We start from the raw sequence: 46622 nt of genomic DNA, 5'->3' as shown, positions 1-46622 counted from the left end.
TTCGAGCATTTTGCTTTGCTAATTTCCGCTTATTTCTCGATTTCCTTCTTTCGCTTTTTCTGTATTTTTCAATTTCTTTTTGTGCAAGAATTATTGTTTCTTCTTTTAAATTATCTACTGATCTAATTATATAATCCATAAGCAAAATAACTTTAAGAGCTACAGTCTGCTTCCCAAAATTTGTATCTGCCCCATGCAAGATGGCATTTCTACTTACATCAGACTTTATACTAGCTCCATGTTCAAAACTAGCCAATATCTTTTCAGAGTAATATTTATGAATAGCATCATCAAATGATAACGAAGAATTGTAATCTCGATTTTTTAGTAAAAGATAATCTAGTAATATCGAAATAATAGCACCATTTACATATCCTTTAATCCTAAAACCATCAACTATTATTCCCTCAAATTGAGATAACAGAGATGGGACGACTAAATCATACATTCCTTGATTATATGCCATAATAGAATTTCGCAGTAAAGGAAGTCTCTTTTTAATATGTTCTATATCTTCCCACTCTAAAGAAATATTATTTAACATTTGACTATCATAGAATGAAAGCATAAATTCATCTATATACTTCTCTACATGCTCTTTTCCATTATCTCTATAATCTCGTGCTATATACCTTAATTTTCTTATGTCAATTGACTCGTGTGGAGGATATCCTAATTCAACTATAGCAACTTTAAAAGTTTTAATATCCTCTTCCGTTTCCTTAATACCATCAGCTATTTTTTTTAAACTTTTTGCAATTTCTGTTATATATGGATTAATTATTTTTGAAAACAATTTCTGTTGTTCAATTATAGATTGAGGAATAATTTTTCTTATATATGTATATGGAGGATTAATTACTTTTGAAAACATTTTCTGCTGTTCAATTATAGATTGAGGAAAAGGTCTAATCATATTTTGTAACATCCTTTGAGTTTGGTTCAATTGATTGAAAAAATCTTTATTAAAAAACATATTTTATTACCCCTTATAAAACTATAATTTCATTTAAATGGTTATGAATATATTGCAATCGGAATAACTAGTAAGGCAGGTTCATTAATTCTTGTTATTATCTCTGGTAATTCTAATTGTTCATCTACTTGATCATTAAATGAAGTGAACATTTCTTCTAAAGCATTTTGTTTGAATAATTTAAAACCTGTATTTCTAAACAAATTTATACTATCAGTTTGATCTAATACTACTTTTACCACTTTTCCCACTACAGTATAGTTTCCATCTATAATTTCATTCATACTTCTATTAAAGAAAAAATCAATATATACAGGTAATACTGCTTTTATTGTTTCATGAGAAGTTTTTATTGTACTAATTAAATCAATCATATCATGTTGAGTTAAACTTTCTCTCATGCCTTTAATTTGTTTTAATATATTTTGATTTTCTTTTTGAGCTTTGCTTTTCTTTTTACTTTCACTTTCAAATCTTATTGCCATAACTCCTATTTGTTCTAACGACTCTAAGAGCGAAACTAAAGGATTTTGTTCTAATGTACTATTAAATCTTACAAACTCTCCTGATTTTAAATTAATTAAATCGCTTTTATTGTTAATGTCTTTAACAAGGTTTTTCTCCTCTAAATAAGAAAGTAATTTTACAAAAAGAGACGTTGGAGTGTGAACTTTTTCTTCTGACTTTGAAGAGGATTCTGTTTGTGTTTTTTCTTTTCTTGCATTTATCTTTGATTTAACTCCAAATAATCCAAATGCATTACTTATTCCAATTTCAGCACTACCATCTACTCCATTCTTTTTTCCTTCTTGATTAGAGATATTTAATTTAGTTACTTGAGAAAAACCATCATCAATTACAGCTAACAAATCAAACACTATTTTTTGATTTAGATAAATAGTTATTGGTAAAATTTCTTTTGTTTCTGACATATCTTATCCCCTTTTCTATTTTAAATACTGATAAAAGGATTCTTTCATTTTAACACCGATGTCGCTAATTTTACTGCTTTACCACCATCAAAAAACTTCCCTTATTGTAAATTATCTAAATCGACAACATCTACTTTTCCAATTCTGTTGGTATCTGTAAACTTCATTAATGCTCTTACCCCATCTTTTTGATCAGGTATAATTTTTGTAATTATACCTCTTCTATCTCGGTGTTTCTTCTTTAATTTACTAAGCGGCTTAACCACCATTTCTTTACCAATTTTGATCTCCACAGTTCTAATATTATTAGAAACTCTAACTCTTTCAATAACATCATCGTTGCTATAAATTTTAATACTTGATACTCTCATAATCATAACTCCTTTTACTATTTAAATAAAATCATTAATTATTTAATGTTCCATCAAAATTTGACTTTTGTTTTACACACCATCATTAACAATCTGCAAATACTTAGCATCAAGTTTCTTCTATACAATGCTCCAATTGAATTTTATGCTCTCGCTTTATATTCCGAATCATCTGTTAAATGAATCATTTGTAAGTGAAATTTTACCATTTAAAAAATAATAATAAAAGTAATACATATGAATAATTTTGTGAATTTAGACTTGTCATTAGGAGTGGATATTTGTGGTATCCACTCCTGATTTTTTTACTGTGCAAAATTTAATACTTCAAATGCTTGCTCGTATTGCTGTTTGATTTCAAGAAGTGATGAAGAAATATACCCTTTTGATTGCAATTGGCGAATTTCATTATCAATTGATTTAATTTGCATTGTGAGGGCTGTTTTCAATGTAGCCAGTTCTTGCTCTGTGAGTTTCACCGTTTTCATTTCATCACTACCCTTCCAATACGTGATTTTGCATCCCTCCCGCTTAAATTTTTATGTTCATTAGCGGGCTCGATGGCATAGCTTTTTCAATAAGTTGAAAATCCTCAAGCGATTGCAAATATCTTTGTGTTGTTGAAATATCAGAATGACCGAGAAGTTTAGAAAGCGTATATATGTCTATCCCGTTCAAAATACATTGAACGGCAAAAAAATGGCGAAACGTATGCGGACTGACTCTTTTATCTCGTATCCCTGCACGTTCTCCTGCTTCTTTCACGATATTTCCTAGCCCGACATGTGAAATTTGATCGCCTTTGTATGAAAGAAAGTAGTATTTTTCATTCACGTTTTTGTCTTTGAAATATTCTTTCCGTATCCGCTCGTATCGAATCAAAATTTTTTTCAATGCGGGGCTGATGAATATATATCTCTCTTTATTGCCTTTACCGTTGACAAGGATTGTATTTTCTTTGACGTTTTTTGCTTCAAGACCTCTTATTTCAAATGCACGTAATCCGGTATCTGCAAGCATGGCTATAATCGCTTTATTTCTTGCTTCAAAATAGTTTTTATAACTAAACGAATGAATCATCTTTGTAACTTCTTCTGTCGTGAAACCCTTCAGTATTTTTTTCGGTACGCGCGGCAATTCAACTTTTTTCGCTATATTTTCTTTGATATATTCCTCTTTTTCACACCAAGAAAAAAACGCTCGAATCATTTTCATCATAGATACAATAGATTGCGGTTTTAAGCCCGATTTCTGCTTGTATCTCATGTACGCTTTAATATCGTGTGTAGTGATACTTTCTAGTTCAACAATTCCACGCTTTTCAGTCATGAACCGCTTAAACTGTTTCAACTCTTGACGCTTGTTAATGAGTGTTTTTCTTGTGAATCCTTTTGAAATGCAATAATAGTCATATTCTTCTAAAATGTCCTCAAGCAACAAAAAAATCATCCCCTTTCGTTGATTAATCTTTCAACGAATAGGATGATTTTTTAGAAAGATTCACCTTTTAACAATGAAATCAAAACGGAGAAAAATTCACCATTCAACACTTTTTTTGATTTCATTATTTGTGGTGATTCTGTTTCAAATATATGAAACCCCTTATCAAATCAACGTTTCATTTATTTAAGATGATTGTTCATCATTTTCATCATCTGGTTGATTTTCTTCTGTGATGGCGTCATCCCCATTTGCATCATCATCATGCGGATCATTTGCTCATTAATTGGCGGATTTTTCTTTAAATAGTTCATCATCGTTTTGCGGGCAATGAAAAATCCTAGCGCCGTTCCGGCAATAAGCGCTAGAATGCCAACGAGAATCGTTGTCAACATACAGCTATTTCCTCCTTCATGTTGTCTATCTAACAGTGTACTAAACCATGTGGTATTATACAATATTTCCTGACAAAAATCTTTTATTTACGCAAATTTTCTTCTGTCCGCTAGTTGAGTCAGCCAACCGTAGTCACCAAAATCGGCGTCGACCGCTAAAAAAGAAGGGGAAACTTGCGCAAGCGCGTGGCAAATGTCGTCAGCGGCTGATGGACTGTCAGTGACAAGAAGCAGGCGTCGCTTTTGCACGATAAGCAGTGCTTCATCCCCGATTTCATTTTTCAATATAAACATATTACGCTCTAAATTTTTGCCGACGCTGCCGGCAAAATATTGTTTCAATCCTAATTCCAATCGGGAAAACGATAACCGTTCGGTAATAAATTCGACTTGTTTTCGGCAAATGCTTTTTAGCGGCGCTTTTGCGACTTGGTGCTCACGCAATAGTTCGACAATCTTTTCCGTACGATCGCGGTAATAGCTTGCCACCTCTTCATTTAGCAAATAAATCCAATAGCGCACCATTTCCCATCCCCCGTTTCTATTTATTCGTTTATTTCTATTATAAAAAAACAAAAGAGAAAAATATGTCTATTAACGAAAAATTTTTCCACTAACATTGTCGATTTTTTGCATAACAAAAGCTGTCTCCGTCCCAAAGGCGAAGACAGCTTTCTTTTGCTATTTGCCAAGCAATGCTTTGACCCGTTTTACGACATTCTCGACCGTAAATCCGTACTCTTCCATAATTTTCTCCCCTGGTGCCGAAGCGCCGAAGCGGTCAATCGCTAAAATATCACCTTCCTCGCCGACGTAGCGCTCCCAGCCGAGCGACGCGGCCATTTCGATCGCCAACCGTTTTTTCACCGCGCGCGGCAGCACTTGTTCTTTATAATCGGCAGACTGCTTTTCAAAGCGATCCCAGGAAGGCATGCTGATGACGGAAACGTGAATGCCTTCTTCGGCCAGTGCTGCTTGCGCTTTGACGGCAAGGCTTACTTCCGATCCGGATGCGAGCAGCAGCGCTTCCGGCTGGCCGTTTTTCGCCTCCGCTACCACATATGCCCCTTTTTTCACGCCTTCATACGCCCGCTCTGCCGTATTCGGCAGCGTCGGCACGTTTTGCCGCGTCAATACCAGTGCGGTAGGATGATCGGTTGCTTCCAGCGCCAGCCGCCATGCCGCCGCCGTTTCATTCGCGTCAGCCGGACGAATGACCGATAAATTCGGCATTGCTCTTAATGACGCCAAATGCTCGACCGGCTCGTGCGTCGGGCCATCTTCGCCGACGGCAATGCTGTCATGCGTCAGCACGTACGTAACCGGCAAGCCCATTAAGGCAGCGAGGCGGATGGCAGGACGCAAGTAATCGGAGAACACAAAGAACGTACCGCCGAATACTTTCAGACCGCCGTGCAGCGCCATTCCGTTTAAAGCCGCGCCCATCGCAAATTCGCGCACACCAAACCAAATGTTGCGGCCGTCATAGCTTTCCGGCAAAAAGTTGCCCGCGCCTTTCATTAATGTTTTGTTGGAGCTAGCCAAGTCAGCCGAACCGCCAAATAGTTGCGGAACCGCTTTTGCAATCGCGTTGATCACTTCCCCGGAAGCGGCGCGCGTTGCCAAGCTTTTCCCTTCTTCATACACTGGAAGCGATTTTTCCCATTCTTCTGGAAGTTCGCCATTGATCGCCAATTTCAATTGGTTCGCTAAATCCGGATATGCTTTCTCATACGCAGCAAACAGCTCATTCCATTCCGCTTCTTTTTTCTCGCCTGCTTCCTTGACCACTTCGCGGAAATGGTCGTATACTTCTTGCGGCACATAAAAATCTTCGGCAAAGGTCCATTGATATGCTTCTTTTGTCAGTTTTGCCTCTTCGGCTCCAAGCGGTGCGCCGTGCACATTGGAAGTTCCTGCTTTATTTGGCGCGCCGTAACCGATCGTCGTTTTCACTTCAATCAGCGTCGGACGGGTTGTATCTGCTTTCGCTTCTTCCAGCGCTTTTGCAATTTCTTCGATATCATTGCCGTCTTCGACGCGCAAATATTGCCAGCCATATGCTTGAAAGCGCTGCTGTACATTTTCGGAGAAGGAAAGACGTAATTCACCATCAAGCGAAATATCGTTCGAATCGTACAGAACAATCAAGCGGCCAAGTTTTAAATGCCCCGCTAATGACGCTGCTTCGGAAGCGACCCCTTCCATTAGATCGCCGTCGCCGCAAATGGCATATGTGTAGTGGTTAACAATTTCAAAACCTTCGCGGTTATATGTAGCTGCCAAATGACGCTCCGCCATCGCCATGCCAACGGCCATTGCAATCCCTTGGCCAAGCGGACCAGTCGTTGCTTCCACTCCCGGCGTATGTCCGTATTCCGGATGTCCCGGCGTTTTACTGCCCCATTGGCGGAATTGTTGAATATCTTCCATAGAAACGTCGTAACCGCTTAAATGAAGCAAGCTGTATAGCAGCATCGAGCCATGGCCCGCCGATAAAACAAAACGGTCGCGGTTAAACCATTTCGGGTTGCTCGGATTATGATTCATAAATTTCGTCCACAGCGTATACGCCATCGGGGCGGCGCCCATCGGCATTCCCGGATGCCCGGATTTTGCCTTTTCGATCGCGTCGATGGACAAAGTACGGATCGTTGTAATCGCTAGTTCCTCGATCGTATGCGGCATATCTTTCCATCCTTTCATCAACATAGTTTCAATTCTATCATATAGAAAATTGCTCCAGATGTACAATATTAAGTGGCGCATAAAACAGAAAAAGAAAGCATCTTTTTATAGCATGCTTTCTTTTTCCAACAATATTAATTCATCCGCTTCTTTTGGCTTTCTTTTAACTTTTTCGGCGTGACATCATTGCCGTTAGGGTCGATGACCGTGACCGAATGAAGCATATGAACCATCGTTTCACGAAACACCTGAATATATTCTTGGCGAAGCTGCTGCTGTTCCAACGCTTCGTCTGCCGTCAAACCAGCCGTTTTTGCCTTTTTCGCCAATTCATTAATTCGTGCGATTTTTTGTTTCGATAACATGACTGCCTCCACCTACGTTTCCTATTGTTGTTACGCTCCCATCTTATAGGACAAAAAGAAAAATTGCAACGGTCCTGCTTTTTCGTCCGCAAGCTGCAAAAGGCGCCTGCACTATATGGCAAAATGAAAGAGGTAATAGCCGCATATATCGTTCCGCCCGCAACAGGGCAAAGCTATCTTTTATGCGGCGAAGCATGCTCATCGACATATTCCCGATAGCGGCGATGGACGGTCGCTTTTGATACGTGATAGCCAAAGCCGCGCAACGTGGCGGCGATTTCGGCAAACGTCAAACCGCTGTGGCGCAAGCGGACGATTTCTTCGACAGGAAGCTCTATTCGTTCCCGTCCGGCGTTTTCCCCCATATGTTTTAAATTTCGTTCGGGACGGTAGCCTCGCTCCACCGCCCGCTTCATCCCGCGCTTAATTTTTAAATTATGTATTTTCCGTTGATATTCTTCAACAATGCTAATAATGTTCAGCACCATCTCATCCGCTTCCGACAGCTGCATTTCACCGTTATGGGCGATGGTATATATTTTTACCCCTTCTTTTTGGATGCAATGAAGCAGGGCTATTCGCGCATGGCCGCGCCCCAGCCTTGTTTCATCTTGAACTAAAAGGGCATCAATCTCTTGTTCTTTTAATGCTGAAAACAGCTCAAACACGCCTTCTCTGTCCACTTCATAGCCGCTCGCCTGCTCCATAATCACTTTCGCTACTTCAAAGCCGTGCTTCTTCGCAAGCTGTTCAAGCTCTTCCTTCTGCCGTTCGAGCGACGTTTCCTGCTCTTCTTTTTCGGTGCTGACGCGGCAGTAAATAATCGCTTTCATGCGATACCATCCTCTTTTCATATTATTGGTTGACAGCCAGCTGTCTATCTTCCTCTGATTTTAACACAGGAATGACAATTTTTTCACCGGCAATAATCCGCTGGCCGGATAGGTGGTTAACGTCGACAACCCAGTTGATGAATTCCTCGGTGGAAAGCCGATGTTGATCTTCATATTCTTTCGCCAGTTTCCAAAGCGTGTCTCCAGAAGCAACGGTGATTTCCATATATTGATCTTTTTCCACCGGTTTGTTTGCGTAAAACAGCGCCCCAATCACCATAAACAGCAACGAAGAAAAGAGGAGATAATGCACCATCATCCGCTTCATATTTCCCACCTCTTGAGAATGTTTGTTCGGTTTTGTTCTCATTATAATAAAGAACATTTGTTTGTGTCAATATAAATCTCGAACTTATGTTTGTTTTTTCCCTATCACCGTGTTATAATGTAAGCAAATGATGTGGCAAGAGGTGTATAGGATGACGAAACTATCAAAACGGCAGCAGCAAATTTTAGATTTCATTAAAAAAGAGGTAAAAACAAAAGGATATCCTCCTTCTGTCCGGGAAATTGGCGAAGCGGTCGGACTTGCTTCGAGCTCTACCGTCCATGGGCATCTAGCGCGGCTCGAAAGCAAAGGATATATTCGCCGCGACCCAACGAAACCGCGCGCGATTGAAATATTGGATCCCGATTTCACCGCGTCGAAGGAAAAAGAAGATGTCGTCTCTGTGCCTATGATCGGAAAAGTGACGGCCGGACAGCCAATTACCGCGATTGAAAACATCGAAGATTATTTTCCGCTGCCAAAACGGCTCGTTTCTGCAGAAGATCAAGTTTTTATGCTGGAAGTGATGGGCGACAGCATGATTGAGGCCGGGATTTTGGATGGCGACTACGTGATTGTGCGCCAGCAGTCTTCCGCCGATAATGGGGATATCGTCGTGGCGATGACCGAGGACAATGAGGCAACCGTCAAGCGCTTTTTTAAAGAAAAAGACCATATTCGCCTGCAGCCGGAAAATTCGAATTTAGAGCCAATTATCGTCCGCAATTGCACCATTCTCGGCAAAGTGATCGGCGTCTATCGCATTATTCATTGAAATAGAATAGAAAACGAAGCCAGATGGAGAGTTCTCTGCTTGAACGCATGATAAAAAGGCTGTCTCATCCGCATGAGACAGCCTCTTCGTTTTTAATACAGTTCCATATATTGATCGCGTTCCCACTGATGGACCGCGGTGCGGAACATATCCCATTCGATTTCTTTCGCTTCGACGAAATGTTCGAATAAATGTTTTCCGAGCGCTTGCACAATGACTTCATCCGACTTTAAGTTTTCGAGCGCTTCCGCCAATGTCGCTGGCAGGTCGACGATTCCTTCTTCTAAGCGCTCTTCTTTCGTCATGACGTAAATGTTGCGGTCGACCGGAGCCGGTGGAGTCAGCTTGTTTTTGATTCCATCTAAGCCCGCTGCTAATAATACGGCCATCGCCAAATACGGATTGGCTGCCGGGTCGACGCTGCGCACCTCAATGCGCGTGCTCATGCCGCGTGAAGCTGGGATGCGGATGAGCGGGCTGCGGTTGCGGGCGGACCAGGCTACATAACATGGCGCTTCATAGCCAGGAACGAGACGTTTGTAGGAGTTGACAGTCGGGTTCGTTACCGCCGTAAAGTTTGGTGCGTGTTTCAGCACGCCGGCAATAAATTGCAGCGCTGTTTCGCTTAATTGCAAATCCGCATTTGGATCAAAAAACGCATTTTCATTATTTCTAAACAAGGATAGATTGCAATGCATCCCAGACCCGTTAATGCCGAAGATCGGTTTTGGCATAAATGTGGCGTGAAGGCCGTGTTTACGGGCGATCGTTTTGACAACGAGCTTAAATGTTTGAATGTCGTCGCACGCTTTCACCGCATGGGCGTATTTGAAATCAATTTCATGCTGGCCAGGCGCCACTTCATGGTGGGAAGCTTCAATTTCAAATCCCATTTCCTCAAGCTCAAGCACGATATCGCGCCGGCAGTTTTCCCCTAAGTCCGTCGGCGCTAAATCGAAATAGCCGCCTTGGTCATTTAATTCCAACGTAGGGCGCCCATTTTCATCTAATTTAAATAGGAAAAACTCCGGCTCCGCGCCCAGGTTGAACGAAGTAAAGCCGAGCGCTTCCATTTCTTTTAACACCCGCTTTAAGTTATAGCGCGGACATCCTTCAAACGGTGTGCCGTCTGCATTATAAATGTCGCAAATAAAGCGGGCTACTTTTCCTTTTTCCGCCGTCCACGGGAAAATGACAAACGTATCCAAATCAGGGTATAAATACATATCCGATTCTTCGATGCGGACAAATCCTTCAATCGAAGAACCATCGAACATCATTTTATTGTCTAGCGCTTTCTCTAGCTGGCTGATTGGAATTTCGACGTTTTTAATCGTGCCAAGAATATCGGTAAATTGCAGGCGGATATACTTGACGTTTTCTTCCTTGACGATGCGCATAATGTCTTCTCTTGTGTATTTTGCCATTTTGAAACTCCTCCCCGGCTCCCAATTTTTTACTGCCAACGATCATTAATGAAAGAAGCGAGCGAGATCTCCTTGGCGAAGTGATGCACGTTGGAAACGCCCCGCCTGCAGCAGCTCCGTTCGCAAAATTTCGCGCAGCTCCTCGTCCGATAGTTTCTGTTTCACGACTTTTTCCACTTTTTCTGGCTGCTCTTTGCGATCGGCCTGCCGCGACGCAAAAATTTGCTTAATGCCGGCCAAGTTGACTCCTTGATCAATCAAATCTTTGATTTCAAGAAGGCGATCGATATCGTTGAGGGAAAACAAGCGGCGGTTTCCCTCGGTTCGTGCTGGAGAAACGAGGCCATGCTCTTCATAATAACGGATTTGGCGGGCGGACAATTCGGTCAATTGCATCACAATCCCAATCGGAAACAATGGCATGGAACGACGGATGTTGCTATTCATGCCAATTCCTCCTCGCTTATGATAGTTTCATTTTACAACCTGTCAGAAAATGTGTCAACAAAATGTTAGATTTTCTTACAAACGAATTAATTGCTTTTCGATTAATTGGTCAATCGCCGAACAAATCGCGATTTTTACATGGGAATACGTTAATCCTCCTTGTACGTAAGCCACATACGGCGGGCGGATCGGCCCGTCCGCCGTTAATTCAATGCTCGCTCCTTGGACAAAGGTTCCTGCTGCCATAATCACATCATCCTCGTAGCCAGGCATATAGCTTGGGTACGGGGTGAAGTGGGCATTAACCGGAGAGGAAAATTGAATCGCCTGGCAAAAAGCGATCATTTGCTCTGGATCGTCAAACTGGACAGATTGCACTAAATCGGTGCGCTCCGCATTCCAGGAAGGATCCGTGTTTAGACCGATCCGTTCTAACATCGCAGCCGTGAAAACCGCCCCTTTTAGCGCCTGGCCGACGATATGCGGCGCTAGGAAAAAGCCTTGATACATTTCATGCAGGCTATATAACGCCGGTCCCGCCTCCGCACCGATCCCCGGTGAAGTCATGCGGTACGAACAGGCCTCTACATATTGTTTTTTCCCGACAATATAACCACCTGTTTTCGCAAGCCCCCCGCCGGGATTTTTAATGAGAGAGCCGGCGATTAAATCGGCGCCGACATGGCACGGTTCTTTTTCCTCGACAAATTCTCCGTAGCAATTGTCAACGAAAACGACGACATCGGGCTTCACGGTTTTGACAAAAGAAATCATTTCGCGAATTTCTTCAATCGTAAAGGATGGTCTTGTCGCATAGCCTCTTGAACGCTGAATGCCGATCATTTTCGTCCGCTCATGGATGGCCGCTTTGACGGCAGCGAAATCCACCTTCCCTTCCGGGGTGAGCGGCACGCTTTGGTAACTGATCTGAAATTCTTTTAGCGAGCCGCTGCCGCTGCCACGGATGCCGATGATTTCTTCGAGCGTATCATATGGGTTTCCAGTAATGTACAATAACTCATCTCCCGGACGCAAAATGCCAAATAATGCGATTGTAATCGCATGCGTCCCAGAGATGATTTGCGGGCGGACAATGCCTGCTTCGCCGCCGAATACATCGGCATAAATTTGTCCCAGTGTATCGCGGCCGATGTCATCATAACCATATCCGGTAGACGGAATAAAATGGCTGTCGCTGACTTGATGGCGGCGAAAGCTGTCTAACACGCGATATTGATTCACATCAATGCGTTCGTCAATTTTTTGATGAATCGGAGCAATTTGCGCTTCCACTTCTTTTACTAGTGCAGCAATTTTTTCTCCATGTCGCAGCTGTGTAAACATACGATGACCCTTTCTATTTTTGAAATTGACGCAACTGTCCGTATAGCGGATGTTTTGGCATGACATACCCTTTGCATTCATACATGCCGCTTTCTTCATTATAGTGCAATTCGTGCAAAATCGTTTCTGATTTCAACTGAGCCAGCAATTTTCCTTCATCATCCGGGATCGATACGTAATAGCCGACCATCTGTTTCTTGACCATCTCTTCGATAAACTGCCGCAGGCGCCGAATATCATCGGCACAAAATGCGCTCACCATCATCGCTTCCGTTTCCGTGCTTGGCACAAAATGAGGATGGCGAATATCCTGCTTATTATAAATAGTCACAATAGGAATAGACGCCACACCAAGCTCATCGAGCAGATCGTAAACCGTCTGTTCATGATGATAATAATCCGGGTTGGAGGAATCAACGATATGCAAAATTAGATCCGCTTCTTTTACTTCTTCCAGCGTCGAACGAAACGCCGCGACTAACGTCGTCGGCAAATCTTGAATAAAACCGACCGTATCGGTTAAGAGCACCGTATAGCCGCTCGGAAGAATGAGCCTGCGCGTCAGCGGATCAAGGGTGGCAAACAATAAATTTTCTTCGAACGAATCGGCAGCGGTCAAACGATTAAACAACGTTGATTTTCCTGCGTTCGTATAACCGACAAGAGAAATTTGAAAAGCGCGATTTTTTTTGCGGCGCTCCCGATAGCGCTCGCGATGTTCGGCTACCAGTTTCAATTGTGTTTTAATCTCATCGATGCGCCGGTAAATATGGCGGCGATCCGTTTCTAGCTTCGTTTCCCCCGGCCCCCTCGTGCCGATTCCGCCGCCAAGGCGGGACAACGCTGTCCCTTGTCCGCCTAAACGCGGCAATAAATATTGCAATTGCGCCAGCTCTACTTGCAGTTTTCCTTCTTTCGACCGGGCGCGCTGGGCGAATATATCTAAAATAAGCTGGGTCCGGTCAATAATGCGCACCGCCAGCTGTCTCGCCAAGTTGCGGTTTTGGCTTGGCGACAGTTCATCGTTAAAAATAACGAGATCCGCTTCCGTTTGCTCGACAAGATGTACAAGTTCTTCTACTTTTCCTTTTCCGATATAGGTGGCCGGATGGATCGCTTCCCGTTTCTGCGTCACCGTCGCAACCACTTCTCCGTTTGCCGTATGCACGAGCGATGCCAATTCTTCCATCGAATAAAAAAACCGCTCATCATCGATATGAGGAAGCTGGCATCCGACTAAAATCGCTTTCTCCCGTTCGCTCAATTAGGCACCTTCTTTCCAGCAGCATGACTGAGTCTGTCTCCATCATAGCAAATCTGCGGCAAAATCGCTACGGCCTTTGCAGCAAACATTCTTGTTCCAGCTATTGATTTTCCGCTCCCTTCGCCATACAATGTTACCGTATGACAGGAAGGAAAGGGATGCATAGATGACATGGGAAGTGTTAAGCATCATCGGCACGATTGCGTTTGCGATCAGCGGCGCGATTGTTGCGATGGAAGAAGAATATGATATACTTGGCGTTTATATTTTAGGCATTGTCACCGCGTTTGGCGGCGGCGCGATCCGCAATTTGCTCATCGGCGTTCCCGTCTCTGCTTTATGGGAACAAGGATTTTTATTTGTCATCGCCTTGATCGCCATGACAGTCGTTTATTTATTTCCGCAAAAAACATTGCCCCATTGGAAACGGTGGGGAAACTTTTTTGATGCGCTCGGCCTTTCCGCATTTGCCATTCAAGGCGCGCTGTACGCTGTTAAAATGAATCACCCGTTAAGTGCGGTCATTGTTGCCGCCGTGCTGACCGGAAGCGGCGGCGGCATTGTCCGCGACATTCTTGCCGGCCGAAAGCCGCTTGTGCTGCGCGCGGAAATCTATGCGGTATGGGCGATTGTCGCCGGCATCGCGGTTGGCACAAAATTGGCGTCCACCCCTTTTGAGCTTTATCTATTGTTTGTTGTCGTCGCGCTATTAAGGATTTTATCGTATACGTACCATTGGCAACTGCCGCACCGTTCGCTAAGGAATCAGGCTGTCGATCAACCTCAAAAAACCGGCGTATGATGCACGCCGGTTTTTTCGTTACAGTCGTTCGATAATCGTCGCCGTCGCCATCCCATGGCCGATGCAAATCGTCAACAGCCCATATCGGCCATTGCGCCGCGCCAGTTCGTAAACGAGCGAAGTCATTAATTTTGCCCCTGTCGCCCCTAGCGGATGGCCGAGCGCAATGGCGCCGCCATTGACGTTTACTTTAGAGAGCGGCGCGCCGATTTCTTTTTGCCATGCCAATACAACAGGGGCAAATGCTTCGTTAATTTCAATTAAATCGATATCCTCAATCGTTAATCCTGCCTTTTCAAGCACCTTTTTTGTCGCCGGAATCACGCCGTCAAGCATATAGGTCGGGTCGGAGCCGACGACCGTCTGCACGACGATGCGCGCTTTTGGCGTTACACCAAGCTTTTGAGCCACCTCCTTTTCCATCAATAACACCGCTGCCGCTCCGTCACTCATTTGGCTCGCATTGCCGGCGGTAATTTTGCCGTTTTCCCGGAAAACGGGCTTCAAGGAAGCAAGCGCTTCCGGGGATGTATCCGGACGCGGCCCTTCATCTTTGGTGACGATGATTTCGTTTCCTTCCTTATCGAGTCCTTTTACCGGCACGATTTCTTTGTCAAATATTCCATCCTGCTGGGCGCGAAGAGCGCGCTGATGGCTTTCGTACGCGTAGGCGTCAAGCTGTTCGCGCGTTAAACCATACTTTTCCGCGATTAGCTCGGCGGAAACGCCCTGATGGACAAATTCGTATTTTTCATGGAGCGATGGCGGAATCGTATGTTCGTTGCCGTCGCTTAAAATCGGCACCTTCGTCATGCTTTCGACTCCGGCGGCAATCGTAATGTCCATGTCGCCCGAGCGAATTTCCTGAGCAGCGAAATGAATGGCCTGCTGTCCTGATCCGCACATCCGATTGATTTGCACCGCCGGCACTTCGACGGGAAATCCTGCCTCGAGCGCAGCGAGCCGGCCGATGTTGTAGCCTTGCTCGGCAATCGGCGTCACACAGCCCATGACGATGTCTTCGACTAACCGTTTTTCTACTCCTGCTCTTTTCACTACTTCATCGAGTACCGTCGCCGCTAAATGGACAGGATGGACGTTGCGGAACACGCCGTTGCGTTTGCCGACCGGCGTGCGCACCGCTTCGACAATCACCACTTCTCTCATCGTCTTTCCCCCTTGCGTCTATTCATTGTACGTATAAAACCCTCTTCCTGTTTTCCTTCCTAAATATCCTGCTTCAACTAGCTTGCGCAGCAGCTGCGGTGCCCGGAAACGGTCCCCGTATGCTTCCGTTAAGTTTTCGCTGACAAACAGCATCGTATCCAGTCCGACCATATCAGCAAGCTCTAACGGCCCCATCGGATAATTCAAACCGAGGCGGACCGCTTTGTCGATATCTTCAGCAGAAGCGATCCCTTCCTCATACATGCGGATGCATTCGATCATATGCGCGGCAATCGCCCTTGTCGTGACAAATCCTTGCCGGTCTTTGACGATGACCGTTTCTTTGCCAATTTCTTCGGACAGGCGCTGAATCGCCGCCACCGTATCATCGGATGTCGTCTCGCCTTTGACGATTTCAATGAGCTTCATTACCGGCGCAGGGTTAAACCAATGCATGCCGATCACTTTATCCGGCCTTGCCGTCGCCGCAGCAAGCGCCGTAACGCTTAGCTCGGACGTGTTCGTCGCCAAAATCGCTTCCTGTTTCGTATAACGGTCTAACTGTTGAAAAACATCTTTCTTTAACGTTAAATCTTCCGGCACCGCTTCAATGACGACATCCACGTCTTGCACCGCTTCTTGCAAACCGGTAGCGGTACGAATGCGCTGCAGCGTTTGCTTTGCATCCTGTTCCGATAATTTTCCCGCTTTTATAAACCGGGAAAGGCTTTTTTGTATCGAAGCAAGCCCTTTGTCAAGGGCCGCCTCGGAAATATCATATAAACGGACCTCTTTGCCCGCCATCGCGAGCGACTGGGCGATGCCGCTTCCCATTAATCCAGCTCCAACAACAGCAATCGTCTTTGCCATAACATCTCCCCCATTCAAAGTCAAGTCTATCGCTCGTTTATAGCACATTATTGTTATTGAGCATTCGTACTAGAATAATAGTTTTGCAGCTCTTCACGCAGTTTTCGTTTTAAAAATTTTCCGACGCTCGTTTTCGGTATTTCTTTCATAAAGACGATATCGTCCGGCAGCCACCATTTCGTAAACTGCGGCCGCAAAAAGTCATACAGCTCTTCTTTCGTGACTGTTTTTCCTTCTTTCAGCACGACGCAGGCAATCGGGCGCTCCTGCCATTTCGGATGCGGAACGGCGACGACCGCCGCTTCGAACACCGCTTCATGAGCCATGAGCGCGTTTTCCAAATCAACGGAAGAAATCCATTCCCCGCCGCTTTTGATCACATCTTTTGTCCGGTCAACAATTTTCACAAACCCTTCCTCATCAACGGTGACAACATCGCCCGTGTGCAGCCAGCCGTCACGAAACGCTTCTTTTGTCCGCTCGTCATTGTAATATTCACCGGCAATCCAAGGGCCGCGCAAACATAGTTCGCCCATTTCTTTTCCGTCCCAGTTTACTTCGCCTTCTTTGCCGACGATTTTCATTTCCAGGCCTGGGACGAGAATGCCCTGCTTCGCACGGAATTCGAGCTTTTCTTCATACGGCAGATCTTGCTGATAGCTTTTCAGGCGCGATACTAATACGAGCGGGCTTGTCTCGGTCATGCCGTAGGCGTGAATAAACGGAATATGATACTTCTCTTCAAACGCGCGGATGATGCCTTTCGGAGCCGCCGCTCCGCCGCAAATGACGCGCGTCAAGCTGCTTACATCGTAATTGCCTTTCTCTAACTCTTGCAGAAGGCCGAGCCAAATTGTCGGCACTCCGGCGGTAATCGTTACTTTTTCCGACTCGATTAATTGCGCCAGTACTTTAGGCGTAAACGCCGGCCCCGGCATGACGAGCGTCGCGCCGAACCATGTGGCGGCAAACGGAATCCCCCATGCATTAACGTGGAACATCGGTACGACCGGCATCGCGACATCGTGCTCGCAAAGCCCGTGCGTATCGGCAAGCCCGAGCGCCATGCTATGCAAGACGGTGCTGCGGTGTGTATATACGACGCCTTTTGGATTTCCCGTTGTCGCCGACGTATAGCACATTCCCGCCGGCTGATATTCATCCAAATCTTTTTTAAACGGGAAGGACGGGTCTCCTTGCTCCAATAGTTTTTCATAATGATAGACAGGGGAAAGCTTCGTTTCTGGAAGCTCTTCTTTATCGGTCATCAGGATAAACGCGCGCACGTTCGGAATCTCGTCTTTCACTGCCTCAATTGCCGGAAGCAAATCATCATCAATAAGCAGCACGCGGTCGTCGGCGTGGTTAATAATATAGGCGATATGCTGAGGCGAGAGACGGATGTTAATCGTATGAAGCACCGCGCCGATGCCCGGGATGGCAAAATACGCTTCCAAATGGCGATGATGGTTCCAGGCAAAAGTTCCGACGCGGTCGCCGACGGAAACGCCGAAATCGGCCAAGACGCTGGCAAGCCGTCTTGTCCGTTCGCCAATTTCCTTATATGTATGGCGGACGATGCCGTGCTTCAGGCGGGAAACGACTTGTTTCGTCGGAAAGAACATTTCCGCTCTTTCTAACATCGTTGAAATATTCAATTGCGTCTTCATCATTTCCTCATCACTCCTTCATTTCGCAATGGATTCGCATGTTCATTCAATAATGGCGCTCTTTTCCGTTTTTGCAATGTGTTTGGCCCGTAGCGGGTAGCCACTTCGATGCGCCCGTCTGTGATGTGGATCATCTTGCGGTAACGGTCATCCGCAAACATTGTTTTCGCCTCATCCGTTTCGAGCACGGGCGCAAGACAGCAATCGACCGTTTGGCTAAACTCCAGCCACTCCTTCATCGTTTTCGACCGGAACAGGTTTACGATTTCTTGATAAACATGGTTGGCTTCGTCCGCCGGCGAATAATGATGCGCAATCCATTCCGGCTTGCCGACGGCGCGGCAAAAGTTTTCCCAAAAGTTCCTTTCCAAGGCGGCGAGGCTGACATAGCGGCCGTCTTTCGTCTCATACAGCTGATAAGACACGATCGTGCCGGCAAGCTCGGTGATGCCGTTTTTTCTACCAGTCTGATGTTCTATGGCAAAATGGTTGGCCATCATCGACAGCAAGCCATCGACTAAGGACAGATCGATGTACGTTCCTTTTCCGGTCCGCTCGCGGTAAAACAAGGCGGCAAGAATTTGTTCGGCAGCATGGATGCTCCCGATTAAATCGGCAAGCGTAATCGTCGGATGGACAGGACGGCCTTGTCTATCTTTTAACTGAGCCAACACGCCGGTAAGCGCCATATAATTTAGATCGTGGCTGCCGAAAGACGCATACCGGCTATGCTGGCCGAAGCCGCTGATCGAGCAGTAAATGATTGTGTCATTCCACTCGCGCACATTGTCATATCCTAGCCCGAGCCGCTCCATGACCCCCGGGCGGAAGCTTTCGATAAGAACATCGGCTTTAGAAACCAGACTTTTTGCTGTTTGCAGATCCCGTTCATTTTTTAAATTTAATGCGATGCTTTTTTTGCCTGCGTTATTGGCGTGAAACACGCACTCATCGGCAAGCGAGCGCAGTCTGTCGCCGGCAGGCGGTTCGATTTTAATGACTTCAGCGCCTAAATCAGCAAGGCGAAGGCTGGCAAATGGGCCGGGCAGGTAGTGGGAAAAATCGATGACTGTAATTCCGTTTAACACAAAGCCACCTTCTTTCTATAAATCCAAGTTTCTTGCAATGATGGTTTTCATCATTTCATTCGTTCCGGCATAAATCGCGCTGACCGGAATGTCGCGGTAACGTCTGGCAATCTCGTATTCTTCCATATAGCCGTAGCCGCCGTGCAGCTGCATGCTCTCGGCGGCGACTCGCTTCGCCATTTCCGTAATCCACCATTTCGCCATCGACACGTGTGTGACGACATTTTTTCCTTGCATATGTTCTTCAATGACACGGTCGACAAACGTCCGTCCGAGAGCAATTTCCGTCGCCATTTCGGCAAGGCGGAATTGAACGGTTTGAAACTCGCTAATGCGTTTTCCAAACGCCGACCGCTGCATGACATATTGCTTCGTCAGCTCAAACATCACTTCCGCCGCCGTCTGTGCGGCGATTGCCACCACCAGCCGCTCTTGCTGGAGCTTTTCCATTAAGTAGTAAAAGCCTTTTCCTTCTTCACCAAGCAAGTTTTCTTTTGGCACTTTCGCATCATTAAAAAACAATTCGGCCGTATCTTGCGCGCGCAGCCCGACTTTTTCAAGCTTGCGGCCGCGCGTAAACCCTGGTGTATCGCGCTCGACGACAAGCAGGCTGATGCCCCGGTGCGGCGGTTTGGCATTCGGATCGGTTTTGCAGGCAACGATGATTAAATCGGCGTGGATGCCGTTGGTAATAAATGTTTTTTGCCCGTTGACGATATAGTAATCACCGTCTTTGACCGCCGTTGTTGAAATGCCGGCTAAGTCCGATCCCGCTCCCGGCTCGGTCATCGCGATCGCCGTAATAATTTCACCGGATACGCATTTTGGCAGCCACTTTCGTTTTTGCTCTTCCGTTCCGTAAGAGGCAAGGTATGGAACGACGATATCGTTATGCAAGCCGATGCCGACCATGCTAGATCCAACTTTTTCTAACTCTTCATTGATCACGACCGAATAGGCGAAATCGGCGTTAAAGCCGCCGTACTGTTCATCGACCCATGGGCAAAGAAAGCCGTTTTCGCCCATTTTCGCCCAAAAGGAGCGGGGGATGATCCCGCGTTTCTCCCATTCTTCATAGTATGGATATGCCTCTTTTTCCAAAAACTTGCGAAAGGCGTCCCGGAAAATGTGATGCTCTTCGCGTAAGTAGCGAGCTGTCATTGGTCATCCCTCTTTTCCGCTTTTCGCCGCGTTTTTCATTTGTCTGCGAAGCAAAAATTTTTGAATTTTCCCGCTTGCATTGCGCGGAAGGGTATCGACAAAGTAATAGGCGCGCGGCCGTTTATAAGGAGCGAGGCGGTCGCTGTTTTTGCAAAATTGCTCCAGCTCCTCTGCGGTAACATCCGGGTCTTTTTTGACGACAAACGCCACGACTTTTTCGCCCCACTTTTCATCCGGCTCGCCGACAACAGCGACATCGAGCACGCCGCGGTGTTCGTACAGCACATCTTCCACTTCGCGCGGGTAGACGTTTTCGCCGCCGCTAATAATCATGTCATCGACGCGGTCTGCGACATACAGGTAGCCGTCTTCATCGATATAGCCTAAGTCGCCGGAATGATACCATCCTTTATACATCGCCTTTGCCGTCGCTTCTTCGCGGTTGTAATAGCCGACCATCATACACGGACCACGCATAATGATCTCGCCGACTTCCCCTGGCGGCAGCACTTCATCCGGATCGGACGGACCGTCTTCCTGCGGCCTGACGACGCGAATTTCATGGTTCAGGCAGGCGCGGCCGGCCGAACCGGCTTTTGTCAATTGTTCATCTTCTAGCAAAAACGTCACCGCCGGCCCCATTTCCGTCATGCCGTACGCTTGAATAAGCTGGATGCCCAGCCTCTCTTGACATTCTTTCACAAGAACCGGAGCCATCGGGGCGGCGCCGTACAATCCGAGACGGAGCGAGGATAAATCGTAATCGCTTACATTTTCCTGCAACAGCATATTCCACATTGTTGGCGCGGCAAACAATAACGTAATGCGTTCCTGCTCGATCGTTTTTAAGACAAGCTTCGGGTCAAAATGATGAAGAATGACATTCGTCGCACCGGCATGCACGCGCGGCAAAAAGCAGCAATGCAGCTCCGCGCAATGAAACATTGGAGCGCTGACAAGCCCGCGGTCCGTATCGCGAATGCTCATGACCGCATTGCAAATCATGCTCTGTTCAATCATATCGCGATGACGGTGCATCACCCCTTTTGGCCATCCGGTCGTGCCGCTGGTGTACATCATCGCATAAATGTCATTTTCTGATACATCCATCGAAGGAGCGGTTGCTTGCGCATTGCTGACAAGCACGTGGTAATTGGCAGCATATGATGGTGTATCGTCGTCAATGTACCAAAACGAAATGTGCGGGAATTGACCATGAATGCCCGTCATTTGCGGCTCCACTGCCTTCTCGAACAAGACGACTTTTGGCATCGCATCTTCAAGAATGTAAGCGATTTCTTTTGACTTCAAACGAAAATTAATCGGGTTGAACACGGCGCCGATTTTTGCACAGGCGAAAAACGCCGTCCCAAGTTCAAGCGTATTGTACAAAACGGTGGATACCCGGTCTCCTTTTTGCACTCCTGCTTCAAGCAGCGCGTTGGCGAGGCGGTTTACTTCCTGTTCCCATTGCTCATACGTATAGCGGCGTCCTTTCATGATATCGACGACCGCTTCTTTTTTCGGAAATTTCCGCACCGTCTGGGAAAATACTTCCCCGATCGTCATGTACAAGCGCCATACCCCCTTTATCCCTTTAAAGTATCATTACTATAACATATCAAGGAGCGGACGGTAATATGCAAAAATGATAAAATATACAAATTATTCAAAATATTCCGCTCCCGCTTCCCCTTGCTTATTTATTCGGCATATGCTCGCAAAATCCTTTCTGTTGCACAAAAAAAGAAAGGGATTTCCCCTTCCTTTTTAGGAACTGATGACGAGATCACGGTCGCGGATCAGCATCAGTTCCTTTCTATCATATCTCCCTTCGTGCAGAAGGCGCACCGCCTGTTTGCGGATTGCCTTTTCAATTAAGTTGCGGACGTAGCGTCCGTTGCTGAACTTGCCGCGCTGGTTTGTTTCAAGCACTTCTTCAATATGGCCATATAATTTCCGTTCCGCTTCCGGCGTAAACTCATATTCCCGTTCACGCAGCATCTGTTTTGCAATTTTCACCAGCTCATCGACCGTATAATCTGGAAACTCGATCGTTAACGGAAAACGGGACGGCAAGCCTGGATTTAATGATAAAAAATAGTCCATCTCTTTCGGATAGCCCGCCAAAATGACAACCAAATCATCGCAATAGTCTTCCATTCCTTTAACAAGCGTATCAATCGCCTCTTTGCCGAAATCTTTTTCCCCGCCGCGGGCAAGCGAGTATGCTTCATCAATAAACAAAATCCCGCCGCGCGCTTTTTTGATTAAGTCCCTCGTTTTATTCGCAGTATGTCCGATATATTCACCGACTAAATCGGCTCGTTCCGCTTCGATAAAATGCCCTTTGGAAAGCACGTTCATTTCAAAAAACAATTTTCCTAACAGCCGCGCCACCGTCGTTTTTCCTGTGCCAGGATTGCCTTTAAAAATCATATGGAGCGCTTGTTTATTCGATTTTAAGCCGTTTTCTTTGCGGACTTTGTTAATATAAAGCCACGCGTAAATTTCTTTAATGATTTTTTTTACATGATCGAGCCCGATCAGCTGATCGAGTTCTTTTTGAATATTTTTTAACGCTTGATGCTCTTCATAATTAATGAAATCATGTCGGTCCTCTTTTACTAGATGATTAATATTTTTCGAATTGAGAACAATGTTAATTTGTCCTTTTGCCTTGTTCATCGTTAATTCCGACAATGGGGTGTCACCTCACTTCACCATTTTCGTGGCTGCCTTTTTCACCGCTTCGTTCTTTATCAGTATACGTCTTTCACCGCCGATTCGTGACAATCGCCCAAGTAAAAGAAACAAGCAAGCAGCATAGTTTGGCAAGGAATACAAGTTTGTATATTTTATTCAGCATAACCGATTTTTACGCGTAAAAAAGTGCCCGCCTGTTCAGACGGGCACTTTTGGTTTCCATTCGTTATATAAAACGCATTTATTCTGTTTCAAACTGAATGTTTTTTTCCGGGGCAAATGTCGAAATCGCATGTTTATAAATGAGCTGCTGCTTTCCTTGGACTTCCAGCAAAACGGTAAAATTGTCAAACCCTTTGACGTAACCGCGCAGCTGAAAGCCATTTAGTAAATATACGGTGACTTGTGTTCCATCTTTGCGCAACTGATTTAAAAACTGGTCTTGAATGTTAATGGAATTTTTCATAAAACGTCCTCCTCTTTTTCTCTCTAGCTAATTTTATATATTCGCTTCTAATTGAAGCTTTCCTGCTATGTATTGAAAAATTTCCTCTGTTTTCTCATCGAACTTCGATACATCAGTCATATCGAACCATTGAACAGGCATTTGGTTGCGAAACCATGTCAACTGCCGTTTCGCATAGCGGCGTGAGTTTTGCTTCAACTGTTCGATTGCTTCTTTTAAGGAAACGCGCCCATCAAAATAGTCATACAGTTCTTTATAGCCGATCGCCTGCACAGATTGGCAATCGCGAATGCCGCGGTCATATAATGCCTTCGCTTCTTCCAGCAGCCCTTCGGCAAGCATTTGCTCGACCCGTTCGTTGATGCGTCGGTACAATTGTTCCCGTTCCATCGTCAGCCCGACGATGGCGGCATCATAAACAAGTTGTTTCGTTTGTCCGCGCTGCCATTCCGTCATCGTCTTGCCTGTGCAATGATATATTTCCAGTGCGCGGATGACGCGGCGGATATTGTGCGGATGAATGCGTGCGGCGCTTTCCGGATCAACGGCTTTCAATTTTTCATACAATGCTTGTTCTCCCTTCTCCTCGGCAATCTTTCGCAACTGGCGGCGATATGCTTCATCGGAAGGAGCAGCAGAAAATTGGTAATCATAAATGACCGATTGAATATATAGCCCGGTGCCGCCGACGATCATCGGCAGGCGCCCGCGCGCGGAAATTTCATGAATAAGCGAGCGGGCAAGCTGCTGGAATTCCACGACGGAAAACGATTCCCACGGTTCTTTAATGTCAAGCAAATGATGTGGAATCCCTTCCATCTCCTCCGGTTTAATTTTTGCCGTTCCGACGTCCATTCCTTTGTAAATTTGCATCGAATCCCCGCTGATGATTTCCCCATTTAACCGCTTTGCTAAAGCGATGCTTAATTTCGTTTTCCCGACGGCGGTCGGTCCAATGATGACGACAAGCTTCTCTCCCATCGGCAGCTCCACTACTTTCTTTTTAGCAATATGTACATTTATTTATTATATCCAAATACACAAAAATTTTGCATGTATTTTTCGTTGCAAAAACATGAAAAAACGAACGTCGTCATGGACGTTCGCTACATATTGAATCGTTTTAAAAGTGATTGTACGTCTTCCGCCATTTTCGATAAGGAAGCAGCGGAAGCTGAAATTTCCTCCATGGAAGCGAGCTGTTCTTCCGTTGCTGCGGACACTTCTTGCGTTCCCGAAGCGGCGGATTCAGCAATCTGCGTCACTAGCTGCATCGACTGTACTACTTGTTCCGCAGCCGCTGACATTTGTTGAACAGAAGCGGAAACGTCTTGAATTTGCGCCGCGACTTCATGGACAGCCGTCTGGATTTGTTGAAAAGCTTCTCCAGATATGCGGATGGCTCCGGTACCAGTTTCCACTTCTTTTAGCACCGTCTCCATCGATTGAACAGCCTCGTTTGTTTCCTTTTGAATCGTCGCAATTAACGAAGCAATTTGTCGTGCTGATTGCGCCGATTGCTCGGCCAATTTTCGCACTTCATCAGCCACCACAGCAAATCCTCGTCCATGTTCGCCCGCCCGCGCCGCTTCAATCGCCGCGTTCAACGCCAAAAGGTTCGTCTGTTCCGCAATTCCACTGATCACTTCAATAATTTTGCCGATTTGTTCGGAGCGGTCTCCTAATCCTTTTACAATCCCAGCAAGGCGCTCCACCGTATGATTTACTGTATTCATTTGCGCGACAGCCGTTTGAATTGTCTTTCCACCTTCTGATGCTTTTTCCGACGTTTGCAGCGCAATCGCCGACACGTTTTGGGCACGTTCGGAAATTTTCTGAATTCCCTCGGACATTTGATCGATCGTCTCTGCTGTTTTTTCTACGCTTTGCACTTGCTTTTCCACACCCGAAGCAACATTTTGAATCGTGAATGCAATTTGTTCCGTCGCCTTGCTCGTCTGTTCCGCACTTGCCGTCAATTGTTCGGAAGACGCTGCGACTTGTTCGGCACTCACCGCTACTTTTTCTAATACATCGCGCAAATTTTTCGCCATTTGGTTAAAAGACGCCGCCAGTTCGCCGATTTCATCGCGGTTATGAATCACAATTTCCTCCCCAGTCAAATCGCCATCGGCAATTCGTTTTGCAGCTTCGGAAAGAGTGAGGAGCGGGCGAGAAAGAATGCGGCTGATATAAATGGTAATGATGTTGCCGATAGCGAGCGCCATGACTCCGATCATAATCATCCATACTTTAAGAGATGCCGCTTCTGACGTGGTATCCTTGTTGGCCTGATTCATATCTGTTTGCTGGATTTCCGTCAGCTGCCGTGCCACTTCATCAAATTGTGAAGTAATATTCCTTCCTGTCGTTGTCATTAACTGTGTATAAGCCGCCACATTATTTTCCTCTTTTAATTGAAACATTTGTTGCCCTAGTTCGTAAAACTGCTGTTCTAGCTCATCCAACTGCGCGAGCAACTTTTTTGTTTCCGTCTTTGTCAACGTTTTCGCGAGTTCATTGCTTAGCTTTTCATATTCATTGTGCGCTTTCGTAAAGTTTGTCAATGATGTTTGATCGCCGCTAAGCAAATAGCCGCGCATGCTCCCCTGCTCGCGCCGGATCAAAATTTCTAACTGTTTGACATTGACAAGTTTTGGAACTTTGTCATTTAAAAGGTGCGTATAACTAGCATTAATAGTGGAAATCTCGTAATAAGCAATGCCAACGAGAGCGATTAACAGCATATATACGACGGCAAATACTGCATACAATTTTTTTCGGACCGTCATCTTCATCGTTCGGATCCCCCCATTCATTCGCATCATGTAGCACTCCATCTGCAAAAAAAAGAGAAGGGAATGACCTTCCCTTCTTTATTATCGGCATATAATGCCAAATATTTAGACCATTTCTCCCGAACGAAGCAAATTATTTTTTTCCTGTTCGGATTCATCCCGAATGAGAAACGATGTTAGTAGAGCCACAATGCTACCGATAAATCCAAATAAAAAGAGATGATGGATGCCTGTCATAAATCCAGCTGCTTTCGTTAAAAAGGCGCCCATAATCGTTACACCAATTGCCGTGCCGATGTTGCGGCAAAACATAAAAAACGAAGTAGCGATTCCTTTTTCATGCGCATCGGCCAGCTGCTGCGAGCCGATGATACCGACGGTAGACGTCAATCCGAACGATAGCCCTTGAATGAACATGGCAAAAAAGACATATAAAAATCCGTGGCTTTCATTTAAAAGTGCAAGCAATAGTCCAGAAAGCACAAGCAGAACGTTTCCGATAATCAATAAAATGCGATACCCATAGCGTAAAATCCATTTTCCCGCCGGCACAGCCGCAATCATCCAGCCAATCGACATGCCTAAAAGAGCGAGGCCGCTCACAAATACTGTTTTATGCGCGATATTTTGCAAAAATAGCGGAATGTAGCTAGACGTGCCAAATAAAGCGACACAGCTGACAAATCCGTTGATGTTCATCCATTTTAGCGTTTTATGCTGGACAAGCGCCAATGGAACAAGCGGAGACGTTTGCTTTTTTTCGTATAAGTAAAAAACAACTAATAACACAGCGCCAATGACGCCATACATCCACTGGTTGCTTTTGACCACCGTCATCAATAGAAGCAGGCTGATTGCGGCCGCAAATAATACCGCTCCGATATAGTCAATCGATGTTCGCTTCGGTTCGTACACTTCTTTATATGGCAATAGCGTGAGTAACGAAAGCAAGCAAATCGGGATATTAATATAAAAAATCCAGCGCCATGATGCGTATTCGACAAACAACGATCCTAACAGCGGCGCAAGAACAGCGGAAATCCCCCACATTGCCGTAAAAAACGCTTGAATTTTGCCGCGCTTTTCAATTGGAAATAAATCCCCGGCAATGATGGCCGGAAACGGCATCATAAAGCCAGCGCCAATTCCTTGCAGCGCGCGGAATACAACAAGCTGGACCATATTTTGCGACATCCCACAAAGAAGCGAACCGATTAGAAATAAAATAATACCGAAGCTAAACACTTTCTTTCTCCCAAAAATATCGGAAAGTCTCCCTGCAATTGGAGAAAGAACGGTCGTTGTGATCATATAGGAAGCAAACGCCCAAGCATAAAGAGAAAACCCTCCGAGTTCTTTCGCAATAATCGGCATCGTCGTATTCATGATCGTCGTATCCATCGATGCCACGAGCATCGCTAGCACAATGCTTGCCATTACGGATATTCTGCTATTCACCATGCCTACCCCCCTTTTTATTTACCATGAGTAATTTATTTTACACGATATCATCGTTTTCCTACAAAAAAAATGCTTGTTTCCATATCAAAGCAAATCCATTGCCATTTCTATATTTTTTCGTTACCATAGAAATGGAAAACTTTTTTCTTTCCTTCTCCGACACCCGAAAACGCTAACACGATCCTCATCGGCACCCATTAAACAAAGATTACAAGGAGGGATAAGATGAGGAAAGTATCGACCGTGTTTTACATTTCTATTATAATTGTCATTTTATTTATTATTTGGGGAGTAATACCCGCAAGTAAACTGCCTGATTATAACTTAGGCGCTGTCAGTACGGCAGTACATTCCTTTTTAATTGATCGATTTGGCTGGTTTTATTTATTGGCAGCGACAACATTTCTTGTTTTTTGTTTATTTTTAATCTTTTCGAAGTACGGCAATATTCGTCTTGGTGAGGACGATGAGAAGCCGGAATATAGCAGCGCAACATGGTTTGCGATGTTATTTAGTGCCGGTATGGGAATCGGGTTAGTGTTTTGGGGGGTGGCTGAACCTATTTCTCACTACCATACGCCGCCTGCCGGAGAAGGAGGAACGCCGGAAGCGGCGCGCCTAGCGATGCGGTACGCCTTTTTCCATTGGGGGCTGCATCCGTGGGCAATTTACGGTGTAATTGCGCTGGCACTTGCGTATTTCCAATTTCGCAAAAAAGAACCGGGTGTCATTAGCCGCCTATTGCGGCCAATATTTGGCGATAAAGTGAATGGCGCTGTCGGCATCACCATTGATACGCTTTCTGTATATGCGACGATATTTGGCGTTGCTACTTCACTAGGGCTCGGAGCGATTCAGATTGGCGGAGGATTATCGCGTTTATTTCCAGCCATACCGAATAATTTTATAACACAACTCATCATTATTATTGTTGTTACATTTTTGTTTATGACTTCTGCGCAAACGGGATTAAATAAAGGAATCAAAATATTGAGCGACACGAATATCGCTCTTGCGGTTTGGCTTATGCTGTTTTTGCTGTTTGTCGGTCCAACGAGCTTTATTATGGATGTGTTTACTACAACGATTGGAACTTATTTACAAAACTTGCCGTCCATGAGTTTTCGGTTGACACCGTTTGAGCAAAGCGACTGGCCAAAATCGTGGACGATTTTTTATTGGGCATGGTGGATCGCGTGGGCACCGTTTGTCGGAACGTTCATTGCCCGCATCTCAAGAGGTCGTACTATACGTGAATTTATGATCGGTGTGTTAGCCGTTCCGACCGTATTTAGTGCCTTATGGTTTTCCGTCTTTGGCGGCTCGGCGTTATATTTAGAACGGTTTCAACATATCAGCATCATCGATGTCATGAATGACAAAGGGATGGAAACCGCATTGTTTTTCATGCTGCAACAATTTCCGTTTGGCACGATTTTATCGGGATTAGCGATTTTATTAATTTGTACGTTCTTTGTCACGTCAGCGGATTCGGCTACGTTCGTTCTCGGTATGCAAACAACAAACGGGATGTTGAACCCGCCAAATTCCGTCAAATTTATTTGGGGAATCGCGCAATCAGCCGCAGCCGTGATCCTGCTTTGGACAGGCGGTTTACAGGCGCTGCAAACCGCATCGATTGTTGCGGCATTTCCATTTGCGATCATTATGATTTTGATCGTCATCTCATTAATTCGTTCGTTTCAAAAAGAACCGATTGCCAAAAAACGAATATAAAAAAAAGCGAATGCTGCGCATTGCCGGCATTCGCTTTTTCTTTTGCGAGATACTTATTCCTTCCCGACTTGCACCTTGCCTTGCTGTGCGGCATGCATCGATGCAAGCCGGTCGTTTGTCATGAAAAAGACGAACATAAGCATCAGTGCTGCTGGGATTAAGCTAGATAAAAAACCGCTTCCGTCCGTACATGTCGGAAAGTTTCCCGAAAATCGGCATCTCTGCCATTTCCGTCACCATATACGCGGACGTCACCCAAACAAACTTATCAAGCCCTCTAAATCCGCGACAATCGTCGCCATCACCGTCGCAACGATCGTATTGTCCATCGAAGCGACAAAAATGCCAATGAGCAGTCCCAATACTACCCATTTCATGCTTGTTTCGTTTCTTCTCATTTTTTTCTTCTTCCTTATGATCGCTTTCTTTTTTCTTTCACGATTGCTTTTTCATCTTGCTGAAAACTTGTGTGATATTCAACAAGATCAATGTCACATCCTGGACCAATGATGATGCGATCCCCCCTGACGATTTTGGCTTTGGTATGTTCTAAATAAATGTCGTCCCCTTCAATCATTTCCGCTTTTAACTTTGCCGAATCAGGAGCAAATCGTTTCAAAAAGTGAAGAATATTCAATGCTTTACTTCGTTTGACGCGAATCGTTTTCCCGCCAATTTCGAAGATGCGGCTGTCGGCAAAATGAAGATACAATTCGACTTGCTCCGCGTTTAGGATGTTCCCAATTTCCACCGCGCCTGTGACCGAAAAAACATCTGCTTCGCAATCGCGGGATACTTTCATTTCTCCGTAACCGTGAATCATTCCTCCTGTTACATCGCCATCTACATGAGCGGCACCGCGGAGATGAAAATCGGATGCCGCGGCATTTCCGCGTATATTCATTTCTCCCAATAGCTTTATCGTTTCTCCTTGAACATTTCCCCGTATGTTCGCTTGGCCAAAAATGTTAAGCAACTTCGTCTCGATGTTGCCACTTACATCGGCATTGCCAAACACTTTGCAGCGGTCACACCATAAATCGCCGTTAATCGTTGCATCCCCGCGAATCGTCACTTTATGAAACGTTCCGCCCGAAGTAAGTGCCGATCCGTTTACGGTTAAATGGCGCACATGATTTCCCACGTTTATCCCTCCTTCACACTTTTTTATACGTACCGACTTTCGCGCCCGGATCACATTGAAACTCGCCTTGATATTCCACGACTTCAATGTCGCATCCGGGACCGATCGTCACCCGGTTGCCTCTGACTGCTTTCGCGCTTGTATACTCTAAATAAATTTCATCCCCTTCGATGCTTTCGGCAGTCAGACCAAAATGAAATAACAGTTTTTTCAAAAATGTTATTCCTTGCAGTTTTACCTCGATGCGCTCTCCGCCTATTTCTTTTGCTTGGCAATGTCCGAAAGGCTTTATTTGAATTGTCTCCGCATTTAATAAGCCGCCAATGGAAAACTCTCCTCTCGCTTTAAATTGTTCCGCATCACAGCCTCCTTTAATGGCTGCCTCTCCATGAATATGCACTTCGTCCGCCGATAAATTCCCATCTACATTTGCGCTTCCGTGACAATCAAATTGTTTGCATTGTACACCTGCGCCAATCTGTGCGCTTCCACTAATTTTTACATGTTCCGTTTTCAATGATCCCGTAACGCGGGCTTTTCCGGATATATGCACCGCCTTTGCTTTCACGTTTCCTTCCATTGTCGCCGTCCCGTGAATCGCCATATCATTGCAGTCGATATCCCCATGCACCTTTCCTGTTCCAGAAATTTTGACCAAATTATATAGACCGCCTGAAGCACTTCCAGCACCAGATATAACTAAATCCTTCCGTTCCATCTGTTTATCCCTCCGACATCATCAGTTTTAATTGCTCTACATAAGTCGGCACATGAAGACGAACAATGATTTTCGCCTTTTCTTCAACATATACATCATTTCCGCTTGCTACTAATAGACATATTGCTACTCCCATTTTTCGCAGGAAAAGCAATTCACAACTCCGGCCTTGGAAGGCGGCATAATATTTCTCGAATACATCGAATACGCTTTTTCCTTCTTCCAAACTAATTTCCCCTGTTTGCAGCAATTGATCAAGAATATAGAGCTGCAGCAGTTCAGTGAAGGAAAAAGTGTGTCGCTCCCCTTTTTGTTCCATATAGAATTGCAGCGACATTTCCGAAACAATGTTACGTTTTATAATCTCGTCCTTATGGAGAGTAATCGCAGCAGGGTTCGGAGAAAACATATTTGCCAGTTCATCGAGCGACAGATCATCTTTCATCTGTTTAATTTTTTCGATTCTCGCTAGTATTTTTTCTTTTGGAAAAAACGTTTCTTGCCCCGTAAATGTCGATTTGCGAATAAACCATTCTTCGGGAATTAATTTTTTCCGTTTCCACCGATATAGCTGTCCATAAGAGATCCCTGTCCGCTCCAGCAATTCTTTTTTCGAGATTAATTCCTCCTCCACCATCAACACCTCCTACACTATATAATGTAACATAACAATGTTACGTTGTAAACAAAAAAACGGAATACGTTGATTCCATTTTTTGCTGCTGCCAATGAACGCGTTGTCAAGCAGTTAGTATGTTTGACCTTTTTTCCAATGCTGATTCCCACAAAACACCGCAAAATCAACTCGCGTGCTGGAACATTTTTCTTTTCAAAAGCAAGCAGAAAATGATGCGGGTCATACGGTACTTGGCGAAACGTTACATGAATAGCTGTATTGTCGATATGCAAAACCGCATACGAAGGAACGGTTTTGCATGGCATCCTCCATTTTCATTGCCTTGCAAGCTTAAGGAAAACCTGTTCTCAAGCTTTAAGTTTTAACGTCATTATTCCACTACGCACCCGTTCGCTCAAGAAGAAGATCTACTTCCAGATAGCGCATTTATTGCACCAATTTGGGTGTTTAGCCATAAATATGACGATATAAGTTCCAATTTTCTAATAAATGGAGCAATTTTTTATCCTTACTATTTTATCGAGTTAACAACTGGCAACATAATTTTAAATTTGTTACACCAAAGTTTATATGCCGAAGAAATGGTATGTGCGATGTGCACTGAACTTTTCTATGAGTGAACAAGTGAACAGTCCGATCCGATCATTTCAGCGCAGAAAGGATCAAGGATGGAATTAGTTATTCTAAATCCTATATCGAAAGGAATGATCCCATGTCAACCAAAAAACCTTTTGATTATATCGTGATTGGTGCTGGAACTGCCGGAGGGGTAATTGCCAAAGAATTAACGGATGACAAACGTACTTCTGTGCTCGTCCTTGAAGCAGGAACGAATCTGACGAACGAGCTAAGTAGTCCTTCTCGTGCAACATCAAGTGCTTTATCTACTGATAACAGATTTTCATTTAATATTCTTTCTAAAACGCAGCCAACCATTAGCAGTCAGCTTAGATTAGCAAGCGGCAGAGCAATTGGGGGAAGCTCAGAACATAATGCAATGTATGCAGTACGTGGAAGTAGAAACCTTTATGATGAGTGGGCAGATCTCGTTGGATCTCAATGGAGCTACAAAAACATTCGTTCATTATTCAAAAAAAATGAAACCTATACAGGAAAGACACAAGATCCAAACGAACGGGGAACAAAAGGTCCTATTTTCGTTAGACAACAAATCATTCCTAAGAATGGACTTACAACTATTTTAGCTAAAGCAACATCAGATGTTTTGGATATCCCAATTGTTGAAGATTATAATACGGGCATAAGAGATTGTACATTTTTCAAATCACAATTTCTGAACAAAGAGGTAGATGGAAAGTTTGTCCGTTCATCTACTGCAACCGGATATTTAAATAAAAATATTGTCACACAAGGAGATGAGTTCGATCCAGATGAATTTGGGGTTAATGGGAGAAAGTTGGTCATTTTAACAAAAACAACCGTCAATAAAATTCTATTTAAACAAAAAAGAGGAATTAACATTGCTATTGGCGTTGAGTTTGTCAGGAACGGGAGATCACAAAGAGCTTTTGCAAGAAAAGGAATTATTGTCTCTGCAGGCAATTTTTCTTCGGTCATTCTACAACGTTCGGGAATTGGGAGACCAGCTGATTTGGGTAAAGCAGGCATACGAACATTAGTAAAGAGTCCAAATGTTGGTTACAATTTCCAAACACATTATGCTGTTGGAATGGGTGTAGAAGTAGAAACAACACGACTCCTAAAGGTAATGTCCGCTGATCCTGATCAGCCATTTACACTCGGTGCTTTTAAAGGGGAAGACGGAGGAGGGCGCCGCCTTCAATTATTTGGACTCCCAACACCATCGTTTGTCCCTATTCAAGATGTAATGATTAATAATTGGGATTTTGATCCGAAAAAATCAATTAATATAATGAGTATTGGAATTTTCGACCTTAACCCTAAAAGCAGGGGCACGATTATGGTCGCCCATAGCGATCCTGAGGCTTATCCATCCGTTGACCTTAATCCGCTGGGAAATCCTGATGACTTAGATTTTATGGTGGATCAGTATATTCAGGTTTTCAATATTATGAAGAGAGCTCGTAAACTAGATCCGGACGGCATTTATAAGGTTGTATACCCTCCTGAAAATATATTCCATTTAACTAATGAGGTAGAAAAGCGAAACCTGCTTGCTAATTATGTCAAGGCCTCTTATCATAATCTCGCTCATTTTGGTGGGCAATGTAGAATGGGTAGGAATATTCAAGAAGGAGTTGTTGATGGATTCCTGAATGTCTTTGGTACCAAAAACCTTAAAGTCGCTGATCTTTCCATCTGCCCTATTTTACCAGATGGTAACACTTCCATGCCTGCTCAGATGATCGGTTTAAATGCGGTACGATTTATTCGAGAGGATCCTTCCCCATATGTGGTGGATGATGAGGAATTTGAAGATGTTGAATGATAAGAATGAAGATGATAATAGAAAAGAAGCCCTTTTTGTTTTGGAAAGAGCTTCTTTTCAGGCCGTTGAGAAAAACTATCTCAACGGCTGTTGACATAAGACTTGTCAGAAGAAATCAGTATCACAAAAAACCTCTTGGAGCCCAAGGGGGATCGACTTGTCCGATTTTACCGTTTATACATTGTTGATACATCAAAAAATCGAGTGTAAAACCTATGCGATTTTACACTCGATTGCTTTTCACAGATTAATTGATTACACGTACTGCTTTCACAAACCGTTCTTTCCAATAAGAAGAATTGATTGATGCATAAGAGACGCCTTTAGAAACTGTAGCATTTAACATTTGGCCGTTACCTGCATAAATTCCAACGTGATTGATCGCTCCATTGAAATCTGTATCAAAGAAGAGCAAATCTCCTTTTTGAAGCTGATTGAGAGAAACCGTCGTGCCAGCTTGTGATTGTGCTGCCGAACTGCGAGGCAAAGAAATTCCAGCTTCACCAAATACCCGCATAGTAAAGGATGAGCAATCAAATGCATCTGTGCGAGATGGACTAGCACCATATAAATATTTGGCACCTAAATATTTTTCGCCAATTTGAATGACTCGATCAGCCAAAGAAGAATTCACAGCTTTTGTGCTATTGGAAGGAGTGGTAGATATCGAACCCGGGGAAGGTTTAGAAATTTTTTGATTGGAAGATTGAGCAGGAGCTTTTTCTCCAGTAACTTTAATAGATTGTCCCACTCGAATAAAATTAGGATTCTTAATTTCCGGATTTAAAGCGAGCAATGAACTAACTGTTGTATGAAACATTTTAGCGATGCTAGAAAGAGTATCTCTTTCTTTAACGATGTAATAACCATTAGCACTTGATTCCTTAGTAGCAGGTTTAACAGAAGATGGAACCGCCCCAGACAAGCGAATCGTTTGACCGGCCTTAATAAAATTTGGATTAGAAATTTCGGGATTCATCTTTAATAACGCAGCAACAGTCGTATTAAATTGCTTTGCAATTTTGCTTAAGGTATCGCCAGGCTTCACTACATATGTATCTTTTTTTTCGTTAACTTTTAATATTTGTCCAGGGAAAATAAAATCAGAAGTTAAATGATTCATTTGTTTTAATGCTTCTACAGTAGTGTTGTATTTTTTGGATATTTCCCAAAGCGTATCGCCTTTTTGGACAGTATAATTACTAGCGAAAGCAGTTTGGCCTGCTAATAAAGAACTTATAATTGTACCTGTAAGAATAAATGATTTTTTCATGTTGTACCCCCCAAGATGTACTTTGGACATTACATTTCTATTAACGTCAATCATTATATTTAAAAAAAATTTCTAATCTATAACAAAAACAATAAGAAGTGGTTACAAATCTATTACATTTCCATTACAGATTCAGATCATTTATATTCGAAGTGAACCTCATACGGTTATCGAAGCTATTGAAAGACAAATGTATCATTATTCTTATCATATTGGGCAAATCGTTTATATCGCGAAACAACTTAAATCTGATAACTGGAAAAGCTTAACGATCCCCAAAAAAAGAAATAAATAATTGGCTTTGTTTTGCTAATGAGAGCGATAGTGAAAGAAGACAGACAAAAAAGACCGATTTATTCGGTCTTTATAGACAGGGGATGATCGTTCAGCAATCATCCCCGCTTGCAATCGAATATGAACTTCTACTTATGAAGTCGATAAGGAACTGTTGAGACAATCACATTTTTCTTATATAGAAGGTACAATCTCAACAAAACGCTGGATTGGTTATGTAAAAAGTTATGCCAGCCTTTTTTTGGTATAAATTGAGGAATCAAAACCGTTACTGTATAATTTCTTTCCTCTGCCTTGCTTTCAATCGTATCCACCAATTTGGAAATTGGTGTGATAAGATCGCGATAATAAGAAATTAGTGTAACCAGGCGAACATCCGGCCTCCATCTCTTCCATTTCTCTTCCATTCGGAGCATGCTTTCCCGGTCAAATGCCACATATACAGCCAATACATAATCTCCAATGGCTTGGGCGTAATTTAAGGATTGCTCCACTACCTTTGTGATTCCCGCAACAGGTACAATCACGACATTTCCCTCGATTTTGTCCGGAATCTTATTTGGATTGACCCGCAGTTGTTCCGCCACAGCATCATAGTGCTTATGGATTTGATGAAAAATAAATACGATTATCGGAAGAAATACAAGCACAGACCATACTTGAGCAAATTTTGTGATAAAGAAAATGCACAGTACGGTTAGTGTAATGATCGCACCTAGCAAGTTTGCCAGCAGCTTCGGTATCCACCCCGCTGGTTTTTCGCGCACCCATTTTACAATCATGCCTGTTTGTGACAAAGTGAAAGGAATGAATACGCCCACCGCATACAAAGGAATTAGCTGTTCCGTTTGCCCTTTAAAAGCGATAATCAGCAAAATAGAAGCAAGGCCAAGCGTGATGATTCCATTTGAATAACCTAAACGGTCACCGCGTATAAGATACATTCTTGGCATGTATTTATCGGATGCCAGATTATATGCCAGCAAAGGAAATGCAGAAAATCCCGTATTTGCAGCCAAGACTAAAATAAGGGCAGTCGTTCCTTGGATAAAGTAATACATCACGCCTCTTCCAAACACTTCGGAGGCAAGCTGGGAAACAACCGTCTCTTCTGCTTTCGGTGCAATTCCATACCAGTATGCCAAAAATGTGACTCCCACAAATAGAAAGGCGAGAATAACCCCCATCATCACTAACGTTTTGGCAGCATTTTTTGCCGCCGGTTCCTTAAAATTTGGAACGGCGTTTGAGATCGCTTCTACCCCTGTCAACGCAGAACAGCCAGATGCAAATGCCCGCAGCAGCAAGAATAAGGTAATTCCGGGCACCGCAGTACCGATAGGTGTATGTAAAGTAGACGGTGCTTGTCCATTGATAATACGAAAAATCCCAACAATAATGAGAATAACGAGCGCCAGCACAAACAAATAAACGGGATAGGCCAAAACGGAAGCGGATTCGGTTACGCCTCTGAGATTAAGAATAGTGATAAACACAACCAGTGCGATAGCAATTCCAACTGTGTATGGATGTAAAGCTGGAAACGCGGATGTAATGGCATCCGTTCCTGCAGACACGCTTACTGCCACGGTCAGAATATAGTCGACCAGTAAAGAGCCTCCGGCAATAAGACCTGGATTTACACCCAAGTTCGTTTTGGAAACGACGTAAGCTCCGCCTCCATGCGGATAAGAATAAATGATTTGGCGATACGATAAAATAAGTGCCACCAATAGGACAAGAACCCCAATCGCAATAGGAATGGAATACCAAAATGCAATAAATCCAATCGTCGAGAGAACAAGTAAAATCTGTTCCGTACCGTACGCAACCGAGGATAGAGCATCAGAAGATAAAACGGCTAATGCCTTTAATTTGCCCAACTTTTGCTCTCCCAGTTCGGTTGATTTCAACGGCCTTCCGATTAAGAATCGTTTTAACGATGAAAACATATGTACACCACCAATATGCAGAATTTCAATAAAAAATATTATCATTTTTCTCAGGAAATGAATAGCCTTCGTTTAATGATAATTTCACCGGTTTTTAACTTTAAGATGTCGGAATGCGAAGACTTGTGTTGATACCAATGAAAAACAACAAATAATTTCGCTCATTTTGTTCTTTTCGTCAATATTGCTTCATCGCCTCAGCCTTTTCTGGATCATGAATGGACTGCATAACATTCATGATCATCAACTGACCTTCGATTTTGAGAGCAAAAGCGTACTTTTACTATTATAACGCCTGTGATTTAATACAATAATACTTTCTCTCGCTTATACGAAGGTTATGGAAAATTTTGTAATCATACGATGTCTTCTGTCAGATAACGTCGAATACGAATTGCTCGTTCGTCATATTCTAAACGATTGACGGCCATCGCTACCCACCGCTTAATATTTCTCCGCCATCCCCATTCTTAAACACAACCATCTATATTTATTTCGATCATCTATAGTCATTAGTCTCTACTATACATTCATCTATAGTCATTACTCTCTACCGTACATTTTTACTAACGAGACAAGAGTACATATTAGAAAAATTAGGTCTATTATCCAAATCCTTCTTGATAGGGGTGAATATAAATATAGTAAATCGAGCTGATAGGGTCAAATGACTTAAGACCCGTAAAAAAACAGGGGGAAGAATAATGAGTTTCGAAATTCAAATGACAATTTTCGTGTTCATCATGACGATGTTCGTCATCTTTTGGAGGCCAAGAGGCTTAAACGAAGCATGGCCAGCGTCGATTGGTGCAGGGATTATTTTACTAACAGGCATTGTATCACGCGGAGATATTTTCGATATTATCGATAAAATCGCTGGCGCATCCATTACCATTATCGCAACGATTGTCATGGCTGTCATATTAGAAAGTTTCGGTTTTTTCCATTGGGCAGCCGCACGACTTGCAAGTTTGGCCAAGGGTTCAGGCTATCGCCTATATTGGTACATTCAACTGCTATGCTTTTTGATGACCCTTTTATTCAATAACGATGGCAGCATCATGATTACAACCCCGATTTTAATTTTACTTCTAAAAAACCTCCGGCTAAAACCACATGAGCAGATTCCGTATCTCTTAAGCGGAGCACTGATTGCAACAGCTTCCAGCGCACCTATTGGGGTAAGTAATATCGTCAATTTAATCGCATTAAAAATTGTTCACATGACACTTTATATGCATACCGCCATGATGTTTATACCAGCGACGTTAGGACTGTTGTTTATGTCTTGGTTGATATACGTAGTGGTAAAGAATAAATTGCCAAAAACATTGCCAGATTTCTCATATGATATAGAGGAAATCTTTTTTACTAAACATTTCCATCCATTAAAGAAAACCATTTCTGTTGAAACAAAGCGGAAACGCACCCAATTTATGTTGAGGATCTTGTTATTTGTCTTTGTGATCCGTTGCCTGCTCTTTGTTGCATCTTATCTCTCGATTCCAATTGAAATCGTTGCGGTGCTTGGATCAGTCGTCCTGCTTGTATGGAGATGGTATCATTTGCGCACCAATCCCGTTGATATCTTGAAAAAGACTCCTTGGCACATTCTTATTTTTGCGTTCTCTATGTATGTCATTATTTACGGGCTCCATAATGCAGGACTAACAGCGATGCTTGTGAAAATATGTGAACCGATTGTAAACCAAGGATTGTTTTATGCGAGCTTTATCATGGGGGGATTAGTGTCCATTCTGTCTAACTTCTTTAATAATCATCCTGCTTTAATGATTGGAACCATCACCTTGACAGAAATGGGGCTTGATCCTATCACATTAAAGACCATCTATCTCGCGAATATTATTGGCAGTGACATGGGATCCTTGCTATTGCCTATTGGAACACTTGCCTCCCTTATTTGGATGCATATCCTAAAACAAAATAAGATTAAAGTAACATGGAAAGATTATTTAAGCGTATCGTTGATTGTAATCCCATTAACAACCATTGTCACGTTGTTTTTATTATTCTATTGGGTACAAATGGTTTTTGCCCAATGAAAACACCATTCTGCATTCATCATGACTGTGTAAATGTTATCACTGTCTACTTGACGAGGAGGGGGTGCCCGCCGCATTTCTACATCTTGTATCTTTATAGAGATTTATCCAGGGATTCGCCGCGGCGAAATCCCTGGATCATTTTTGACGAAAAAGAAAAAAGGACACCAATCATACAGAAATAGCGATGCTACTCTGCACAATCAGTATCCTCACGCTGGACATATTTGAATCAGGTCAAACTTATCGATATACACAATATCTTTGAGATTCTCATACTACTGCGAGAAAATGAACCAGTTCCTTTAAACTTGACTCAGAGAATTTAAAGCCTTTCTAAACTCTCTTCATCATCCTTGGCATATCTATAGAAAAGTTCGCTATAGAATGTACTTTGAGCAGTCTATCCGGAACGAAGATACCCGGATGAAAAAATTTTGAAGGGTTTTTTAAGAATAGGTTCATAAAACTACGAATACCAAGATTAGGAGCTTGTTGTTTTATTGGTGGGTTTGTCATTAATTGGGGATTCATTAATGAATATCTCTTTTCTTAAAACGCCCACCGCGTACTTCAGCCATATCTGCTATAGCCAAAAAAGCATTTGGGTCATTTTCTTCGACAATTTCTTTAAGTTTTGCTTCCTCAAGACGGGTAATCACACAAAATATCACTTTTTTATCGTCACCAGTAAATGCTCCTTCACCGCTCAAGTACGTAACGCCGCGACCTAATCGATTCATGATAGCATCCCCAATGGCTTCCGAATTATCACTGATAATCCATGCCGACTTCGATTCATCTAATCCTTTAATGACAACATCAATCGTTTTAAACGCAATCACATAGGCTAAAATTGAATACATCGCTCTATCCCAGGTAAAAACAAATCCGGCAGCACCTAGAATGAAGATATTAAAAAACATGATGATCTCGCCAACGGAGAAAGGAAGTTTTTTGTTCATGAGTATAGCAAGTATTTCCGTGCCATCCAAAGCTCCACCATAACGAATGACAAGACCTACTCCTGTACCGAGAATCATTCCGCCAAAAATGGTAGCCAGCAAAATGTCTTCGGTAAAGGCGGGAACAGGATGAAAAAGGGAGGTAAAAATCGATAAAACGGTAATCCCAAACAACGTGGAAATAGCAAAGGTTTTTCCAATTTGCTTATAGCCCATAAAAAAGAACGGAAGGTTTAAAAGAAAAATAAAAATTCCAAGACGAAAACCCGTAATGTGCGAAAGCATAATGGAAATACCTGTTATGCCTCCATCAATAACGTTATTAGGGACTAAAAAGATTTCAAGTCCTACTGCCATTAAAACAGCCCCGATGAAAATAGCACTTGCCCTTTTAATGATTTTAGCTTTAGATAACCGTTGATGTTGAATCTGGGCCTTGCTCAATTCAGTCAATTATTTTCCTCCTTTTCTACAGAATGGCTCTGTTTATTTTATTATAACAAAAACGTATGAATAATGTTATGGTAGACGAATCAAATATATTCTGCCGCTATTTTGCTTCTATCACCATGGCCATGCCGCTTTAATATTTCAAGTGCCTCTTGTGCGTATGGTTCATCCGTATTGATAACGTGATTTACCATCTTTTCTTCGGCCATAGCATTAACCATAAATCCCAGTGCATAGTTTGTGTCTTCATTTTTAAAACGGTAAATTTCATTTTCTCCTTTCCCCCTTCTCGTTTGGCAACAGAATGCTTATTTCGTTTCCTTATTCATCTACTCGTCTATTCTTGTGATTGTAAATTTACACCCATCTAATAACGGGCAAGAAAATGGGCAAGCATGTCGGCATATCTTTTACATAACACTAAAGAGAAGGAGGTCATAAGGTAATGGCGCCAATTGAAATTTTCGCATGGACATTATCAGCCATCTTAGGGATTGGCTTTATTATCTCTTTGGTGGCAGTATCAAAAAAACCGAAATACATTACTGAAATGGAACGTAAAAAACCTCATCTCCCTGAATAAAGGAGAGATAACCATGATAAAGGAAATACACATGCTAGCTGTACACGAATCACTTTTCCGTCTTTCCAACGAAACTAAGTTGCTAAACTTTTTCATGATCTGTACATTCGTTTTATTCCCCAAGTGTTCTTTTCCTTATCAGTTGTATCTTCTTTCTGTTCGGTTGTCTTTTCTTGTGTTACCATTGTTTTTGAAAAAAATAAGCCCTTCCGTTGGGGAAGGGCTTTGTGATAAGCGGCGGATAAGAAAGTATGCCTTCGCTTTCGTATCAAACATCAACAGAGTGCACGTTTCATTACTAAGTCCACAGCTTTTATGCACTCCGAAAATCTATTATGTTCATTTCCCTACGTTATTTCAAGTGTTTTGCCAATTCTGCCTATTTCTCTTCATATCCCGGTATGCCAAGGAGGGCGAACATGTTAAACTCGTCTGTTTCCGTTACATTAAATTATCAGCGATGTTTCTACAAAGAAAAATCTTTCCTGTTTGACAACATCGATATGTTTACTGCTATCTACACAAAAGAGATCGCATCGGAAGCATTTATGTTATGGCCATAAAATATCCGGAAAATGACGAACCGCGCCAGGTTATTTTTGTTGTTGGTAATAACTATGGCTCATTGGAGTGCTTTTCGGCTTTTCCGCTATTTCTTTAGAAAATTCCATAGTCGCTAAGCTTGGTGTTCTCATTCGTTGATTCATCAAGCTGGTTATGCCACGCATCGCACGCTGAATCGGTTTTGGCATCATATACTGAGCGTTGCGTCCTCTTCTCATACTGAAAACGGCTGTCGCAGCAATTCCCAAGCCTAAACTTAATATAGTCCATACGATATTGTTATTGTTTCGGCGTCCCGTTAAGCGCAACAATTGGTTCCACATTCCTCTATTACGCCCAAAATTAAATAGACGTAAACGATTCACGACCTTTACACACTCCTCTTTTGGAATTTCCCTTGCGTTCGAAAAAAGAATGATTCTTTTTCGAACATTATTAACGTGTGTTTAGAGAAGCAAGATCATACATGGAAAACATTTACTTAATGACAATGCATATTCTTATTCCAATGAGAAATGTTAATAATTGAACGTGATTACGATTCAACATGCGAGGTTTTCTCCATGTCTATGCCAATGGAGGAAAAATGAGGTTTTCGGGCTTGTTTTTGTTTGAAATTTGAACGATGAACATGCATGCATCATAGCCAATAAAAAATTCCCGCCAAATGGCAGGGTTCTAGCTTGCCGGCAAAATTGGCAAACTAAAAAGAACCTATATAGGTTCTTTGAAGATGATGTTGATGAAACCATCAATTAATGATTTATTCCGTTTGCGAATCGAGGAAAACGGATCCAAAGGATGAACCAAAGATTTTTTGTTTTCGTTTTTTAGAAAACGCGCCGTCTTCCGAATCTTAAAAGAAAAAGAGCAGCAATTAAGAAAAATGGAATAAATCTTCTTCTAAAGCCGGTGCGAAGAAACATTCCTCCCCGTACTGGATCGACCCATTCTATTACTCCTCTATGGACCCATCCATTGCGATCAATAACCTCAACCGGCTCTCCCTGATATCTTCCTAAATATTCCATTTTATCCCCTCCTTTCTTACACAGGAGATTTTAGAATAGGAGGTGCATGAACCATTCTCATTCATTTTTTTGAATAAGGCACCCGATAGGAGACGCAGAATACAGTGACTTTACGTTCATCGGTATGCTAGATGATGGGCTTGCTTTCCATCCATGTTTGTCCAAGCGGATATTTTGAAAAAGGACAGACCATGAACAATCTGCCCTTTGCTTTTTCAACAAACGAAACCAACCCTTCAGAATTAAATTAGAAGTTTAAAATGGTGTTTAATATCACCTTGCCGGGAATTAATAACCGCCATATCCGCCTAGACCTGTGCAAGAACAGCCTACAATAATAAGCAGGATGAATAAAACAACAACTAAGGTAAATACATTGTGATGTCTATCACTCATATCTAACACCTCCTATTGAGTATTGGGGAATGCTAATATACGATCCTTGCTTTTAAGATATGCTTTAAAAAAGAGTCAGCTTGTATAAATTCATCATCTGATAAGAAAAATCCACTTTTATCTAATTTCTGTCATTTCTTCTTCATTTTTTGACATAACATGCGTGAGAGGAAGTAAAAAGCTTAGATCCAAGTTAGAGTTTGGACTTTTAACCTCCTTGTTTATCAAGGAGGTTCGCTTGTTTTATAGGGTTCCAGTGAATATAACATAATACCAATACCTATTATTCTAAAAATGTACTATTGATAATGGTAGTTTGTCCGTTTCTATGTCGAATTTTTTTCATACTATAAACCAAAGCTACAGCAACCATTTCATAACGAAACATAATCAATCATGGTCTGTAGCTAAGTTCCTATAATCCATAAAAAAGGTGGTGGCGAGGAAGTGGCAGCTTTTCTCATGCTCTTCCGTGAAGCTTTTGAAGCTTCGATGCTATGTTCGATTTTGGCTACCTATCTCATTCTAATCGGACAGCGGGATCGTATCCGGAATGTTTGGACAGGTATATTTGCAGCAATCATTGCATCACTCATCGCTGGTGTTGCAATTTACTCGACGGTTCAAAATTACGAAGGCACCTCCTTGGAATTACAAATTGAAGGTATATCCTATTTGCTTGCGTTTGGTATGTTAACGTACATGGCCACCTCGATGCAAAAGAACGAAAATCTAAAAGAAGGACTCGAATCAAGGATAGATTCAGCAATCAAAACGGGATCGAAGTTTGCTATTGCAGGCTTTACCTTTTTGGCAGTGTTCCGAGAAGGGCTTGAGATGGTCGTGTTTATGATTCCGTTAACGTCAATAACCAACCCGGTCCTAAATATAGTACTTGGTGTATTAGGGATTATAGCCGGAAGTGTAACTGGATATTTAATCTATGCTCTTGGGAAAAAGATCAATGTAAAATACTTTTTCAATCTTTCAACTTTTTTGCTTGTCATATTTGCTGCAGGATTTTTAGTAAGCGGAATCGGGGAATTTCAGCAACTCGGATGGCTACCATTCGGCAATGAAACGTTATGGGATACAAGTTCCATCTTGAGCAGTGACAGTGCTGCGGGGCACCTGTTGCACGCATTAGTAGGCTATACCGATAAGCCAACAAGTTTACAAGTGATCGGTTATGTTGTTTATTTAGCTTTAATTGGAATTTTGGCAATAGCCCGGAAACGTTCATAACAAATAACTTGACCGTTCGACTACCCTTCCTGTTCCTAGCTAATTTATCCATATGGAAGGAAGATGATAAGAGGAATGGAAAAAGCCAATTTTTCCTCAACGGAGGAAAAATTGGCTTGTATTATTAATTTTAGCCATTGTTATTCACCATTTGCACCATTTATGGTATAATTATCCAAAAACTTAGGAGGTCTAACATGGAAGCTGTCCATTCTTATTTGGTTTTGTCATGTTTGTTTGATTGTCTTTGGTGTGTAGTTCGCAGTAAGCTTAATAAAAAACATTAAAAAGAGAAAAAACAAATTTTAAAAGAGATTTCTAAAAACTTGGAGAATAGGGAGCAAGGAAGAAATATAAAATTTGTCTAGAACCACTTTTTTAAGGAGTTGACGGACTTGGACAATAAAGTACGTTTATTTTTATTTAGTACTCTTGAGTAGTTTGTTCATCTGTGCCTTGAGTACATATAGAATCTTGACTAAAGATTTATCAAGTATTCCTTTATTCGTTGCATACATTTTCTCAATTACTGGACTTATAGGAATGACAGCAAATGCTGTTAAGTTAATTAGAATGATTAGCAATTAGCGTTGCTTTATTGGGCAACGCTATTTTTACTAATAACAACATTTTTGCTACACAGTATGTGTCTACTATGAAACACCATGCTTATTTTGTTTTTTAAACCTTAACTGTACTCATCACAACTTGATGAACTGGCTGACCAAAATCGGTAATATAGGTCAATAAATTATTTTTTTATATAACTTGTGATATCTGTCCGTTTCCAAAAGACCCGCTAATACATTTAATGTTTATAGATATTTATAGGGGGTGATTTTCCATGTTTTGTCCTAGACCAGTTATATGTCCACCTAGATTTGTGGTGCGGGACTGTTTCATTCCTCGTGTAGTCCCTTTTATTCATCCAGTTGTACACATTAATCGTCACAATATCGTCAATGTCCCTAGACATATTTTTAGACCTATTACAAGAAACGTAGTGGTTGACCCTGGATACCCTACTCATTGCTGCTAATCAACACGAATGCCCTACTTTTATTAAGTAGGGCATTTATATGGAACAAGGGTATTGCGCTTTTGTGTTTACATCACCCGTTTGATTAACAATGTTCGCATTTTCACAGATTAATTCATTTTCCGCTGATTTCAAGCAATTTACCTAACTCAAACATTGTACAAAACCTTACATCTTCATTATTTTTTATAATATTCGTGGTCATTTTGGTGATCACGTGGTCAAGAATGCAAGAGCCTTACTCGTCCTTCTTCTTTTATGATGAATAAAAAGAGCCTACTCAAAGCGAGTAGCTGATGCTGATGACAATCTTGCCTTACATAGCT

The 46622-nt window shown here is 42.9% G+C and carries 44 protein-coding genes and 2 pseudogenes; 9 read left to right on the top strand and 37 right to left on the bottom strand.

Annotated features, from left to right (window positions below; all coding sequences use genetic code 11):
• The 11 genes from GCA01S_RS13925 to yneA all read right to left on the bottom strand — a co-directional run.
• On the bottom strand, window positions 1-976 hold a 976-nt coding region (locus GCA01S_RS13925; protein ID WP_052510048.1), incomplete at its 3' end, for a hypothetical protein.
• 41 nt (window positions 977-1017) lie between these two features.
• Entirely contained in the window at window positions 1018-1908 is an 891-nt protein-coding gene (locus GCA01S_RS13920) for a DUF6414 family protein (protein WP_042410826.1), read from the bottom strand.
• A gap of 101 nt (window positions 1909-2009) precedes the next feature.
• Entirely contained in the window at window positions 2010-2279 is a 270-nt protein-coding gene (locus tag GCA01S_RS13915; protein WP_042410824.1) for a hypothetical protein, read from the bottom strand.
• A 305-nt stretch (window positions 2280-2584) separates the two neighbouring features.
• Window positions 2585-2767, bottom strand: coding sequence for a hypothetical protein (locus tag GCA01S_RS13910; protein WP_042410822.1), 183 nt, complete (start codon window positions 2765-2767; stop codon window positions 2585-2587).
• A 43-nt stretch (window positions 2768-2810) separates the two neighbouring features.
• On the bottom strand, window positions 2811-3716 hold the full coding sequence (locus GCA01S_RS13905) for a tyrosine-type recombinase/integrase (protein ID WP_255212292.1): 906 nt from the start codon (window positions 3714-3716) through the stop codon (window positions 2811-2813).
• A 185-nt stretch (window positions 3717-3901) separates the two neighbouring features.
• A complete protein-coding gene (locus GCA01S_RS13900; protein WP_017435018.1) occupies window positions 3902-4114 on the bottom strand; it encodes a YneF family protein in 213 nt (70 codons plus the stop codon).
• A gap of 87 nt (window positions 4115-4201) precedes the next feature.
• Window positions 4202-4639: a sporulation inhibitor of replication protein SirA gene (gene sirA / locus GCA01S_RS13895; protein ID WP_017435019.1), complete on the bottom strand. Its 438-nt coding sequence runs from the start codon at window positions 4637-4639 to the stop codon at window positions 4202-4204.
• 156 nt (window positions 4640-4795) lie between these two features.
• Window positions 4796-6802, bottom strand: a complete 2007-nt coding sequence (gene tkt / locus GCA01S_RS13890) for a transketolase (RefSeq protein ID WP_017435020.1) — start codon at window positions 6800-6802, stop codon at window positions 4796-4798.
• Between the two features lie 134 nt (window positions 6803-6936).
• Window positions 6937-7167: a DUF896 domain-containing protein gene (locus GCA01S_RS13885; protein ID WP_017435021.1), complete on the bottom strand. Its 231-nt coding sequence runs from the start codon at window positions 7165-7167 to the stop codon at window positions 6937-6939.
• A 173-nt stretch (window positions 7168-7340) separates the two neighbouring features.
• Complete coding sequence (locus GCA01S_RS13880) at window positions 7341-8000, bottom strand: YneB family resolvase-like protein (RefSeq protein ID WP_042410817.1); 660 nt, start codon at window positions 7998-8000, stop codon at window positions 7341-7343.
• 22 nt (window positions 8001-8022) lie between these two features.
• On the bottom strand, window positions 8023-8328 hold the full coding sequence (yneA, locus tag GCA01S_RS13875) for a cell division suppressor protein YneA (protein ID WP_017435023.1): 306 nt from the start codon (window positions 8326-8328) through the stop codon (window positions 8023-8025).
• A gap of 151 nt (window positions 8329-8479) precedes the next feature.
• On the opposite strand from yneA, the gene lexA reads away from it, so the two are divergent.
• Window positions 8480-9103 carry a transcriptional repressor LexA gene (gene lexA / locus GCA01S_RS13870; protein ID WP_017435024.1) on the top strand — a complete coding sequence of 208 codons (624 nt, stop codon included), beginning with the start codon at window positions 8480-8482 and terminating at the stop codon, window positions 9101-9103.
• Between the two features lie 92 nt (window positions 9104-9195).
• On the opposite strand, the gene glnA is transcribed toward lexA, so the two are convergent.
• From glnA to hflX, 4 genes are all read right to left on the bottom strand, one after another.
• A complete protein-coding gene (gene glnA, locus GCA01S_RS13865; RefSeq protein WP_017435025.1) occupies window positions 9196-10530 on the bottom strand; it encodes a type I glutamate--ammonia ligase in 1335 nt (444 codons plus the stop codon).
• A gap of 45 nt (window positions 10531-10575) precedes the next feature.
• Window positions 10576-10977: a MerR family transcriptional regulator gene (locus tag GCA01S_RS13860; protein ID WP_017435026.1), complete on the bottom strand. Its 402-nt coding sequence runs from the start codon at window positions 10975-10977 to the stop codon at window positions 10576-10578.
• A gap of 75 nt (window positions 10978-11052) precedes the next feature.
• Window positions 11053-12321: a methionine gamma-lyase family protein gene (locus tag GCA01S_RS13855; RefSeq protein ID WP_042410816.1), complete on the bottom strand. Its 1269-nt coding sequence runs from the start codon at window positions 12319-12321 to the stop codon at window positions 11053-11055.
• A gap of 13 nt (window positions 12322-12334) precedes the next feature.
• Window positions 12335-13585, bottom strand: a complete 1251-nt coding sequence (hflX, locus tag GCA01S_RS13850; protein ID WP_017435028.1) for a GTPase HflX — start codon at window positions 13583-13585, stop codon at window positions 12335-12337.
• 166 nt (window positions 13586-13751) lie between these two features.
• Here hflX and GCA01S_RS13845 point away from each other — a divergent pair, with 166 nt between their 5' ends.
• Window positions 13752-14387, top strand: a complete 636-nt coding sequence (locus tag GCA01S_RS13845; protein WP_017435029.1) for a trimeric intracellular cation channel family protein — start codon at window positions 13752-13754, stop codon at window positions 14385-14387.
• An 18-nt stretch (window positions 14388-14405) separates the two neighbouring features.
• Here GCA01S_RS13845 and GCA01S_RS13840 read toward each other — a convergent pair whose 3' ends face one another.
• The 11 genes from GCA01S_RS13840 to GCA01S_RS13790 all read right to left on the bottom strand — a co-directional run bounded on the left by GCA01S_RS13840 (window position 14406) and on the right by GCA01S_RS13790 (window position 27771).
• Window positions 14406-15554, bottom strand: a complete 1149-nt coding sequence (locus tag GCA01S_RS13840; RefSeq protein ID WP_042410813.1) for a thiolase family protein — start codon at window positions 15552-15554, stop codon at window positions 14406-14408.
• 18 nt (window positions 15555-15572) lie between these two features.
• A complete protein-coding gene (locus tag GCA01S_RS13835) occupies window positions 15573-16424 on the bottom strand; it encodes a 3-hydroxyacyl-CoA dehydrogenase family protein (RefSeq protein ID WP_042410812.1) in 852 nt (283 codons plus the stop codon).
• Between the two features lie 53 nt (window positions 16425-16477).
• Entirely contained in the window at window positions 16478-18097 is a 1620-nt protein-coding gene (locus GCA01S_RS13830; RefSeq protein WP_042410810.1) for a long-chain fatty acid--CoA ligase, read from the bottom strand.
• Complete coding sequence (locus GCA01S_RS13825) at window positions 18094-19182, bottom strand: CaiB/BaiF CoA transferase family protein (protein WP_042410808.1); 1089 nt, start codon at window positions 19180-19182, stop codon at window positions 18094-18096. Before GCA01S_RS13825 ends, GCA01S_RS13830 begins: the two co-directional genes overlap by 4 nt.
• A 15-nt stretch (window positions 19183-19197) precedes the next feature.
• A complete protein-coding gene (locus GCA01S_RS13820) occupies window positions 19198-20343 on the bottom strand; it encodes an acyl-CoA dehydrogenase family protein (RefSeq protein WP_042410806.1) in 1146 nt (381 codons plus the stop codon).
• 3 nt (window positions 20344-20346) lie between these two features.
• Window positions 20347-21918: a fatty acid--CoA ligase gene (locus tag GCA01S_RS13815; RefSeq protein ID WP_042410804.1), complete on the bottom strand. Its 1572-nt coding sequence runs from the start codon at window positions 21916-21918 to the stop codon at window positions 20347-20349.
• Between the two features lie 195 nt (window positions 21919-22113).
• Window positions 22114-23046, bottom strand: a complete 933-nt coding sequence (gene spoVK / locus GCA01S_RS13810; RefSeq protein ID WP_042410803.1) for a stage V sporulation protein K — start codon at window positions 23044-23046, stop codon at window positions 22114-22116.
• 244 nt (window positions 23047-23290) lie between these two features.
• Window positions 23291-23515: an RNA chaperone Hfq gene (gene hfq / locus GCA01S_RS13805; protein WP_017435037.1), complete on the bottom strand. Its 225-nt coding sequence runs from the start codon at window positions 23513-23515 to the stop codon at window positions 23291-23293.
• Between the two features lie 33 nt (window positions 23516-23548).
• On the bottom strand, window positions 23549-24496 hold the full coding sequence (miaA, locus tag GCA01S_RS13800) for a tRNA (adenosine(37)-N6)-dimethylallyltransferase MiaA (RefSeq protein WP_017435038.1): 948 nt from the start codon (window positions 24494-24496) through the stop codon (window positions 23549-23551).
• A gap of 125 nt (window positions 24497-24621) precedes the next feature.
• Window positions 24622-26313 (bottom strand): methyl-accepting chemotaxis protein, encoded by a 1692-nt coding sequence (locus GCA01S_RS13795; RefSeq protein ID WP_017435039.1) that lies wholly within the window; start codon window positions 26311-26313, stop codon window positions 24622-24624.
• A 105-nt stretch (window positions 26314-26418) separates the two neighbouring features.
• A complete protein-coding gene (locus tag GCA01S_RS13790; RefSeq protein WP_042410829.1) occupies window positions 26419-27771 on the bottom strand; it encodes an MDR family MFS transporter in 1353 nt (450 codons plus the stop codon).
• A 228-nt stretch (window positions 27772-27999) separates the two neighbouring features.
• On the opposite strand from GCA01S_RS13790, the gene GCA01S_RS13785 reads away from it, so the two are divergent.
• A complete protein-coding gene (locus GCA01S_RS13785) occupies window positions 28000-29511 on the top strand; it encodes a glycine betaine uptake BCCT transporter (protein ID WP_042410802.1) in 1512 nt (503 codons plus the stop codon).
• A gap of 165 nt (window positions 29512-29676) precedes the next feature.
• Here the strand turns inward: GCA01S_RS13785 and GCA01S_RS19520 are convergent.
• The 5 genes and pseudogenes from GCA01S_RS19520 to GCA01S_RS13765 all read right to left on the bottom strand — a co-directional run.
• Window positions 29677-29909, bottom strand: a pseudogene (locus GCA01S_RS19520) (MFS transporter); the annotation flags it as partial.
• Between the two features lie 14 nt (window positions 29910-29923).
• Window positions 29924-30655: a polymer-forming cytoskeletal protein gene (locus GCA01S_RS13780; RefSeq protein ID WP_042410800.1), complete on the bottom strand. Its 732-nt coding sequence runs from the start codon at window positions 30653-30655 to the stop codon at window positions 29924-29926.
• Window positions 30656-30668: 13 nt separating this feature from the next.
• On the bottom strand, window positions 30669-31373 hold the full coding sequence (locus tag GCA01S_RS13775) for a polymer-forming cytoskeletal protein (RefSeq protein WP_042410798.1): 705 nt from the start codon (window positions 31371-31373) through the stop codon (window positions 30669-30671).
• Window positions 31374-31377: 4 nt separating this feature from the next.
• Window positions 31378-32007 (bottom strand): YhbD family protein, encoded by a 630-nt coding sequence (locus tag GCA01S_RS13770; protein ID WP_042410828.1) that lies wholly within the window; start codon window positions 32005-32007, stop codon window positions 31378-31380.
• 17 nt (window positions 32008-32024) lie between these two features.
• Window positions 32025-32315 carry a hypothetical protein gene (locus GCA01S_RS13765; RefSeq protein ID WP_042410796.1) on the bottom strand — a complete coding sequence of 97 codons (291 nt, stop codon included), beginning with the start codon at window positions 32313-32315 and terminating at the stop codon, window positions 32025-32027.
• Window positions 32316-32722: 407 nt separating this feature from the next.
• On the opposite strand from GCA01S_RS13765, the gene GCA01S_RS13760 reads away from it, so the two are divergent.
• The gene (locus GCA01S_RS13760) at window positions 32723-34441 is read left to right on the top strand and encodes a GMC family oxidoreductase (RefSeq protein ID WP_042410795.1); all 1719 of its coding nucleotides are present in this window, start codon (window positions 32723-32725) and stop codon (window positions 34439-34441) included.
• A 247-nt stretch (window positions 34442-34688) separates the two neighbouring features.
• Here GCA01S_RS13760 and GCA01S_RS13755 read toward each other — a convergent pair whose 3' ends face one another.
• Window positions 34689-35714, bottom strand: a complete 1026-nt coding sequence (locus GCA01S_RS13755) for a C40 family peptidase (RefSeq protein ID WP_017435048.1) — start codon at window positions 35712-35714, stop codon at window positions 34689-34691.
• A 145-nt stretch (window positions 35715-35859) separates the two neighbouring features.
• Between GCA01S_RS13755 and GCA01S_RS19515 the strand changes: the two are divergent.
• Window positions 35860-36009, top strand: a pseudogene (locus tag GCA01S_RS19515) (DUF1572 family protein); the annotation flags it as partial.
• A 127-nt stretch (window positions 36010-36136) separates the two neighbouring features.
• Here the strand turns inward: GCA01S_RS19515 and GCA01S_RS13750 are convergent.
• Window positions 36137-37960: an APC family permease gene (locus GCA01S_RS13750; RefSeq protein WP_042410792.1), complete on the bottom strand. Its 1824-nt coding sequence runs from the start codon at window positions 37958-37960 to the stop codon at window positions 36137-36139.
• 704 nt (window positions 37961-38664) lie between these two features.
• Between GCA01S_RS13750 and GCA01S_RS13745 the strand changes: the two genes are divergently transcribed.
• A complete protein-coding gene (locus tag GCA01S_RS13745) occupies window positions 38665-40023 on the top strand; it encodes an arsenic transporter (protein ID WP_042410789.1) in 1359 nt (452 codons plus the stop codon).
• A 533-nt stretch (window positions 40024-40556) separates the two neighbouring features.
• On the opposite strand, the gene GCA01S_RS13735 is transcribed toward GCA01S_RS13745, so the two are convergent.
• Window positions 40557-41441 (bottom strand): YitT family protein, encoded by an 885-nt coding sequence (locus tag GCA01S_RS13735; RefSeq protein WP_042410785.1) that lies wholly within the window; start codon window positions 41439-41441, stop codon window positions 40557-40559.
• 442 nt (window positions 41442-41883) lie between these two features.
• On the opposite strand from GCA01S_RS13735, the gene GCA01S_RS20570 reads away from it, so the two are divergent.
• Both GCA01S_RS20570 and GCA01S_RS20195 read left to right on the top strand, forming a co-directional pair.
• Window positions 41884-42021 carry a hypothetical protein gene (locus GCA01S_RS20570; protein ID WP_017435055.1) on the top strand — a complete coding sequence of 46 codons (138 nt, stop codon included), beginning with the start codon at window positions 41884-41886 and terminating at the stop codon, window positions 42019-42021.
• Between the two features lie 419 nt (window positions 42022-42440).
• Window positions 42441-42584 carry a hypothetical protein gene (locus tag GCA01S_RS20195; protein WP_155835580.1) on the top strand — a complete coding sequence of 48 codons (144 nt, stop codon included), beginning with the start codon at window positions 42441-42443 and terminating at the stop codon, window positions 42582-42584.
• A 30-nt stretch (window positions 42585-42614) separates the two neighbouring features.
• On the opposite strand, the gene GCA01S_RS13730 is transcribed toward GCA01S_RS20195, so the two are convergent.
• The 3 genes from GCA01S_RS13730 to GCA01S_RS19510 all read right to left on the bottom strand — a co-directional run bounded on the left by GCA01S_RS13730 (window position 42615) and on the right by GCA01S_RS19510 (window position 44012).
• Entirely contained in the window at window positions 42615-42950 is a 336-nt protein-coding gene (locus GCA01S_RS13730) for a hypothetical protein (RefSeq protein ID WP_042410783.1), read from the bottom strand.
• Window positions 42951-43415: 465 nt separating this feature from the next.
• Window positions 43416-43616 (bottom strand): hypothetical protein, encoded by a 201-nt coding sequence (locus GCA01S_RS13725; protein ID WP_017435058.1) that lies wholly within the window; start codon window positions 43614-43616, stop codon window positions 43416-43418.
• 288 nt (window positions 43617-43904) lie between these two features.
• Complete coding sequence (locus tag GCA01S_RS19510; protein WP_071997958.1) at window positions 43905-44012, bottom strand: YjcZ family sporulation protein; 108 nt, start codon at window positions 44010-44012, stop codon at window positions 43905-43907.
• A gap of 447 nt (window positions 44013-44459) precedes the next feature.
• Between GCA01S_RS19510 and GCA01S_RS13720 the strand changes: the two genes are divergently transcribed.
• On the top strand, window positions 44460-45257 hold the full coding sequence (locus GCA01S_RS13720) for an FTR1 family iron permease (protein ID WP_017435060.1): 798 nt from the start codon (window positions 44460-44462) through the stop codon (window positions 45255-45257).
• The last annotated feature ends 1365 nt before the right edge of the window (window positions 45258-46622 follow it).

It is taken from the genome of Parageobacillus caldoxylosilyticus NBRC 107762 (genome assembly GCF_000632715.1).
GTDB classification, from domain to species: domain Bacteria; phylum Bacillota; class Bacilli; order Bacillales; family Anoxybacillaceae; genus Saccharococcus; species Saccharococcus caldoxylosilyticus.
Note: the sequence above shows the minus strand (reverse complement) of the source record. Positions and strands in the feature narration are given on the sequence as shown.

Coding starts and splice junctions, on each gene's coding strand:
- GCA01S_RS13920 (WP_042410826.1), bottom strand. CDS start 1,908: ATGTCAGAAACAAAAGAAATTTTACCAATAACTATTTATCTAAATCAA.
- GCA01S_RS13915 (WP_042410824.1), bottom strand. CDS start 2,279: ATGAGAGTATCAAGTATTAAAATTTATAGCAACGATGATGTTATTGAA.
- GCA01S_RS13910 (WP_042410822.1), bottom strand. CDS start 2,767: ATGAAAACGGTGAAACTCACAGAGCAAGAACTGGCTACATTGAAAACA.
- GCA01S_RS13900 (WP_017435018.1), bottom strand. CDS start 4,114: ATGTTGACAACGATTCTCGTTGGCATTCTAGCGCTTATTGCCGGAACG.
- sirA (WP_017435019.1), bottom strand. CDS start 4,639: ATGGTGCGCTATTGGATTTATTTGCTAAATGAAGAGGTGGCAAGCTAT.
- tkt (WP_017435020.1), bottom strand. CDS start 6,802: ATGCCGCATACGATCGAGGAACTAGCGATTACAACGATCCGTACTTTG.
- GCA01S_RS13885 (WP_017435021.1), bottom strand. CDS start 7,167: ATGTTATCGAAACAAAAAATCGCACGAATTAATGAATTGGCGAAAAAG.
- GCA01S_RS13880 (WP_042410817.1), bottom strand. CDS start 8,000: ATGAAAGCGATTATTTACTGCCGCGTCAGCACCGAAAAAGAAGAGCAG.
- yneA (WP_017435023.1), bottom strand. CDS start 8,328: ATGAAGCGGATGATGGTGCATTATCTCCTCTTTTCTTCGTTGCTGTTT.
- lexA (WP_017435024.1), top strand. CDS start 8,480: ATGACGAAACTATCAAAACGGCAGCAGCAAATTTTAGATTTCATTAAA.
- glnA (WP_017435025.1), bottom strand. CDS start 10,530: ATGGCAAAATACACAAGAGAAGACATTATGCGCATCGTCAAGGAAGAA.
- GCA01S_RS13860 (WP_017435026.1), bottom strand. CDS start 10,977: ATGAATAGCAACATCCGTCGTTCCATGCCATTGTTTCCGATTGGGATT.
- GCA01S_RS13855 (WP_042410816.1), bottom strand. CDS start 12,321: ATGTTTACACAGCTGCGACATGGAGAAAAAATTGCTGCACTAGTAAAA.
- GCA01S_RS13845 (WP_017435029.1), top strand. CDS start 13,752: ATGACATGGGAAGTGTTAAGCATCATCGGCACGATTGCGTTTGCGATC.
- GCA01S_RS13840 (WP_042410813.1), bottom strand. CDS start 15,554: ATGAGAGAAGTGGTGATTGTCGAAGCGGTGCGCACGCCGGTCGGCAAA.
- GCA01S_RS13835 (WP_042410812.1), bottom strand. CDS start 16,424: ATGGCAAAGACGATTGCTGTTGTTGGAGCTGGATTAATGGGAAGCGGC.
- GCA01S_RS13830 (WP_042410810.1), bottom strand. CDS start 18,097: ATGATGAAGACGCAATTGAATATTTCAACGATGTTAGAAAGAGCGGAA.
- GCA01S_RS13820 (WP_042410806.1), bottom strand. CDS start 20,343: ATGACAGCTCGCTACTTACGCGAAGAGCATCACATTTTCCGGGACGCC.
- hfq (WP_017435037.1), bottom strand. CDS start 23,515: ATGAAAAATTCCATTAACATTCAAGACCAGTTTTTAAATCAGTTGCGC.
- miaA (WP_017435038.1), bottom strand. CDS start 24,496: ATGGGAGAGAAGCTTGTCGTCATCATTGGACCGACCGCCGTCGGGAAA.
- GCA01S_RS13795 (WP_017435039.1), bottom strand. CDS start 26,313: ATGAAGATGACGGTCCGAAAAAAATTGTATGCAGTATTTGCCGTCGTA.
- GCA01S_RS13785 (WP_042410802.1), top strand. CDS start 28,000: ATGAGGAAAGTATCGACCGTGTTTTACATTTCTATTATAATTGTCATT.
- GCA01S_RS13775 (WP_042410798.1), bottom strand. CDS start 31,373: ATGGAACGGAAGGATTTAGTTATATCTGGTGCTGGAAGTGCTTCAGGC.
- GCA01S_RS13765 (WP_042410796.1), bottom strand. CDS start 32,315: ATGCCATGCAAAACCGTTCCTTCGTATGCGGTTTTGCATATCGACAAT.
- GCA01S_RS13760 (WP_042410795.1), top strand. CDS start 32,723: ATGTCAACCAAAAAACCTTTTGATTATATCGTGATTGGTGCTGGAACT.
- GCA01S_RS13755 (WP_017435048.1), bottom strand. CDS start 35,714: ATGAAAAAATCATTTATTCTTACAGGTACAATTATAAGTTCTTTATTA.
- GCA01S_RS13750 (WP_042410792.1), bottom strand. CDS start 37,960: ATGTTTTCATCGTTAAAACGATTCTTAATCGGAAGGCCGTTGAAATCA.
- GCA01S_RS13745 (WP_042410789.1), top strand. CDS start 38,665: ATGAGTTTCGAAATTCAAATGACAATTTTCGTGTTCATCATGACGATG.
- GCA01S_RS20570 (WP_017435055.1), top strand. CDS start 41,884: ATGGCGCCAATTGAAATTTTCGCATGGACATTATCAGCCATCTTAGGG.
- GCA01S_RS20195 (WP_155835580.1), top strand. CDS start 42,441: ATGTTAAACTCGTCTGTTTCCGTTACATTAAATTATCAGCGATGTTTC.
- GCA01S_RS13725 (WP_017435058.1), bottom strand. CDS start 43,616: ATGGAATATTTAGGAAGATATCAGGGAGAGCCGGTTGAGGTTATTGAT.
- GCA01S_RS19510 (WP_071997958.1), bottom strand. CDS start 44,012: ATGAGTGATAGACATCACAATGTATTTACCTTAGTTGTTGTTTTATTC.